This window comes from Clostridium sp. (assembly GCF_047718555.1).
In the GTDB taxonomy this organism is placed as follows: Bacteria; Bacillota; Clostridia; order Clostridiales; family Clostridiaceae; genus Clostridium_I.
Map to the genome: position 1 here is coordinate 114,391 of NZ_JBDNRK010000003.1, position 43,146 is coordinate 157,536.

45 protein-coding genes, 1 pseudogene and 2 riboswitches (1 of these 48 only partly in view) are annotated in these 43,146 nt (G+C 31.3%); of the genes and pseudogenes, 41 read left to right on the forward strand and 5 right to left on the reverse strand.

What is annotated here, in order from left to right:
* The 9 genes from ABF633_RS02205 to ABF633_RS02245 form a co-directional block, all read left to right on the forward strand.
* A protein-coding gene (locus ABF633_RS02205; RefSeq protein WP_415521576.1) for a serine/threonine protein kinase crosses the window boundary here: on the forward strand, positions 1 to 198 show its 3' end. It extends 522 nt beyond the left edge of the window; the window shows 198 of its 720 coding nt (coding positions 523–720); its start codon lies beyond the left edge, outside the window; it ends in the stop codon at positions 196 to 198.
* Positions 199 to 353: 155 nt separating this feature from the next.
* A complete protein-coding gene (locus tag ABF633_RS02210) occupies positions 354 to 1,526 on the forward strand; it encodes an AI-2E family transporter (RefSeq protein WP_415521577.1) in 1,173 nt (390 codons plus the stop codon).
* A 59-nt stretch (positions 1,527 to 1,585) separates the two neighbouring features.
* Positions 1,586 to 1,738, forward strand: coding sequence for a hypothetical protein (locus ABF633_RS02215; RefSeq protein ID WP_415521580.1), 153 nt, complete (start codon positions 1,586 to 1,588; stop codon positions 1,736 to 1,738).
* 97 nt (positions 1,739 to 1,835) lie between these two features.
* Positions 1,836 to 2,645: a 2-succinyl-6-hydroxy-2,4-cyclohexadiene-1-carboxylate synthase gene (gene menH / locus ABF633_RS02220; RefSeq protein WP_415521582.1), complete on the forward strand. Its 810-nt coding sequence runs from the start codon at positions 1,836 to 1,838 to the stop codon at positions 2,643 to 2,645.
* A gap of 200 nt (positions 2,646 to 2,845) precedes the next feature.
* Positions 2,846 to 3,688 carry a 1,4-dihydroxy-2-naphthoyl-CoA synthase gene (gene menB / locus ABF633_RS02225; protein ID WP_415521659.1) on the forward strand — a complete coding sequence of 281 codons (843 nt, stop codon included), beginning with the start codon at positions 2,846 to 2,848 and terminating at the stop codon, positions 3,686 to 3,688.
* Positions 3,689 to 3,839: 151 nt separating this feature from the next.
* Positions 3,840 to 5,174, forward strand: coding sequence for an o-succinylbenzoate--CoA ligase (gene menE, locus ABF633_RS02230; RefSeq protein ID WP_415521661.1), 1,335 nt, complete (start codon positions 3,840 to 3,842; stop codon positions 5,172 to 5,174).
* 244 nt (positions 5,175 to 5,418) lie between these two features.
* Positions 5,419 to 6,528 (forward strand): o-succinylbenzoate synthase, encoded by a 1,110-nt coding sequence (gene menC, locus ABF633_RS02235; protein ID WP_415521584.1) that lies wholly within the window; start codon positions 5,419 to 5,421, stop codon positions 6,526 to 6,528.
* A gap of 3 nt (positions 6,529 to 6,531) precedes the next feature.
* Positions 6,532 to 6,921, forward strand: coding sequence for a PaaI family thioesterase (locus ABF633_RS02240; protein ID WP_415521586.1), 390 nt, complete (start codon positions 6,532 to 6,534; stop codon positions 6,919 to 6,921).
* Between the two features lie 4 nt (positions 6,922 to 6,925).
* Positions 6,926 to 7,822 (forward strand): prenyltransferase, encoded by an 897-nt coding sequence (locus ABF633_RS02245; RefSeq protein ID WP_415521588.1) that lies wholly within the window; start codon positions 6,926 to 6,928, stop codon positions 7,820 to 7,822.
* Between the two features lie 210 nt (positions 7,823 to 8,032).
* Here the strand turns inward: ABF633_RS02245 and ABF633_RS02250 are convergent, their stop codons facing one another.
* Positions 8,033 to 8,857: a polyprenyl synthetase family protein gene (locus ABF633_RS02250; protein WP_415521590.1), complete on the reverse strand. Its 825-nt coding sequence runs from the start codon at positions 8,855 to 8,857 to the stop codon at positions 8,033 to 8,035.
* Between the two features lie 258 nt (positions 8,858 to 9,115).
* Between ABF633_RS02250 and ABF633_RS02255 the strand changes: the two genes are divergently transcribed.
* The 19 genes from ABF633_RS02255 (at position 9,116) to ABF633_RS02345 (ending at position 26,522) form a co-directional block, all read left to right on the forward strand.
* The gene (locus ABF633_RS02255; RefSeq protein ID WP_003447428.1) at positions 9,116 to 9,472 is read left to right on the forward strand and encodes an NADH-quinone oxidoreductase subunit A; all 357 of its coding nucleotides are present in this window, start codon (positions 9,116 to 9,118) and stop codon (positions 9,470 to 9,472) included.
* Positions 9,433 to 9,972, forward strand: a complete 540-nt coding sequence (locus tag ABF633_RS02260) for an NADH-quinone oxidoreductase subunit B (protein WP_415521592.1) — start codon at positions 9,433 to 9,435, stop codon at positions 9,970 to 9,972. Before ABF633_RS02255 ends, ABF633_RS02260 begins: the two co-directional genes overlap by 40 nt.
* Positions 9,965 to 10,402: an NADH-quinone oxidoreductase subunit C gene (locus tag ABF633_RS02265; RefSeq protein ID WP_415521594.1), complete on the forward strand. Its 438-nt coding sequence runs from the start codon at positions 9,965 to 9,967 to the stop codon at positions 10,400 to 10,402. Before ABF633_RS02260 ends, ABF633_RS02265 begins: the two co-directional genes overlap by 8 nt.
* A 15-nt stretch (positions 10,403 to 10,417) precedes the next feature.
* On the forward strand, positions 10,418 to 11,530 hold the full coding sequence (locus tag ABF633_RS02270) for an NADH-quinone oxidoreductase subunit D (RefSeq protein ID WP_415521596.1): 1,113 nt from the start codon (positions 10,418 to 10,420) through the stop codon (positions 11,528 to 11,530).
* Between the two features lie 12 nt (positions 11,531 to 11,542).
* The gene (gene nuoH / locus ABF633_RS02275; protein ID WP_415521598.1) at positions 11,543 to 12,580 is read left to right on the forward strand and encodes an NADH-quinone oxidoreductase subunit NuoH; all 1,038 of its coding nucleotides are present in this window, start codon (positions 11,543 to 11,545) and stop codon (positions 12,578 to 12,580) included.
* Positions 12,581 to 12,585: 5 nt separating this feature from the next.
* Entirely contained in the window at positions 12,586 to 12,975 is a 390-nt protein-coding gene (locus ABF633_RS02280; RefSeq protein ID WP_415521600.1) for a NuoI/complex I 23 kDa subunit family protein, read from the forward strand.
* On the forward strand, positions 12,975 to 13,466 hold the full coding sequence (locus ABF633_RS02285; RefSeq protein ID WP_415521602.1) for an NADH-quinone oxidoreductase subunit J: 492 nt from the start codon (positions 12,975 to 12,977) through the stop codon (positions 13,464 to 13,466). Before ABF633_RS02280 ends, ABF633_RS02285 begins: the two co-directional genes overlap by 1 nt.
* Positions 13,467 to 13,775 (forward strand): NADH-quinone oxidoreductase subunit NuoK, encoded by a 309-nt coding sequence (gene nuoK / locus ABF633_RS02290; RefSeq protein ID WP_415521604.1) that lies wholly within the window; start codon positions 13,467 to 13,469, stop codon positions 13,773 to 13,775.
* Complete coding sequence (nuoL, locus tag ABF633_RS02295; RefSeq protein WP_415521606.1) at positions 13,769 to 15,637, forward strand: NADH-quinone oxidoreductase subunit L; 1,869 nt, start codon at positions 13,769 to 13,771, stop codon at positions 15,635 to 15,637. Before nuoK ends, nuoL begins: the two co-directional genes overlap by 7 nt.
* Positions 15,638 to 17,161, forward strand: coding sequence for a complex I subunit 4 family protein (locus ABF633_RS02300; protein WP_415521608.1), 1,524 nt, complete (start codon positions 15,638 to 15,640; stop codon positions 17,159 to 17,161). It abuts the gene before it with no gap.
* The gene (locus tag ABF633_RS02305) at positions 17,161 to 18,567 is read left to right on the forward strand and encodes an NADH-quinone oxidoreductase subunit N (RefSeq protein WP_415521609.1); all 1,407 of its coding nucleotides are present in this window, start codon (positions 17,161 to 17,163) and stop codon (positions 18,565 to 18,567) included. Before ABF633_RS02300 ends, ABF633_RS02305 begins: the two co-directional genes overlap by 1 nt.
* A 354-nt stretch (positions 18,568 to 18,921) precedes the next feature.
* Complete coding sequence (locus tag ABF633_RS02310; RefSeq protein ID WP_415521611.1) at positions 18,922 to 20,175, forward strand: hypothetical protein; 1,254 nt, start codon at positions 18,922 to 18,924, stop codon at positions 20,173 to 20,175.
* A 164-nt stretch (positions 20,176 to 20,339) separates the two neighbouring features.
* Positions 20,340 to 21,518 carry an NlpC/P60 family protein gene (locus ABF633_RS02315; protein WP_415521613.1) on the forward strand — a complete coding sequence of 393 codons (1,179 nt, stop codon included), beginning with the start codon at positions 20,340 to 20,342 and terminating at the stop codon, positions 21,516 to 21,518.
* Positions 21,519 to 21,640: 122 nt separating this feature from the next.
* A complete protein-coding gene (locus ABF633_RS02320) occupies positions 21,641 to 21,934 on the forward strand; it encodes a hypothetical protein (RefSeq protein ID WP_415521615.1) in 294 nt (97 codons plus the stop codon).
* A 293-nt stretch (positions 21,935 to 22,227) separates the two neighbouring features.
* The gene (gene rsgA / locus ABF633_RS02325; protein WP_415521617.1) at positions 22,228 to 23,301 is read left to right on the forward strand and encodes a ribosome small subunit-dependent GTPase A; all 1,074 of its coding nucleotides are present in this window, start codon (positions 22,228 to 22,230) and stop codon (positions 23,299 to 23,301) included.
* A 132-nt stretch (positions 23,302 to 23,433) separates the two neighbouring features.
* A complete protein-coding gene (locus ABF633_RS02330; RefSeq protein ID WP_415521619.1) occupies positions 23,434 to 24,240 on the forward strand; it encodes a class I SAM-dependent methyltransferase in 807 nt (268 codons plus the stop codon).
* A 120-nt stretch (positions 24,241 to 24,360) separates the two neighbouring features.
* Positions 24,361 to 24,537, forward strand: a riboswitch (Lysine riboswitch).
* A gap of 109 nt (positions 24,538 to 24,646) precedes the next feature.
* Positions 24,647 to 25,513 carry a 4-hydroxy-tetrahydrodipicolinate synthase gene (dapA, locus tag ABF633_RS02335; protein WP_415521621.1) on the forward strand — a complete coding sequence of 289 codons (867 nt, stop codon included), beginning with the start codon at positions 24,647 to 24,649 and terminating at the stop codon, positions 25,511 to 25,513.
* 201 nt (positions 25,514 to 25,714) lie between these two features.
* Positions 25,715 to 25,939 carry a cytochrome b5 domain-containing protein gene (locus ABF633_RS02340; RefSeq protein ID WP_415521623.1) on the forward strand — a complete coding sequence of 75 codons (225 nt, stop codon included), beginning with the start codon at positions 25,715 to 25,717 and terminating at the stop codon, positions 25,937 to 25,939.
* 190 nt (positions 25,940 to 26,129) lie between these two features.
* Complete coding sequence (locus ABF633_RS02345) at positions 26,130 to 26,522, forward strand: secondary thiamine-phosphate synthase enzyme YjbQ (RefSeq protein WP_415521625.1); 393 nt, start codon at positions 26,130 to 26,132, stop codon at positions 26,520 to 26,522.
* A 361-nt stretch (positions 26,523 to 26,883) separates the two neighbouring features.
* Here the strand turns inward: ABF633_RS02345 and ABF633_RS02350 are convergent, their stop codons facing one another.
* Positions 26,884 to 27,483, reverse strand: a complete 600-nt coding sequence (locus ABF633_RS02350) for a TetR/AcrR family transcriptional regulator (protein WP_415521627.1) — start codon at positions 27,481 to 27,483, stop codon at positions 26,884 to 26,886.
* Positions 27,484 to 27,621: 138 nt separating this feature from the next.
* A complete protein-coding gene (locus ABF633_RS02355) occupies positions 27,622 to 28,326 on the reverse strand; it encodes an acetylglutamate kinase (protein WP_415521629.1) in 705 nt (234 codons plus the stop codon).
* Positions 28,327 to 28,919: 593 nt separating this feature from the next.
* Between ABF633_RS02355 and ABF633_RS02360 the strand changes: the two genes are divergently transcribed.
* The 9 genes from ABF633_RS02360 to ABF633_RS02400 all read left to right on the forward strand — a co-directional run bounded on the left by ABF633_RS02360 (position 28,920) and on the right by ABF633_RS02400 (position 35,285).
* A complete protein-coding gene (locus ABF633_RS02360) occupies positions 28,920 to 29,114 on the forward strand; it encodes a DUF1858 domain-containing protein (RefSeq protein WP_415521631.1) in 195 nt (64 codons plus the stop codon).
* Positions 29,115 to 29,117: 3 nt separating this feature from the next.
* Complete coding sequence (locus ABF633_RS02365; protein ID WP_415521633.1) at positions 29,118 to 29,321, forward strand: hypothetical protein; 204 nt, start codon at positions 29,118 to 29,120, stop codon at positions 29,319 to 29,321.
* A 706-nt stretch (positions 29,322 to 30,027) separates the two neighbouring features.
* On the forward strand, positions 30,028 to 30,417 hold the full coding sequence (locus tag ABF633_RS02370; RefSeq protein ID WP_415521635.1) for a tautomerase family protein: 390 nt from the start codon (positions 30,028 to 30,030) through the stop codon (positions 30,415 to 30,417).
* A gap of 18 nt (positions 30,418 to 30,435) precedes the next feature.
* Positions 30,436 to 31,125: a hypothetical protein gene (locus ABF633_RS02375; protein ID WP_415521636.1), complete on the forward strand. Its 690-nt coding sequence runs from the start codon at positions 30,436 to 30,438 to the stop codon at positions 31,123 to 31,125.
* 65 nt (positions 31,126 to 31,190) lie between these two features.
* The gene (locus ABF633_RS02380) at positions 31,191 to 31,637 is read left to right on the forward strand and encodes an aminoacyl-tRNA deacylase (RefSeq protein ID WP_415521638.1); all 447 of its coding nucleotides are present in this window, start codon (positions 31,191 to 31,193) and stop codon (positions 31,635 to 31,637) included.
* A 21-nt stretch (positions 31,638 to 31,658) separates the two neighbouring features.
* Positions 31,659 to 32,081 carry a GNAT family N-acetyltransferase gene (locus ABF633_RS02385; RefSeq protein WP_415521640.1) on the forward strand — a complete coding sequence of 141 codons (423 nt, stop codon included), beginning with the start codon at positions 31,659 to 31,661 and terminating at the stop codon, positions 32,079 to 32,081.
* Positions 32,082 to 32,209: 128 nt separating this feature from the next.
* Complete coding sequence (yfcE, locus tag ABF633_RS02390; protein WP_415521663.1) at positions 32,210 to 32,761, forward strand: phosphodiesterase; 552 nt, start codon at positions 32,210 to 32,212, stop codon at positions 32,759 to 32,761.
* Positions 32,762 to 33,114: 353 nt separating this feature from the next.
* Positions 33,115 to 34,806, forward strand: coding sequence for an NAD-dependent malic enzyme (locus tag ABF633_RS02395; RefSeq protein ID WP_415521642.1), 1,692 nt, complete (start codon positions 33,115 to 33,117; stop codon positions 34,804 to 34,806).
* Between the two features lie 98 nt (positions 34,807 to 34,904).
* Positions 34,905 to 35,285, forward strand: coding sequence for a class I SAM-dependent methyltransferase (locus ABF633_RS02400; RefSeq protein ID WP_415521665.1), 381 nt, complete (start codon positions 34,905 to 34,907; stop codon positions 35,283 to 35,285).
* Between the two features lie 86 nt (positions 35,286 to 35,371).
* Here ABF633_RS02400 and ABF633_RS02405 read toward each other — a convergent pair whose 3' ends face one another.
* Positions 35,372 to 36,013: a histidine phosphatase family protein gene (locus ABF633_RS02405; protein WP_415521644.1), complete on the reverse strand. Its 642-nt coding sequence runs from the start codon at positions 36,011 to 36,013 to the stop codon at positions 35,372 to 35,374.
* A 176-nt stretch (positions 36,014 to 36,189) separates the two neighbouring features.
* Positions 36,190 to 36,297, forward strand: a riboswitch (SAM riboswitch).
* A gap of 165 nt (positions 36,298 to 36,462) precedes the next feature.
* Here ABF633_RS02405 and metH point away from each other — a divergent pair.
* Positions 36,463 to 40,110 carry a methionine synthase gene (gene metH, locus ABF633_RS02410; RefSeq protein ID WP_415521646.1) on the forward strand — a complete coding sequence of 1,216 codons (3,648 nt, stop codon included), beginning with the start codon at positions 36,463 to 36,465 and terminating at the stop codon, positions 40,108 to 40,110.
* A gap of 88 nt (positions 40,111 to 40,198) precedes the next feature.
* Here metH and ABF633_RS02415 read toward each other — a convergent pair whose 3' ends face one another.
* Positions 40,199 to 40,528, reverse strand: a complete 330-nt coding sequence (locus tag ABF633_RS02415) for a hypothetical protein (protein ID WP_415521648.1) — start codon at positions 40,526 to 40,528, stop codon at positions 40,199 to 40,201.
* 169 nt (positions 40,529 to 40,697) lie between these two features.
* Between ABF633_RS02415 and ytaF the strand changes: the two genes are divergently transcribed.
* The 3 genes and pseudogenes from ytaF to ABF633_RS02430 all read left to right on the forward strand — a co-directional run.
* Positions 40,698 to 41,357 carry a sporulation membrane protein YtaF gene (ytaF, locus tag ABF633_RS02420; RefSeq protein WP_415521650.1) on the forward strand — a complete coding sequence of 220 codons (660 nt, stop codon included), beginning with the start codon at positions 40,698 to 40,700 and terminating at the stop codon, positions 41,355 to 41,357.
* Between the two features lie 230 nt (positions 41,358 to 41,587).
* The gene (locus ABF633_RS02425; RefSeq protein ID WP_415521653.1) at positions 41,588 to 42,280 is read left to right on the forward strand and encodes a response regulator transcription factor; all 693 of its coding nucleotides are present in this window, start codon (positions 41,588 to 41,590) and stop codon (positions 42,278 to 42,280) included.
* Positions 42,258 to 43,146, forward strand: a pseudogene (locus tag ABF633_RS02430) (hypothetical protein); the annotation flags it as partial. The gene ABF633_RS02425 and the pseudogene ABF633_RS02430, both read left to right, overlap by 23 nt.

Consider the following 43,146-nt stretch of genomic DNA (forward strand, 5'->3'; position numbering starts at 1 on the left):
ATATATTTTGGTCACTTACTTCTTCATTTATATTATTCTTCTTTTACAAAAACTAATAAGAAATCAAAACCATGGTATGAAGAACTAGAATTGTCATCAATTGAATTAAAATTTTTAAAAAAGTTATTAGGTTTGGATAGGGAATATAAAAGTATTTATGATATAGAAAAGGATTTTTTAGCATTAGGATTGATATAGTTACAAGGTTTTTGTATAATTGTTTTCAAAGATTAAAAGCAAGAAGAACAAAATTTATTTTGTATTTGTTCACTTTTACCTTATGGTGGTGTAGTATTAGAGCAGCTGCTCATCAGATAAATCTGCTGATCGGAAATGATTTTAAATGAAACGGAGTGAATATTGCCTTGGAATTTAATCGAAAAGATATACAAAAAATTCTTGAAATTGTAGTGATTGCTATTTTATTGTTTTGGGGACTACAAAATCTTTCGAAAATTTCCTTCTTTCTTGGTGGAATTTTCAAAATACTTTTTCCTTTCCTGATGGGATTTTGTATTGCATTCATTCTCAATGTACCAATGAAAGTAATTGAAAATAAGCTGTTTCCTTTTAATGCAAAGGATAAAAAAGGCATCAAGAAAAAGTTGAGACGTCCAGTGAGTCTAATTCTGACTGTACTAATTGTACTAACCATTATTATGATGGTTATGCTTATAGTCATTCCAGAGATAGTTCGAACTTTGGGCGTCCTCAGTACGAGTATTCCCGGTTTTACTCTTCGTGTACAGGAGTGGTACAATAATCTAGTAACAATGCTTCCTCAGTTTATCCCGGGAGCTGCAGTCACAAAGATTAATTGGGATAATATTAACAAAACAATGTTCGGATTTTTGCAAAATGGAACTACCAGTCTTTTAGGTTACACTGTAGGTATAGCAACATCTATATTCAGCGGTATTTTTAATTTTATTTTAGGTTCTATATTTGCGATTTATATCCTAGCACAAAAAGAAAGCCTGGCGCGACAGACAAAGAAAGTTCTGTACGCTTATATACCCGAGGGAAAAGCAGACCGGATTATTAATATCTCTACTCTAGCAAGCAAGATTTTTTCCAGCTTTTTAACTGGTCAATGTCTTGACGCAATGATTTTAGGAACAATGTTCTTTGTCACCATGAGTATATTTCGTTTTCCATATGCACTGATGGTTGGAGTACTCATCGCCTTTACCGCATTGATTCCGCTAATTGGAGTACTTATCGGTTTGTTTGTTGGCACATTCATGATTATGGTATCCAGTCCTGTGAAAGCCTTTTGGTTTATCATCCTCTTTTTCGTGCTGCAGCAGATTGAAGGTAACCTTATCTATCCCCGTGTGGTTGGCAGCTCAGTAGGGCTACCAGGCATATGGGTACTGGTTGCGGTAACTCTAGGCGGCAGTACTATGGGAATTGTTGGCATGCTGGTGAGTGTACCACTTTGCTCAGTGCTGTACGCACTTTTGAGGGAGTCTGTTGTAAGGAATCTAAAGATGAAAAAAATATCGACGGAAAAATTAAAATGAAAACCTAAAACTAAAAAATTAGTATTTAGCACTATTAAAATTACTGAAATCTAGTGATTTTGATAGTGCTTTTCTATTTGTATCTTCGCTTTAGCTCTAAAGGTAGAGAAGCTTTAACAGGTAATATCAAATTAATGAATAAAGAAAATATCGCTTACAAAAATATTGATGTGGCTGGCACCGTAGTTCATGTTGCTATTGATAGATTTTAAATATTAAATTTCTTCATAATATCTTTATAAGTATTTTGTACAATAAGTTTTAAGAAGATATAAGAATGATGAATATACAAGCTTGCAAGGTGATAGGATGATTATTGAAATCGAAAATATTAAATATCATGTTCAGATAAAAGGCAAAGGTAAACCAATTATTTGTTTGCATGGTTTTTCTGAAAATTTAAGTACATGGAGTTTACTTAAATTAGAGGGATATCAACTAATATTGATAGATTTTATTGGGCATGGAAAAAGTGATAAACCATACTCAAGTAAATATTATAGCTTGAAAATAATGATTAAACACTTAAATAAACTCATTTATAAATTGGGCTTAAAAAAATATTCAATGTTAGGTTATTCTATGGGTGGAAGAATTACTTTAGCCTATGCAATAGCTTATCCATATGAAATTGATAGACTGATTTTAGAAAGTGCGTCTTATGGTGAAGTGGGATTTATAAATCGCTTCAAACGCCGGAGAAAGGATTTGAATTTGGCAAAAAGTATACTAACAAATGGAATAGAATGGTTTAATGAATATTGGTCAAATTTGAGTATATTCCAATCACAAAGAAAATTGCCAAATACTATTATAGATGAAATAAGAAAAAGACGTTTATCAAACATAACTTATGCACTTTCAAATACATTGTTGTGCAGTGGGCAAGGGAAATTTCCATGTATGAAAGATCATATAGGTAAATTATCTATGCCTTTATTATATATAAGTGGAGAATATGACAAAAAATATAAGCAAATAGGTAAAGACTTTGAAAAATCAAATAGTTATACAAAGCATGAAACAATAAAAGGTGCTGGGCATAATACACATATTGAAAATCCTAATGCCTTTATTGAAGTCTTAAGTAAATTTTTATCCGATGACTATCCGCTCTAATACTCCAATCTCACTCTGTGAAAGTGAGAGTAAAGAGTGGCTACGTCCCTGGATAAGGATTTCTAAGTATCGTATGAGAAAATACTATATATAATCTAAGAACTCTGTTTATAAGGAATATTAGCAGTAAAAATCCTATGTTAAGAGTAATACAGCAATATGAATTAAGAGTTTATCAAAAATTAGAAAGAGGTCATAAGATGAACAAATTTCCTTGGAGAGAATTAAAACGTAATTATGAAGATGTTATTTATGAAGTATATGATGGAATTGCAAAGATTACAATCAATCGTCCTGAAGTGCGTAATGCATTTCGGCCTAAAACAATTATGGAATTAATTGATGCTTTTACTTTAGCTCGTGAAGATGAAAGAGTAGGTGTAGTTATTTTAACAGGCGCAAATCATGGACAAGGTCAGGATAAAGAGGCATTTTGTTCTGGTGGAGATCAGAAGGTACGTGGTCATGGTGGTTATGTTGGAGATGATAATATACCACGTTTAAATGTTTTAGATTTACAGCATTTGATTAGAATACTTCCGAAGCCTGTTATAGCAATGGTAAATGGCTATGCAATTGGTGGTGGACATGTACTGCATATAGTATGTGATTTAACAATTGCTTCTGAAAATGCTAAGTTTGGACAAACAGGACCAAAGGTAGGTTCTTTTGATGGTGGATATGGAGCTGGATATTTAGCACGCATTATCGGTCATAAAAAAGCACGTGAAATTTGGTATCTATGCCGTCAATATACTGCTAATAAAGCACTTGATATGGGATTGGTGAATGAAGTTGTAGCCTTTGATGAATTGGAAGAAGAAACAGTAAAATGGGCAAAAGAGATCTTACAGCATTCACCTACTGCACTACGTTTCTTAAAAGCATCCTTTAATGCAGATACAGATGGATTGGCTGGTTTACAGCAATTAGCTGGAGATGCTACATTATTATTTTATACTACAGAGGAAGCGAAAGAAGGACGGGATGCCTTTAAAGAAAAGCGAAATCCTGATTTTGAGCAATTTCCTAAATTTCCATAGAGTAGTATCAATTATGAAATATTTTCAATGAGGTAAAATAGAATTTATTTTGTATTTGTCTATTTTCATTTTAAAACAAGATTTTGTTACAGAAGTTGAATAAGTGATAAGAGTAAAAAATAGTAGAAATGAATTTGATAAAGGTGAAAAAATGAATTGGCTTAAAAAGTATAGTATTGAAAGACCTGATAAAAAATTTATTAATGATGTAACATTTAGAAAAGTATATGAGAGTGTAACAGACTTGGCTAAAAAACTATTTTCATATGTAAAAAATGAGAAAAGAGTTGCTCTTTATGCCAATAATTCAGTTGATATGGTACTTTTCTTTTTGGCACTTCAATTTTTAGAAAAAGAAGTGTTGATGCTGAATACGCGTTTAACTGATGAAGAAATAAAAAAACAATTAAAATTACTAAAGGTTCAAATTGTTTTTTCTTATGATAATAAATTTATATCCTTTAATAAAGTATATAAAAGTGAAAAACAAGATATAGAATTGGTAGAAGAGTTTGATGAAGAAAGTATTACAGTTATCATGAATACCAGCGCCACAACAGGAGAATTTAAATCAGTGCCAATACGTTGGAAACAGTTTTATTCCCATGTAGAAGCATCTCAAAAAAGTCTTGGAGTAACAGATGAGGATAATTGGCTTGTAGTGTTACCAATGTATCACATTAGTGGACTATCCATTTTAATACGAAGCTTATACAATGGAACTTCTGTTACCATATTAGAGAAATTTCACCAAGAACAAGTTGTAAAATTAATTGAGAACAATAGAATAAACATGTTATCTATTGTGCCAACAATGTTAAATAGAATTGTGGATAAAATTGAGAAACATAATTTACGTGTAGTGTTAGTAGGTGGTGAATTTATTCCTAAGCCTCTGGTTGAAAAAAGTATTGCAAAAAATATCCCCATTTACAAAACTTATGGAATGACTGAAACCACAAGTCAGGTTACAACCTTTTCTGTATTGGATTATCAAGAAAAAATTGATTCTGTAGGATTGCCACTGGAAAAAGTTGTTATTCAAATTGAAAATCCTGATAAAAAAGGCATTGGGGAAGTTGTGATTAAAAGTCCAATGCTAATGGAGGGATATATTGAAAAGAAAAAAGTTTTTAATTATTTTAATTCAGAAGATGTAGGCTATATAGATGAGGATGGATTTTTGTATATACTTGATCGCCGCAAAAATATAATTATTTCTGGTGGAGAGAATATCTATCCAAAAGAGATTGAAAATATTTTATATGCAAATCCCAAAATATATGAATGTGCAGTGGTGGGGGAGAAGGATGAAAAATGGGGACAAGTACCTGTATTATATGTAGTTTCTTCACTAACTGAAGCTGAAATATTAGATTATGTCTCAAATAAACTGGCAGAATATAAATTACCTAAAAAAATTATTTATCTAGAAGAGCTACCTAGAAATTCTTCAGGAAAAATATTAAAAAAGAATTTAACCTGACTAACTTGGCATAAGTCTCCCACGCACTCTGTGAAAGCGATTCACGCAAAATCAAAAAAAAGATTTTGGTTCTCTGCTTGCACGCTGTGAAAGTGATTCGCACCAAATTAAAATTTGGGCTCTCTACTTTTCTTCAAGTGGGAGTTCAACGCCAAGTAAGCCATGCATTTGCAGTTCTAAAATTCAGATGGGGTAAAAGAATCCCCACCTGAATTAAGAACTTGCTTCAAAAGGGGTAAATTAAATGCGGATTAATAGAATAGAACTTTTTCATATCAAAATCCCTCTGAATTTTATGTTCAAAACATCGAAAACTGCTATAGACCATCGTGAGACAATTATAATTAAAATTACTGATGAACTTCAAAATAAAGGTTATGGTGAAGTAGTTGCATTTAGTGAACCATCTTATACTGATGAAACATTAATAGATTCTAAGTATGTATTAATGTATAACTATATTCGAGATATAATACACAAAGATATTAAGCATCCCTTTGATATTCATAAATGGATGAAGCCATTTTATCCAATGGCGCTTGCAGCACTGGAAAATGCTTTGGTAGATTTATATGCTAAAAGGGAAAAACAATCCATTATGGATGTTGTATTTAGTGAAGAAACTAATGATGACATCCGTGCAGGAATTGTATTAGGAGACCAAGATGTTCAGACCCTAATTAAACAAATTGACTATTATCAAAGTGAAGGGTATGTTCGTTTTAAAATAAAGATTAAACCAGAAGATGGATTTTCAAAATTGAAGGTTATTAGAGAAAAATATGATAATATTCAATTATTAGCAGATGCTAACAAAAGTTATAAGTTTGAACAAATTAATGAATTAAAGAAATTGGATGAACTAAACTTACTTTGTATAGAGGAACCCCTAGATTCAGTGGATTTTTTGGAATATCAAAGGCTTCAAAAAGAGCTGAAGACCCCCATATGCTTGGATGAAAGTATTCAAACAATTAGTGACTTAAAAACAGCAATTGAGCTTAAAGCTTTTAAGGTATTAAACATAAAAGTAGGACGTGTAGGGGGACTATATTATGCAAAAAAAATGATTGAATTATGTAGGAAAAGCAATATTGAGTATTGGGTAGGAAGTATGGTGGAAAGTGGTATTTCTAAAACGTTGCATGTACATTTAGCCAGTTTAAAGGATACTTATATTCCTGGAGATTTGTCATCATCAAATCGATACTTTAAAAGGGATATAATTAAACCAGAAATAATAGTTAAAAATGGTATTATTAGAGTGCCAAAAGGCTATGGTTTAGGAGTGGATGTTGATGAAGCTTCATTAAAAAATTATACAATTGACTACAAGGAAATGGGTGGTGAATAATATATGAACTTAATAGAGGGTTTAAATATTGAATATGTTCATGTATATGAAAGTGAACTTGATGCCAAAATGAATTTGACGAAATTCCATGATCAAACCTTTGGATATTTGAATGGTGGTGCAACAATTGCCTTTGGAGAAACTATTGCTGGATACGCTTCAAATCAAAAAATAAATAAAGATGAAATGGCAGTAGGTCAAAATGTTACTGCAAATCATATGAAACCAAAGAAAATAGAAGGTTATATTATTGCAAAGGGGAAGCTTATGCATAAGGGAAAGACATCTCATGTCTGGAGCATAGAAATGTTTGATGAAAATAAGGTGTTAATTTCATATTTAACTATTACAAATTCTATTATTAAGAATAGACACTTCAGTGAGGAGAGATGAGAATATGAGTTTTAAGTCAATAATAAAACTTATGGATATAAAAACTCTTGTTGCAGGAACTATTCCTGTGATTTTAGGTTCAATTTATTCATTCTATGCTTTTAAAAAATTTAATATTTTGTATTTTATATTATTAATATTTGCTATGATACTGATTCAAAGTTCCACTAATATGATTAATGATTATTTTGATTTTAAACGAGGAGCAGATAATGGAAAGAGTAGCAATGAAAAAGCTTTAATAAGCGGTGAGATTACTCCTAAGCAGGTATTGTTTATTATATTTATATATGAATTCATTGCTTCTATAATTGGTATTCTTATAGCTAGCCAAACAAGCTATTATATTTTACTGGTTGCTGTTGTTGGAGGTATTGTTTCAATCTTATATGCTTTTGGACCTTTACCCATTTCATATACACCCGTAGGCGAAGCTGTGTCAGGAGTAACTATGGGTATTGGTATAACTACAACAGTGATTTATATTCATTCAGGTGTACTTACATTGAATACGGTGTTGGTAGCAGTGCCTACTGCACTATTTATTGGTACTATATTACTGTCTAATAACTTAAGCGATTTGGAAGAGGATAGACTGGTTGGAAGAAAAACTTTACCTATAATCATTGGCATCAAAAATGCCGAGAAGCTGTGGATATTTAATGTAATAGGGCTGCTTGTATTGACTGCTGCTTTAGTAGTATTACATATTTATCCTGTTGTCATACTGGCACCTGCTATTGTATTTTTTCCATATAAATCAATCTCTAATTTTTTATCCTATGATAAGAATGTTCATACAAAGGGAAAAACAATGGGTCTTATTGGACAAGTTGGGCTAAAATATCATTTGGCTGTGATTGCCGGTTTATTAATATCAATTTTAATTTCTTCATTTTAGATACATAATACATAATTTTATTTTATTCTATTTTACATGTAGATAATAAAATAAAAGTATATAGGCTCCAAATAGCAAAATACAATAAAACCACTCTTTAAATAACTAGGGTAATATTTCCTAGTTATTTTTGATATATAAATAACATGAATTAATTTATTTTTCATTTACTAATACTTATTTTATTAATGTTTTTACATTATAGTTATTTCAAGCATTTTCAGCTTTACTATGTGAAAATGTTAAAATATGATCAACCATGTTTATTAAGCTATCTTTATAGGTCGAAGCTTTAAAATTTCTTAGTGCATCTTTGGCTTTTTCACCAAAATAATTAGCATCTTCCAAAGTTACATTACTTGTAGCTTTTATATCACCATCCATATAGTCATCAATTATTTGGTATGTCATACCAAGATTTAAGCCGTATTCTTCTAAGCTTAATATATCTTCTTCACTTCCACCTATAATTTCACATCCTAAGCGGCAGCAAAGGCCCATAAATGATGCTGTTTTACCTTTTATAATATTAAAATACATTTCTCTATCAGGTAGAGTATTTTGAGCTTGATCTACTTCAGCAGCACACATATTTGCAGTTACTTGAATTAAGTTGTGTACTATTTTTTTAGGAAGGGATTTATTAATGATTAAAAAAGCATGAGCATAAAGTACATCACCAGTGAGTACGGCTATCTTTTTTCCGTAAGTGTTGTTCAAGGTTTTTTGACCTCTACGAAAAATATCGCCATCAATAACATCGTCATGAACTAAACTTGCACTATGTATGAGTTCTACTGCCACAGCTAGCTGCAGCAGGGAAGATTCAGAATGAGTTGGGAGCTTTGAATTTATAGTTCCTGCTGACAATAAGACTAAAGTAGGACGAAGATGTTTACCGGGAATTTTAAAAAAATATTCCATAATTTCCTGTAGTGAATTATAATAAAGCATACTTGAACTCAAATTTTTAAGTTCTTCTTCTACTTGATCAAGTTCATTTATTATTGGTTTATAAATTTCTTGAAATTTCATTTATTCTCAAAACCTTTCTTATATTATTCAGGATAATCAAAAAATTTCTCACTTAATTAATATTGTGGTTAATTATATAAAAAAGATGTAAAGATAATATGTAGATATTAAGGTGTCTTAAAAAGTATGTTTAGTTATTTTTTTAAATCTTCATAATATCTTTATATTATTTTGTAATTATTGTCTTTAGATAGATTTAACTAGTGGAGTAATGAATAAAAACATTTCTCTTTGAGAGTTAGATGGAGAGGAGATAAAATGTTACAAAATTTTCTGATGATAGGAATTTTTCTCGTAGCCTCATTTGTTTTTGGAATGGTTGTTTTGTTAACTGCTTACTTTGTAAGACCTAATAAGCCCAATAAAGAAAAGTTATCTACTTATGAGTGTGGTGTTGAGACTACTGGTTCAACTTGGATAAGATTCAAAGCCAGTTATTTTATGTATGCCTTGGTATTTTTATTTTTTGATGTTGAAACAGTTTTTCTTTTGCCATGGGCAGTAAAATTTAAGACACTTGGCTTATTCGCTTTTGCTGAGATGTTTATTTTTATTGGTATTCTAATCATTGGTTTATGGTATGCGTGGAAAGAGGGGGCATTAGAGTGGAAATAAAATCTGAACAGAATAAATTTATTCAAGAGGAGATAGAAAAAAATATTAAATTAACTAAATTAGATGATGCATTAAATTTTTGTCGTGCTCATTCTTTTTGGCCGCTGACATTTGGTTTAGCCTGCTGTGCTATTGAAATGATGGCAGCAGGAGGTGCTCGTTATGATATTGCACGCTTTGGCTATGAAGTTTTTCGTGCTTCACCAAGGCAGGCAGATTTGATGATCGTTGCTGGAACTGTTACTGAAAAAATGGCACCTGTAGTGAAAAAAATTTACGAACAAATGCCAGAACCAAAATGGGTAATTGCTATGGGAAGCTGCGCTACCAGTGGTGGTCCTTTTGTAGACTCCTATAGTGTTGTCCCTGGTGCAGATACATTTTTACCTGTAGATGTTTATATTCCAGGCTGTCCTCCCCGGCCTGAAGCATTACTTCATGGCCTTTTAACTTTAAAGGAAAAAATTATTCATCCGGAAGAGGTGAGTAAGGTTGAGTAAAATTCGTGAACAGATGATTTCGTCATTAAAAGAAGAGTATCAACAAAATGTTGAAATCATAGAAAATACGCAAATGGCTATTTGTATAGAAGTTAATACTTTTTTAGACATTGTAAAAAAGGTAAAAGAGTATGGTTTTAATTTTTTAGTGGATTTGACGGCAGTTGAAGAAGAAAGATTAAGCTGTATTTATCATTTTATGTCATTAAGGACCCATGAGCTAATTAGAATCAAGGTAAAACTTGATGAAAAACTTGAGATTCCTTCATTGACTAAGGATTGGGCGGCAGCAAATGTTCAGGAAAGAGAAGTATATGATCTATTTGGGATTAACTTTATTGGCCATCCTAATTTAAAGAGGATATTGTGTCCAGATAATTTTATTGGACATCCACTGCGAAAAGATTTTAAAATTATTCAGCGAAGATAGAGAGGAGGTTTGGTGATGATACAAGAGAAAATGTTTCATACTGAGGAAATGACTCTGAATTTTGGACCACAGCACCCTAGTACTCATGGAGTATATAGAGCAATTTTTACTTTGGATGGAGAGAGTATTGTTAATGTGGAAAATGTTATTGGCTACTTGCATAGAGGTATGGAAAAATTAGCTGAATCCAGAACATATACTCAATTTATACCTTATACCGATAGATTAGATTACCTATCTGGAATGTTAAATGAATTAGGCTATGTTCAAACGGTGGAGAAGCTTATGGAAATTGAGGTTCCGGAAAGAGCTGAATATATTCGCATCATTATGGCTGAACTACAGAGAATTGCCAGTCACCAAGTTTTTTTAGGGAGTATGGCAATTGATCTGAACGGAGCTACTCCTTGGATGTATTTTTTTAGAGATAGAGAAAAAATTCTGGATTTATTTGAAATGGTTTGTGGCTCCAGAATGACAACAAATTATATGCGTATTGGCGGAGTAAGTCAGGATCTGCCTGAGGAATTTATTCCAAAGTTAAGAAATTTCCTTACAGAGATGGACAAAAATTTTGTAGAATATGAACGCATCATTACAGGCAATGAAATTTTTCAGGCCAGAACTAAAGATGTTGGCATCATTAACGGGGAAAGAGCTTTGGCTTATGGATTAACAGGTCCAAATTTGAGGGCTTCCGGTATTGATTTGGATTTAAGGCGTGATGTACCCTATGGTATTTATGATCGTTTCAAATTCAAGGTGATTGTTGGGAAAAATGGTGACTGCTACGAAAGATGGATAATGCGTATTGGGGAAATGGAGGAAAGTATAAAAATTATTAAACAAGCATTACAGCAAATTCAACAGGGACCAATGTTGGCTAAAGTTCCTAGAATGATAAAACCACCAAAGAGGGATATTTATCACCAAATTGAGGGATCTAAAGGTGTTCTAGGTTATTATCTTGTAAGCGATGGGCTTAATAAACCCTATAGACTTCACATTCATGGACCATCTTTTGTTAATCTTGGTGCCTTCCCTGAAATGGCTAAAGAAGGTACAATTCAGGATGCAGTTGCTATTTTAGCCTCACTGGATCCCATATTGGGTGAAGTTGATCGATAATAGGAGGGAAAAATGGAAAATATCTTTATAAATATATCTAACTGGTCCGAAAAATTGATCTTGGCCTTAGGAATACCCCATATTTTGGTGAGTATCATTATGAGTATTATTTATTTTATAGCTATTGTAGTTTTTGTTTTGTTAAATGCAATGTATCTAATCTATTTAGAGAGAAAATTTTGCGGCTTTCTGCAGCAGCGTCTGGGACCAAATAGATTTGGGCCTGGGGGGATTCTTCAGAGCTTGGCCGATGTGGTTAAGCTTTTAGGTAAAGAAGATATTATTCCTGACAAAGCAGACCGATGGGTCTTTCGGTTAGCCTCTTTATTAGTTATGGTTCCTGCTCTATTAGTCTACGCGGTTTTGCCCTTTGGTAAAAATATGATTGCAGCTAATTTAAATTTGGGTGTAATTTATTTTGTAGCCATTTCTGGAACTGCTTCCGTACCCATTCTAATGGCAGGATGGGGATCTAATAATAAATATTCTCTCCTAGGGGGAATGAGAGTAGTTGCCCAAATGATAAGCTATGAAATACCTATGATTTTTTCTCTTCTTGGCATTGTCATGCTGAGTGGTTCTTTAAATCTAGGAGAAATCATTTCAGCACAACATAATGTCTGGTTCATTTTTTTACAGCCTATTGCCTTTGTTGTCTACTTCATTGCTGCAACAGCGGAGCTAAACAGGGGACCTTTTGACTTGCCTGAAGGAGAACAGGAGATAATAGCCGGACCATTTACAGAATATAGTGGAATGCGCTATGCACTTTTTTATCTTGCTGAATACACTAATATGTTTGCTATTTCGGCACTTATAGTTACTTTATTTTTAGGTGGAGCAAGTGGTCCAATATTACCTTCTTGGATTTGGTTTATCTTAAAAACTTATGTAATAATTTTATTATTCATGTTGGTTCGCTGGACTTTTCCTAGGTTTAGATTAGATCATATGATGTCTTTAAATTGGAAATATCTTATTCCTATTTCTTTGATGAATGTTTTGTTTACAGGAATAGGTGTCAAAATATTTCAGTTAATTAAGGGGTGAGTTAGATGTTCGGTAAAGGATTAATTAATGGTCTTAGAGTAACCTTAGGGCATTTATTTGAAAAGAATATTACACAGCAGTATCCAGAGCAGCATCCTAAGTTACCACCACGTTCACGTTGTTCTTTTAAGCTGGATTCAGAAAAATGTATTTCTTGTGGTATTTGTGCTTTAAGCTGTCCTAATAGAGTTATTACCATTGACAGTTATAAAGATGAAAATAATAAAAGACATTTAAATAAGTATGAAATGGAATTAATGTACTGTCTCTTTTGTGGCCTTTGCGTTGAAAGTTGTCCTATTAAAGCCTTACAGGTTACTTCTAATTTTGAATTAAGTACTTATAATAGAGCTGAAACCAAGTTGAAATTATTCAGCAGTAAGGGGGACTTATAATGATTTCATCTTTTATTTTTTGGCCTATAGCAATTCTAATTTTATCTTGTGCCATAGGGGTTATTCATTCAAAAAATATTGTACATAGTGCACTATTATTGATATTAACATTTATAGGTATCGCAGTAGTTTTCATTTTCCTTGAAGCCGATTTTCTGGGCCTGGTACAGATTTTAATTTATGCGGGTGCTATTTCTATTTTAATAGTATTTGCTATAATGCTTACACGAAGAAATGAAATGAAAAATAGTAACCCATTTAATAAATTAAGATGGATTAGTTTAATATTTTGTTTAGGGTTTTTTGTGCTGATTGCACGTTTGATTCTAGTTAGTAGTTTTACTTATAAAAATTTAGAAGTAAAAAGCACTATTGGTTCCATTGCGGAAGGGTTCTTTGGAAATTATATGATCCCATTTGAAATTTCTGCCATACTTTTGTTGATTGCTATGGTAGGAGCTATTATTTTAGCTAAAGGAGTGAAAAATTAAATGGTTGGTTTAGAGGGTTATCTTATATTAGCAGCAGCTTTATTTTGTGTTGGTCTTTATGGAGCTTTTGTAAAAAGAAATGTTATCAGTGTATTAATGTCGGTGGAAATTATGATGAATGCAGTTAATATAAATTTAGTAGCTTTTAATAGGTTCTTAGCACCTGCAAAAGTTACAGGACATCTTTTCGCTATTTTTGTAATTGTGGTTGCAGCAGCTGAAATTGCTGTAGGTTTAGCTATTATCCTAAATATTTACCGCAGCCGTAGTACAACCAATGTAGATGATTTCAATATTTTGAAATGGTAGGTGTTATGATGATGTTTATAGGCTTAGCTTGGCTAATTCCAATATTCCCAGCAATTACATTTTTACTTATATCTTTTATTACAAAAAGATTCAAAGGCATTAGCGCAGCAATTGCAATAACAGGAATGAGTCTTTCTCTTATATTTTCTTTGGGTGTTTTTTACGATGTCATCACATCGGGAGTTAATATTAATCATCCGGTTGAATATGCTGTTTCATGGCTTTCGGTTCCCGTTAATATTGCAGCCGGAGTACTAATTGATCCACTTACCGCAATTATGCTTCTGATTGTGACTTTTATTGGATTGCTGGTGAAAATATACTCCTTAGGATACATGCAAAATGATCCGGGGTTTTCTAGATTCTTTGCAAATTTATCTCTGTTTAGCAGCTCCATGTTAGGCTTAGTAATTGCCAATAACTATTTTCAGATGTTTTTTTTCTGGGAATTGGTAGGTTTATGTTCCTATCTTCTCATTGGTTTTTATTTTAATAAGCCTTCAGCTGCAAGAGCTAGTAAGAAAGCATTTATTGCCAATAGAGTAGGAGATTTTGGATTTTTATTAGGAATCCTTTGTCTTTTCATAGCTTTTGGAACTTTTAATTTTAGGGAGCTTGCTGCTGGTATTCCCACTTATCCTAACGTTATCTTTCTTACTATTGCAGCGTTATTAATTTTTGCAGGTCCAGTGGCAAAGTCAGCTCAATTTCCACTGCATGTATGGCTTCCGGATGCTATGGAAGGTCCAACACCGGTAAGTGCTTTAATTCACGCAGCTACAATGGTGGCAGCAGGTGTATATCTTTTGGCACGTGGTTATATCTTATTTTCTTCATTACATGAAGTGAGTTTAGTAATTGCTTATATTGGAGGAATAACTGCTTTTATGGCAGGTACTATTGCTTTGGTGCAAAGAGATTTAAAAAGGATATTGGCTTTTTCAACAATGAGCCAGCTGGGTTATATGATTATGGCAATGGGTGTAGGAGGATTTACCGCTGGCATATTTCATCTTACCAGTCACGCATTTTTTAAAGCTTTATTATTTTTGGGTGCAGGTAGTATTATTCATGCTGTTGATGTACAGGACATTTTTAAAATGGGCGGTTTAATTAAAAAAATGAAAATTACCAGCTGGACTTTCATTATTGGTTCTCTAGCCCTGGCAGGGATTCCACCCTTGTCTGGTTTTTTCAGCAAGGATGAAATTTTATCTGTAACTTACGAACATGGCTATAGGTTTTTATATTATTTAGGTTTGTTCACAGCATTTTTAACAGCTTTTTACATGTCACGTCTGGTTTTTAGCGTATTCTTTGGCCAGGAAAAGCAGAAGAATTTAGTACACAAAACTCCTTGGAATATGAAGTTACCTTTAATAATATTATCAGTTTTTGCAATATTCTATGGCTTTCTCAATAAGACTTTTGCTTCATACATATATTTTCAGGCAGTCCAAAGTACAGAGCCAAACCTAATCATAATGAGTGAATCAGTGGCAGCAGCCTTTGGTGGGATTATATTAAGCTGGCTTATATATGGCAAGCAAGTAGTGTCAAGTGAAGCTCTTAGTGTGAGATTTAAACCAATTCATCAACTTCTTTTTAATCAATACTATTTTAATGAGCTTTATAATTGGCTATATGAAAGAATAGTTTCAAATATATCCCGTTTCTTCCACTGGTGTGATCGAAAGATAGTAGATGGAATTTTTGATAATACTACTTCTTTAATAAGAAGAATGGGGATTAGATTTAGACTTGTTAACTCTGGCAGTGTGCAGAATTATGCCTTCATCTTTTTTATAGCAATCGCTTTTATAATTCTATGGCTAGCAGCACCGATTTTAGGAGGTATATAGATGCAATTTCCGATATTAACATTAATATTATTAGCACCGATTTTAGGTATCATAATAATACTTTTGTTTCCAGCCACTAAAGTTAAGGAGATAAAAGTAACTGCAGCAATTGTCACTTCAATTTCATTGTTGCTATCCATTTTGGCTTTTGTAACTTATAATAGGGAAATAAGTGGTCTTCAATTTATGGAGTCATATCCATGGATACCTGCCTTCGGGATTAATTATTCTGTGGGAGTAGATGGTTTGAGCTTGCCTTTGATACTGCTTACCTCTATTGTTATTTTTGCAGGTGTTTTTGCATCATGGAAAATGGAGAAGAGAATCAAGGAATTCTTCATATTTCTACTGTTATTGGTTGCAGGTGTTTTTGGGGTATTCATTTCCAGAGATCTATTTTTCTTTTTCCTATTCTTTGAAATAGCTGTTATTCCAATGTATATCTTGATTGGAGTTTGGGGAAGTACTCGGAAAGACTACGCAGCAATGAAGTTAACTCTGTATTTATTGGTAGGTAGTTCAATTGTTTTAGTTGGGATCATTGCAACCTTTGTCTATGCTAATAGTCTAGGGATAAGAAGCTTCGATATTCAAACTCTTAGCAGTATTAATTATAGTTTTGGCTTTCAGAAATTTGCTTTTTTCCTAATGTTAATAGGCTTTGGTGTTTTAGTTCCTATGTGGCCCTTTCATACATGGTCTCCAGATGGACATGTAGCTGCACCAACAGCTGTGAGCATGCTTCATGCTGGAGTTTTGATGAAATTAGGCGGTTATGGGATTATCAGAGCTGGAATATTTCTTTTCCCGGAAGGTGCAAAATACTGGGTTCCTTTAATTGCAGTACTATCCATTGCCAATGTAGTATATGGTGCTTTGGTTGCTATGGCTCAAAAAGATTTAAAATTTGTAATTGGTTATTCCAGCGTAAGTCATATGGGATATGTACTTTTGGGAATTGCATCCTTAAATTTTATAGGAATTGATGGGGCAGTAGCACAGATGTTTGCTCATGGCATTATGACAGCATTATTCTTTACTTTAATAGGTAATATTTATCATAAGGCTCATACCAGAGAAATTGCTCGATTTGGAGGGCTAATGCATCAGATGCCAAGAATAACTATTGGCTTTATAATTGCTGGCTTTGCATCACTGGGGTTGCCAGGGCTAAATAATTTTGTTGCTGAATTTCTCATATTTGTAGGTTCATTTAGCAAAACAACAAAACTATTTTCAGTTATACCTTTTAAAGCCATCTCAATTTTAGCTGTTCTAGGAATTGTTATTACTGCTGTTTATATATTGAAGGTGATTCAAGATACTTTCCTTGGTCCTAGAAAAAAAGAATGGGATCACTTAAAAGATGCCAAAGGTGTGGAAATGATTCCTATAGTTATCTTATCAGGTGTATTAATATTTTTTGGACTATTTCCAGCACCACTAATTAATCTTATTCATAGTGGGGCAATTCCATTGATTAAGAGAATATCAGAAGCAGGCCTTATAGGGAGGGGATTTTAATGGTTAGCTATATAGTTGAACTTTTAACTGCGGCTTTATGTATTATTCTTTTGGCAGTAAATTTATTACTTCCAAAGCATAAAGAGAAATTTGCCTTGCTCACAGGAATAGGTCTCCTTACGATTTTAGTAATTTCTTTATTCAATGGTAATCATCCACAAACTTTCTTCGATGGAGCCTACATTATTGATTCTTTCAGTACTTTTTTTAAACAGCTATTTTTAATTGCTGCCATCTTAACTGTTCTAGTTTCTAAGGATCATATAGTTTCTAAGCCAGGAGAGTTCTATACCTTAATTGTTTCAGCACTTTTGGGAATGATGATTATGGTATCCTCCGGAGAACTTATAACCCTGTATATGGGGCTGGAATTAATGGCCATTTCTTTTAGTATTTTAATAGCTTATCAAGGGGATGAAAAATCAAAAGAAGCAAGTTTAAAATACATTATTTTAAGTGCAATGTCTTCAGCAATTTTTCTGTATGGATTAAGTTTAATATATGGTGTGACACAAACGACCATTATTAAAGAAATTGCTGGTGCACTATCAGCAGGGCATCTTGTACCTTTAGAAATGCTGGGAATGATATTTTTAATGGCAGGCTTTGCTTTTAAAATTGCTATTGTTCCCTTTCATATGTGGGCACCAGATATTTATGAAGGAGCGCCTACTTCAATCACTGTATTTTTGGCAGTAGCCTCTAAAACTGCTGCCCTGGCAGTATTGCTAAGACTTTTTATGGGCGGCTTGTCATCTATTTCCGATTATTGGGTTGAATTAACCATCCTCTTAGCTGTTTTAACCGTAGTATTAGGTAATCTAGCTGCTATTCCTCAGACCAATATCAAGAGAATGTTAGCTTACTCAAGTATTGCACAGGCCGGTTATTTTTTATTGGGCGTTGTTGCTGATTCAAACCTTGGTGTGGCAGCCATTTTACTCTATAGTTTATTTTACCTTTTTGCCAATATGGGTGCTTTTGGGGTTGCAATTGCTGTTTCTAAAGCAACAGGCAGTAATGAAATTAAAGATTATGCTCATCTAGCACGAAGATCACCTTTTCTGGCGGCGGCTATGCTCATTTCTTTACTTTCTCTGGCAGGAATGCCTCCCTTGGCTGGATTTATAGGAAAATTTTATCTGTTTTTAGCTATAATAGAGAAGGGACAATTATGGCTGGCATTTATAAGTATAGGTATGAGCGTGGTGTCAGTATACTATTATCTTAGAGTGGTTAAGGTCATGTACTTTGGAGAAGGCCCTAAGAAATTTGAACCAATTCCTGTGTCAAAAAGTACTAAATTGGCACTGACTGTATCTATGATAGCCCTTGTGGTTCTTGGAATTTATCCAAACCAATTAGTCAATGTGGTTTTAGCGGTTTCTAAAGCATTTTTGCCGTAGCAAAAGAAGGAAAAGACTTTTATTTAAGTGTTAGATAACAGCCGAATGTCAAATGAAATTTATTTAAACTAAGGTGAAAAATAGACTTGGTAAAATTCATTGATAAAGAAAATCTAGTGAAGATTTGTTATATTATAGTAACATTTTCGCTAGATTTTTATATTTGTATATAGAATAATCTTATTTTCTTTGTTATAAGTTAGTTCTTTACTATTATTTTTCATTAGATTAAATTTGGAATAAGTATTATAATTAAATATAAATTTACATTATTTACGCAAATAAAATATTCTAAACTAAATTTTATGTTTAGTATGTTCTATAATGTTTCTAAGAATTAAAGGGGAGTTTAAATTGGCATTAAATTTAAAAGAACTAGTTGAACAGTACAAAGTAGATAATGAGTCTGTGTATAATACATGGTTTATATATAATGAAAAGAGGATGAAGGCATTTCGCGCTATAAGGCGCGGAGTAAAAGATATTGTAAAATCAATTAAGGAAGGTACTTTTGGCAATGATTTTAAGGGATCGCCATTAGAATTTGTATTAAACTGCATAACAGAACAAAAACAGGTATTTGTTGGGGCAGCTCATCCGTTTTATTGGAAACCAAAGCTGAGAATACCAGATATATATGAAAATGAAGAGAATAAAAGGATTTTTGGACAATTTTTAGAATCTTGCTTGTCTGCTAGTAATGAAGAAAAAATAATTAAAGAAATTATAAAATTGGACAGCTATAATATTAAAGGATTAGGACCAGCTGTTGCCAATATACTTTATTTTTTGCATCCTACTATAATTCCTCCATTTAACACTGCCATGGTTAATGGATTTAATGCAGTTTTTGCAGAAAATAAAAAATTAGGATCATGGAAGCATTACTTGGAAATGAGGGAGATAATTATAAAGACCAATGAAGAATTAAAGCCGGCACTATCAAAAGATTTAGGTGCTGTATCTGGATTATTATTTGATGTAGGAGTTGGTAAAATAATTCTTCATGAAAACTGGGAAACTGCTTTAAAGTTTGAGAAAGACAAATTGGAGAGGGTTTTAAAAAAACGTCATCTTGAAGTTGAAAACGAGATCAAAGAAGAAAATGAACATTTAAAAGTACAGTGCTTACTAACGGAAATTGGCAGTAAGCTCGGATATGATGTTTTTGTAGCTGTCAATGATCGTACAAAATCTATTGATGGGAAAAATTTAGAGTTTATGACTTTATCAGAGCTTCCAAAATTGGAGATTGCAGAAGAGGTAATAAAGACAATTTCTTTAATTGATGTAATATGGATAAACAAGGATAGTAAAGAAATAGAATGTGCCTTTGAAATTGAAAAAACTACATCCATATATTCAGGAATCTTAAGGCTTATAGACTTGGCTTCTTCATTGGGAGATAAAAAATATAACTGTTTTCTAGTTGCACCAGATTCACGAAAGAAAGAGATAATTGCACAATTGAAAAGACCTTCTTTTAAGGATATAGATTGTGTAGCTTTAAGATATATATTGTTTTCTGATTTATATAATCACTGTGAAGGTATTTGTAAATTTGGGGAAGATTACAAAATATTATTTAAGATTGCAAAAAATCAGTAATATATTGCAAAAGTATATAACTTTGTAAGGTTTTTGTGTTTATTAGACTAAATCTTCATATGTTCTACATATTTATTTGATAAAATAAATTAAAATTTACTATAGTGAGGTTATAAACAAAATTTTACTTAGTACTAAATATATGAAATTAGGGGGATAACAGTTTGAATAAGAGAATATTAGCTGCTGTTCTGTCTTTAGGTATAGTATTTACAATGAATGTTAGAACTTTAGCCGCACCATCCTTAGATGAACAATTAAATACATCACAAAATCAATACAATCAAAGTCAGAATACTCTAAATGAGGCACAAAAGAAAGTCAGCAATATAGAGGCAAGTATAGAAATGTTGGACAACCAAATTCAGCAGAGTATGATTAATATTGATAATGTTAAGGGTAAAATAAGTAAAACAGAGTCAGACATAAATAGTGCGCAGAAAAGTATTAATAGATCTGAACAGAATATGAAGGCTGAAAAAGAACTCTATAATAAGAGAATGAGAGCTATATATATCAATGGAAATAGTGGATATGTAAGTATGCTGTTAGATTCCAAGGGAATAAGTGATTTTATTTCAAAAGTAGAAACAATAAAGAGTGTAACGGAATTTAACGATAAGATAATATCAAATTTAAATGTAAGAAGACAAGCCATTCAGGAGAAAAAGGATAAACTTGCAAGTGATAAAGAAAATTTAATTTCTTTAAAAAATGATAATGAGAAAAAATTAAATGATTTAAATAATAAGAAAGCACAGCAGCAGCCGCTTATTGCAGAAGCTAAGGCACAGCAGAACTCAGCATCTGAGTCAAGTGCGTCTACAAAGGCTCAAATTGATTCAATAAAACAGAGGATTGCAGCTGCTAAAGCGGCTGAACAGGCAGCCCAACTGGCAAGTGCAAATGTAAGTCAAAATAACAATTCAAATAAAAGCGTAAGTGTAAATAGAGGTGGATCATTACCAACAAGTACTGGCGGCTCTATTTCAAATGATTCCATTATAGCATATGCAGCAAGCTTCATGGGTACACCATACGTATGGGGAGGTACATCTCCAAATCCTGGATTTGACTGCTCTGGATTTACTCAATATGTATATAAAAAGTTTGGCATATCACTTGGAAGGACTACATATGATCAAATAAAAGATGGAGTAGGAGTGTCAAGAGATCAGCTTCAACCAGGAGATTTAGTTTTCTTTGGAACCTATTCAGATCCACATCACATGGGGATGTATGTGGGAAATGGTATGTACATACATGCACCTCACACGGGAGATGTTGTTAAAATATCACCTCTAGGTAGAAGCGATTATTTAACAGCTAGAAGAGTAAAATAAAAATTAATGAAAAGCTATGATTTTGAATTCTTCATCTTATCTACATAACTTTTATATATAATATAAGCAGAGAATGAATTAGGGTTTATGTTTGTTTTTATTTAAAATTTAGGAGGGATTCTATGAATTGTCATGGAAGTAAAAATGATAATCAAAGTAATCAAGAAAAACCACACAGTGCTTTAAAGCATATGCTTCATATGATTCTTTGCTGTGCCATTCCAATTCTTTTAGTTGGGGCTCTGCCATTTTTGAAGCTAAATGGAACTTTAAATACGGCTATATTATCTATTTCACCGCTTATATGCCCTATAATGATGGGATTTATGATTTTTATGATGGTGAAAGGTTCAAAGAAGAAAAAGCTAGATAATGAGCATTTGAAGAACAACACGCAAATAGTGAAAAAGGATTAAAAATTATTGCTTAGTTAATATATAAATGGTAAAATGTAATCATGAATTTACTAAAGTGAAGTGTTGTAATGTAAATTTGTAAAATATAGAGATTTTGGAAGGAGTGATGTTTTATGATAAAAGTATTTTATGCAGATAGTGTTATAAGAATAATAAAACAGGCTACTCCTATTGGAACTATATAAGTAATTAATTAATAGGTTACTATTTTGGAAATTTGTACCCTTGGAGTAGTTTGTGAAAAATCAATTATTTCAAGGGTATTTTTATACCCAAAATTAGGAGGTAACTTATTGTTCAAATCAAATTATAATTTAATGGAATTAGGATGGAATGATTCTTTACAGGAAGAATTTAAAAACTTTAAAGATGAATATATGGTGGGAAGAATTGCTGTAGAATATAAAGGATCATATAAAATGTATACTAAAATTGGAGAAGTTTCTGGAAGTATCTCAGGAAAGATGAATTACAAAAGCAGTAAAAGAGAGGATTACCCAGCGGTAGGAGATTGGGTTTTAATAGACAAATTTAATAATCTGCATGAAACAGTTGTCATTCACAGAATATTAAACAGAAAAAGTAAAATATCAAGAAAAGTTGCTGGTAGTTCTTTTGATGAGCAGATAGTAGCAGTTAATATAGATATATTATTTATATGCATGTCTCTAAATGATAATTTTAATCTTAGGAGATTGGAGAGATATGTTACTACAGCCTGGAATAGTGGTGCTTTACCTGTAATAGTGTTAACTAAAACTGATCTATGTACTGATCTTCGTGAAAAAATAATAAAAACAGAATCTGTTGCTCCGGGAATAGATATAGTAAATACCAGTTGTTTTAATACTTTAGATATGGATAAATTAAGAAGATATTTAGGTACAGGAAAAACTGCTGCTTTTGTTGGATCTTCTGGTGTGGGGAAATCCACCATTATAAATAACCTTTTGGAGGAAGAAAAGCAGAAAACTAATATAGTCAGTAATATAGAGAGCAAAGGCAAGCATACTACAACTAATAGAGAACTTATAGTTTTAGAAAGTGGAGGCATTGTAATAGATACTCCAGGCATGCGAGAATTACATCTTTTTGATGCAGAGGATGGTTTTGATAATAGCTTTGAAGATATTAATGAATTGGCTAAGAATTGTAAATTTTCAGATTGTACACATACTTTTGAACCAAAATGTGCAGTTCAAAAGGCAATTGAAGATGGGGTGATGCCAAAGGAAAGATATAATAGTTATCTAAAATTGAAAAAGGAAGCCGAATTTATGAAGAGAAAACTTGATAAAAAAGCCCAAAGTGATCATAAAAACAAAATTAAAGCTATAAATAAAGAACTTAAGCGTAGATATCAATAATGATTTTCATAATATTTAACCATATAATGATTGAAAATATATATAATTTATGAAATTATTGTATTATAAGTTCATAAGGCAGCTTTGCATGGTATTTATTTTCAGTTGCCTAATTTTAGGAGATGGTATTTTATGAAAAAGAATGTACAACTGAATGTAGACAGATTCTTGGGTTTTGCTGATGTGTATAACAATGCAAGACCTACATGCCCGAAAAAGGTTAAAGAGATAGTAATGGGATATTTGGGTTACAAACCAAAACTTGTGGTAGATATAGGTTGTGGTACTGGACTATCTACAAGGATTTGGAGTGATACTAGTGATAAGGTTATAGGCATAGAACCGGGTAAGGATATGATGGAAGTTGCACAGGAAAAATCGGCCGAGTTAAATAATATAAGCTTTATTTCAAAATTTTCAGATAATACAGGATTAGAGGATAACTGTGCAGATGTTGTTACCTGCTCTCAGTCTTTCCACTGGATGAATCCTGATACAACTATACCGGAAGTTGCAAGAATACTTAAAAAAGGTGGAGTTTTTGCAGTATATGATTGTGATTGGCCGCCGGTATTTAACTGGGAGGCTGAACTAGAATATAAAAAGCTTTTTGAAAAAGTAAATTATATAGAGACCTCTAATGCTGAACTTAAGGATAGTTTCGTAAAATGGAATAAAGACAAGCATCTTTCTAATATAGAAAATAGTGAAAAGTTTAGATATGTAAGAGAAATATTATTTTCCAACAATGAAGATTGTGATGCAGACAGGTTTATTAATCTGGCGTTAAGTCAGGGCAGTCTTCAGGGGATAATAAAAGCTGGAATGGATGAAATTAATCCGTATTTAACAAATTTCAAGAATAGAATAATAGATATATTTGGTGATAGTAAATTTGAAATAGATTTCTGTTATCGTATGAGAATTGGAGTAAAATAGAAATAAGGCATGTGAAAATAAATTAGCATTCTGGCTGCTTATTTATTTGAAGATGGCTAAAATATAGTTTGAAATTTTATTACATGTATGATAAACTATTCATAATAAAATTGAATTCTTACCTAGGGTAGAGGTGCTGTAATTATAAGTAATTGTTCTTAGCTTGCAGGCGAAGAGGAATAAAGAAAGGAATTATGGCCGAAGGAGATATTTTGGCAAGGATATCTTCTGGTTTTGTATAAAATATGTGCAAAACTGTCACTATTGGTTTTGGTATAGTGGAGAGCTACAGGGTACACGTGCATTGTTAATATTAGATTTAATACTAACAGCAGGGGTGTTCCTTTGCTGTTAGTTTTTTTATTATGCTAACATTTTGCCCTGGTAAGAGGAAGGTAGGTATAATATGAAAATTAAAGGTGTTTTATTACCAATTGTTACTCCATTTACAGGGGGAAATGTAGATTTTGAGTCCTATGAGAATATGATAAAGTTTTATTCCAACAAGGGTATAGCAGGATTTGTGCCCCTTGGAACCAGTGGAGAAACTCCAACTCTATCAGATTATGAATATGAAAGTGTATTGGAAAAAACTATTGAATATAATGAAAAAAACTTGCCTATATATGTGGGATTTGGAGGGAATAATACAGATAAAATGGCCAAGAGTGTAAAGCTCTTTGAAAAATATAAAGTTCAGGGAATTCTATCAGTTTGTCCTTATTATAACAGGCCTGATCAAAGGGGCATATATGAGCATTTTAAAAGAATATCTGAAGCTACTCCTCTTGATATAATACTTTATAATATACCTTATCGAACTGGAAGAAATATTGAGAATGATACAGTGAGAAGGTTGGCCGAGCTAAAAAATATAGTGGGAATAAAGGATGCCTGTGGTGATTTTAATCAGAGCGCTGAACTTTTGCTAAATTCACCTAAGGACTTTTCAATATTGACAGGAGAGGATGCACTATTTTATAGTACTTTAATGCTTGGTGGAGACGGCGGCATTTTGGCATCTGCTCATATTTATACTGAAAAATTTGTTGAAATTTATAATAAAGTAAAAGAAAACAATCATTTTGAGGCTCTTAAAACATGGAAGGAAGTAGCAAATATTATTCCATTATTATTTGAAGAACCTAATCCGGCCCCTATTAAGTATTGTTTGTATAAAGCTGGATTAATAAAGTCTCAAGAGATAAGATTGCCATTGGTGGAAATATCACAAATTTTAGCGGAAAAAATTGATAAAGTTTATAAATCATAAATAAATTATTATTTTAAAAAATATGCTCTTGGATTAGCTAATGAAAATTTTACTATTTCAAGGGTATTTTTATGTTCAAAATTATAATTGCCTGTTTCGAAGATATATTTATAATTTTAAGATAAATTTTAATTAGGTGAAGGAAATAGAGATTTTATGTTGAATTAAAATCTAAATGAAATTAATAAGGAGTGGATCTATATGAGTAACAAGGTATTTACAAAAGAAGAATTAAGTAAATTTAATGGACAAGATGGTAATCCGGCTTATATAGCCATTAAAGGTATTGTTTATGATGTGAGTGGTATACTTGTGTGGAAAAATGGAATACATCATGATCAAATTGCGGGGCATGATTTTACTGATAAGTTTCCGCATAAAATGGAGTGGCTAGATAGGTTAAAAGTTGTAGGCAACCTAGAATAAAAATAAGTGTTGTTTAAGGTGTAGTAAGGCTTTAAACAACATTTATTTTTGTAAATGGAGTTTTAATTCTATAAAACCCTGTATCGGAATTGCAGTTAGATTAGAGTTTTAAGATTGATGTATAAGTAAATCAAAAAAATGGGATAGCAATAGAGTTTTATGGTAAAATAATAACTAAGAAGGTGAAATTATGAAATATGAAATAAAGACTGCAAAAAATCAGGAGTTTGTTGATATAACAAATATTGTTAGAGAAGCAGTGCGAAAAAATGATGTAAATGATGGTATTGTTACTGTATTTATTCCTCATACTACTGCTGGAGTGACTATAAATGAAAATGCTGATCCCGACGTGGTAACGGATATGTTGTCAGCGTTAAATAAAGCTTTTCCAGTAGAAAATGGCTATTTACATGCTGAAGGAAATTCTCATGCTCATATAAAAGCATCACTTATGGGTTCATCCTGTAATGTAATTGTAGAAAATGGAGAGCTGCTGCTTGGAACCTGGCAGGGAATCTATTTTTGCGAATTTGATGGACCAAGAAGTAGAAGGGTTTATATAGAAATATTGAGAGACTAATGTGCAGAAATTTTACTGAAATATTCAGTATTAAAAGTAATTTATGGAGTTTACATACAAAGTCCACTCAGTCATTTTGTATATTATGATGAAATTGCTCTAATTATGATATAATATGTGTAGAATATAAAATTATAGGGGTGGTTATTTTGAGAAAAGGAAAAGTTGTTATTTTTATTTTAAGTCTTGTCACAATTTTATCTTTAATTATTGCTATTTACAGATGCATAAGTGAAAAATCATCTTATATAACAATAAAAAATAATTAAGTTTTATATTTTTATGGATTAGATATTATGAAACATATAAATGCTATAGTTAAACTCTGCAAATATAGAAGTTTAACTATAGCATAAATTGTTTACTGTAATATTTTTTTTACAATTTCCTTGCATTCTTTAATTAAGGTATCTTTATGGAAGTTTGAATCTCTGTTATACATAATTTCATGACACATACCCTCAATTAAAGAATACACTAAAAATAGTTTTTCTTTTTTATTAGAAAAACTTAAAGTATATTCACTAAGCTTTTCTAGATATTTATCTATTTGAATTTTTTGTTGATGATGATGATATTCTCTGATATCATCGTCGGTGCAGGCAAGCATTGTAATTTCTTGATGAAATCTCGGAGAAAATTTATGATTTTCCAATACCGAATTCACCATAGTATCTACAAGTAAAGTTAAATCATTTTTATCTTTAATCTTATTTAAATTCTCTATGGTATTATTATAGACAGCGCTGCAATATAATTGTAAGACTTCTATAAATATATCTTTTTTGTTTTTAAAATAAGCATAAACACTTCCGGTAGCTAATCCAGCCTCTTTAGCTATTTCTGCTGTAGTAGTATCTAGATATCCTTTATTATTGAATATTTTACTAGCGGTATCAATTATTTTTTTCCTTTTTTCAATAGACCTTTTTTGTATAGGTATTCGTATTTCCCTGTTCATATTATCACCCAATTAGATTTTAGGATTAATTTGATGTTTTGTCAAGAATATGAAATGTAATTCATGTTTCATTGATATTATGTTGACAAAAATTTCATATAATATTTTGATAATACATAGGTGATTTTTGTATGGAAATTAACAGGGCATAAATTTATAATGGAATTGTTTGATTATACCTTCAGCCATAATATCAGCCATTTCTAAAGCTTGTTTTTCAATTTCATCATATAATCTTATGCTTTCTGAATAATTCTTAGTAAGTATAGCAACTGCTTCTGCTTTAGTAAGTTTTAAGTGATCATATAACATTAATTGCCAGTCTCTTTGTGACCAATATGGATTGATTCTGCTGAGGAAAATGGCTATTTCATCTGCATTGGCATACCAGTTTTTTTCAGCTTGTGAAGCAGCTGTAGTATCACCAGCTTTAGCAGCCTTTACAAGTTGTGCGGCTATAGTGAGATGGTCTGTAAATAATTTTCTAAATTCAGCAGCTATTTTATCACCATAAAAAGGTCTTAGCGTTCTTTCAAAATCTACAGGATTTTGAAGAAGGCGATTAGTAACAAGTTCTACATCTGGTGAATCTGTCAATATGCTTGTTATTGTCAATCGTGTCCAGACGATGTGTTGCTCCCAGAGCATATGAAGTTTATTTATTAAAGCTGTTTTGCAGATTTTCATAGAATAATTGTCATATCTTTCGTGATAATATCTGTCTATTGGACGTATATAATTATAATATATATCTGGATTATCTGTTCCAAATAAATTATAAGCTTTTGCTCTGTTATATGGATGAATATTATAGAAAGATGTTTTTGATGAATATGGGTACATAAATATCTCCTTCTTATAATTTTTCTAGGTTATAGTATGTGAATTTAAATGCAAAAGGTACACTATCAACTGATACATTTTAAATTTCTATCATAAACTATAAAAAACGTTGTATTGCTATATTTTTATCTACATTAAAATAATATTGATAAACAGATAAAAATACAATGAAAAAATTAGAATTTTATAAAATTTACTTGATTTTTATATAAATACGAAATATAATAATATCAAACAGTATAAAACATAACTAAATAGATAAAAATATTCCAAATAGTAATTTTATATACATAATGTAATTGATTTTGCTATGAAATAAAGTGGTTTAATATATAAAATATTTTTAAATGCAATATAACTTGATAAAACGTATTTATTCTATATTAAGTTATGTATCATAAATAATTATGAGTATTTTATCTTGGCTAGATGATCTTTTCCTGATTGAAAGGTTCAGATCTCCACCTCTAAGCGAAGCGAAGGTGGGACTTTCCAATCAGGTGGGGTAGACTCCCCACCTGATTTACCGATGTTTCAGCCTGCTGAAACGAGTTCACTACGATAGATAGGTTGAGTATTGAAAGGGTGATATTATGATTACAAAAGATATGACTATAGGAAAAATTATCAAACATTATCCTGAAAAAATTGAAGTATTAATGGAGTTTGGATTATATTGCAATGATTGTCTTTCAGCAAAATTTGAAACTGTTGAAAAGGCATCGCAAGTTCATGGATTCGATCTTGAAGAATTAATTTATCAATTAAATTTATCTGAGGAGAGATGAAAAATGTTTAAAAAATATGAGATTCTTTTAACTGTGGTATTTATGGGTATTTTTGCAGGTATATATTTATATGTGTATGGAGAAATTTCTAGAGAAGCAAGTATGGCTATTTTTTTCTTGGGAATGTTGAGTTTGTTTTCTTTTGCAACTAGTGATAATGATTTGGAAAAGTCCGTATATGATTTGCAAAATATTGAAATGCAATAAGGCATCTTCAAAAACAATCAGCTAGTATACTTAGTCCATTTTGTATCTTTTCATTTTATTTTTAGATGCTTAAAGGATTTTTAAAGATAAGATATAATATTGACATTTAACATAATTAGGTATATAATATAAAAAATGAAAGTTAAAGTCAATGAAGAGAAGTAGTAGGTATAGGAAATTAGTTAAAGCGAACTTGGAATGGTGGGAGCCAGGTACTGTAGTCTATATTGAATGGATCTTTGAGATGTGATGCGAAATAATAGTAGCAGTAAACGGTAGTCTACCGTTAAAAAGACAGGGTATCGAGTAAAATCTGTACCTGATAAAGATCGTTTTATATTAAGGTGGTATAGCGAAATAATCATTTTGTCCTTATTGGATGAAATGTTTTTTTGTTTCTATGGCTTTTATTTTAGTTTATTTAATGCTAGTTCCTGAAGCATTTAAGACATTAAATTAAAAAGTTAACTTTATGGATAATCATCTTATATAAAACAAAAATATGGGTGGCACCACGGTCACTTCGTCCCATTTTAGGATGAAGTGGCCTTTTTTGATTATATAGTTATTTAATAAAATTATTTGTTTAGAGGGGGATATTAATTCATGTTAAATGTATGGCTATAGATGAATAGTTTATAAGTTGAAAATATAATTGAAAAGAAATTATAAGTTTATAAAATAATAATTTCAGGAGGAAATAAAAGTGTCACAAATTAAAGTATATGGAATAAAACAAAATTTGAATATTATTAAACCAACGTTATCTGATATTATTCATTCTTGCGTTGTAGATGCATTCTGGTATCCGGTAGATAAGAGATTTCATAGATTTTTTCCTTTAGACAAAGAAAATTTTTATTTTCCAGAAGGAAGAACAGATAAATATACCATAATTGAAATCAGTATTTTTGAAGGTAGAAGTGTTGAATCAAAAAAGAAACTAATAAGGCTTTTATTTAATAATATTGAAAAAGAATTAAATATTTCACCTAATGATATTGAGATAACAATTTTTGAAACTCCTAAATATAATTGGGGAATAAGAGGCTTACCTGGAGATGAATTAAAATTAAATTATAAGGCTGAAATATAATTTTATGGAGGTAAAATAATGGATAAAAAATTAGAATTAAAGGATTTTGTTCTCATTGGAAGGACTTTTGAAGAGTATTATAAAATGTTTGATTTAAAAAGCCTGAGTAAAAATGAGAAAATATTAGATGCTGCATCAGGAGTAAGTTCGTTTTGTGCAGAAGCAAATGCAAATGGATATAATGTTACTGCTGCTGATAGAGTTTATGAATTTAACCATGAGGAAATAGAAGAAAAATGTTCTAAAGATTTGGAAGAAACTATGAAAAAAATACCGGCAATAAAGGAGTTATATAAATGGGATTTTTTCAAAGATATTGAACAATTAAAAAGTCATCGTAAAAGAGCATATAGAGGATTTATAAAAGACTTTAAATTGCATAAGGAAGATAGGTATATAAGTTCAGAATTTCCTAGTAATAATTTTAAAGAAGATCAATTTGATGTATCGCTTATATCACACTTTTTATTTTTATATGACGAACATATGAGTTATGAATTTCACAAACAAATTATTAATGAGATTATAAGAATAACAAAGAAAGAGATAAGAATATTTCCAATTGCCAATTTAAAAGCTCAAAGATCTCCTTTTATTGAGAAATTTATGAAAGATAAAGCTTTTAATAATTATGAAATTAATATAGTGAAAGTTAATTACGAATTTATAAAAGGTGGAAATGAAATGTTAGTAGTTAAGATTAATTAAATAAATGACATAATTATTATGATAAATAAAAAATTATTAATAGAATTTTTAGGAGGTTTTTGGATATGGATGATATAAAAGATATGTTAGAGAAAAATAAAATTGAATTTAAGTTTATTCATCATGCTAAACCAGTATACTCTGCAGAGGATGGTGCAAATTTGTTCAATATTAAAATTGAACAGACAGCACCAAATCTTATAATATATACTGATATTGGATTTTACTCACTTATTATTTCGGGTATTAGGGATAAAGTAGATTTTAAAATTATAAAGAAGCTTTTAAAATGTAATGATGTCAGGCTGGCAACAAAAGATGAAGTGAAGCAGGTAACAGGTTTTTCAGTTGGCAGTGTGGCTTTGTTTAGTAAATTAACTTGTATAGTTGATAAAAAACTTTTAGAAAATGATTTTATATATGGTGGAACTGGTAAAAAAAATTATACATTAAAAGTTCAGCCTGAAGCTTTATTTAAATTAAACCGAGTTGTTGAAGTTATAGAGTTGTAACATAGATTGGGGAGTTGATGTATGGATATAGATATAAGAGAAGCTGCTATTGAAGATAAAGAGTCAATTTTTAAGTTGGTTGAAAAATTTTCTACATCTTTTAAAACAGAACGTATTTTGTTTGATGAGTCTATAAAGAATATTATTGATGACAAATCTGCATCGCTGCTTGTGGCAGAAACAAATAAAAAAATTATAGGCTATTGTTTAGGATTCGTACATTATACTTTTTATGCAAATGGTCAAGTTTCATGGTTAGAAGAAATAATGATTGAGGAATTCTTTAGAAGAAAAGGTATAGGTAAAATGCTAGTAGAACAGTTTGAAAAATGGTCAAAATCAAGGGATTCAAAGCTTGTTGCCTTGGCAACGCGAAGAGCATCCAGTTTTTATTATGCAGTTGGTTATGAAAAATCAGCTGAATATTTTAGAAAAGTGTTGTAATATATAATAAGTACATATGAAATATCTAGTAATATGTAGCTGTTATATCAAATTTTCAATAAATGAATGTTACAGTGGCTATCAATGAGGTAGATGATATTAAAATGCATAAAGGATGTGATCTTTCAATGAGTAAATTATTTTTTATTTCAGATATACACGGTTCACTATATTATCTAAAAAAGGTTTTAGAAATATATGAAAGTGAAAAAGCTGACTATATAATTATTTTAGGTGATGAACTGTATCATGGAGCCAGAAATCCACTGCCAAAGGATTATAATCCTAAGGAAGTAGCGGAGCTTCTCAATACATACAAAGATAAAATTATAGCTGTACGTGGAAATTGTGACAGTGAAGTTGACCAAATGGTGCTGGAATATCCTATGATGGCTGAATATTCTATTGTTTTATATAATGGAAGAAGACTATTTTTAACTCATGGACATATATACGATAGGAATAATTTACCTAATCTAAGCAGCAGTGATGCCATAATATATGGTCACATTCATGTGCCTTTAGCAGAAAAACAAAATGATATTTTTGTGATTAATCCTGGGTCAATTACTTTTCCAAAAGAAGGAAATCCTAATTCTTATGGAATTTTAGAAAATAACATTTTTAAGATTAAGGATTTAGACGGTAATGTTATTAAAGAAATAAGCTTCAGTGAATGAGCGGTTAAATTCATCTGATGCCTAAACAACTAATAACTGCAAAACTCCACCTGATGCCAAGAATTCTGTTTATCCGATGACTATCCACTCTAATACTTCCATCGCACTCTGTGAAAGCTATTTACACAAAATTAAAAACTTTGACTCTCTACTTTTCTTCAAGTGGGAGTAAAGAGTGGCTATGTCCCTGGATAACGACTTCTAAGCATCAGATGGAATAAAAACCTCCACCTGATGCTAAGAATTCTGTTTATAGGAAAAATGCTAAAAATATTGTATTATAATAATAAACGCTAATTTTAAAGATAATAGATATAAAAAGTATCCATGTAAGAAAATAATGAGGTGAGCTAATGAGTAATATTTCAACAGACAAAAAAACAGTCTATACAAAGCTGAGAGGGAGAGAACTATTAAACAATCCTCTTCTAAATAAAGGTACTGCTTTTTCGAAAGAGGAGAGAGAAAAATTAGGTTTAACAGGCCTATTACCATCTCAAATTGAAGATATAGAAAACCAGGAAGACAGATGTTACAAACAGTTTTTATCTAAACCAGATAATTTTTCAAAACATCTATACTTAATGGGTTTATATGATTTGAATAGAACACTTTTTTACAAGGTGGTAACTTCACATATAAAGGAAATGCTTCCTATAATATATACTCCTACTATAGGAACTGGAGTAAAAAAATACAGTGAAGAATTTAAGAGCCCTTTAGATAGCCTTTATCTATCTATAGATGATAAAGAAAATATGGAAAAAGCTTTTGATAATCTTAATGTTAATGAAGATGATATTGAAGTAATGGTTATTACAGATTCCCAGGGGATACTAGGCATTGGTGACTGGGGTGTCAATGGAGTAGATATATCCATAGGAAAGCTTGCAGTTTATACGGCTGCGGCAGGAGTAGATCCATCTAAAGTATTGCCTGTAGTTTTAGATGTGGGAACTGACAATAAAGAACTTTTAGAAAGTGAATTGTATCTTGGAAATCGTCATGAAAGAGTGCAAGGCAAAGAATATTATGATTTTATAGATGAATTTGTAAAAGCTGCATTAAAAAAATTTCCTAAGGTTTTAATTCATTGGGAGGATTTCGGTAGAGAAAATGCTCATAAAGTGCTAGAAAAATATAAAGATAAAATTCTTACATTTAATGATGACATTCAAGGTACTGGAGCAATGATAGTTTCAGCAGTTATGTCTATGAGTAAAGCTTCAAATACTTTATTAAAAGATCAGAAAATAGTTATTTTTGGTGCTGGAACGGCAGGAATAGGAATAGCGAATCAAATTTCTTCTGCCATGGAAAGGGAAGGATTATCAAAAGAAGAGGCTAAAAATAGATTTTGGTGCATTGACAGATATGGACTTCTTATTGAAGGCATGGACACTTTAACAGATTTCCAAAAACCTTATGCAAGAAAACGAAGTGAATTTGCTGATTTTAAAGATGAAAATGTTGAATTACTTGATGTAGTTAAGATAGTAAAACCTACCATGCTTATAGGGTGTTCTGGAGTTACTGGAGCTTTTAAGGAAGAAGTGATAAGAGAAATGGCTAAGGGTGTAGAGAATCCTGCTATAATGCCAATATCAAATCCAACAAGTCTCGCAGAAGCAGTGCCAAAGGATTTAATAGAATGGACAGAGGGAAAGGGACTTATAGTTACAGGCAGCCCTTTTGAACCGGTAGAGTATAAGAAAACAACTTATAAAATAGGCCAGGCAAATAATGCTTTATTATTCCCTGGACTTGGCTTTGGAGCAATGATAGCAAAACCTCGTTATGTCAGCGAAAAAATGCTGGAAGCAGCATCAAAGGCTGTAGCAGAATTTGTAGACTTAAGTGAGGAGGGAGCACCTCTTTTACCAGAGGTGGAAAAGCTTCATCAGGTTTCACAAGCTGTAGCTGAAAAAGTTATAGAAGCTGCATTAGAAGAAGGAATTAATACTGTAGAAATTAAAGATGTAAAGAAAGTAGTATCAGATGAAACTTGGTATCCAGAGTATTATGATATAGCACCAGAAGATTAGAAAAGTAAAAAATAGTAAGCTTTAATGAATTCCTAAAACTAAAATAAATATATAATAACAGCAATATAATAAGATTTTTAGATTAGTCAATATTTGCAATAGATATATCACCTGAAATGCTAAAAGAAGTTCAAATGAAAATGGAGAAAAATAATATCATCAATATAGAAACTGTATTGACAGAAGAAAATGACTTGAAAATAGAAAATCACAAAGTAAGTATTGCCTATATAAGTTTTGTACTGCATGAAGCAGAGCATAAAGAAAAGTTTCTAAAGGAAGTAAAGAGAATAATTTCTTCAAAGGGCAGAATAGCTATTATTGAATGGAAAAAGAGTGATGGTGAATTTGGTCCTCCTTTAGACCATAGATTAGATGAAGTGGTTTCTGTTGGATTATTGAGTAATGCAGGATTTATAAATATATCAAGTATAAATATAAATGAAAATTTTTATGCTTTAATAGGAGAAATGAACTAAATAACTTAATTAATAAAGACATTAATTAAAAGTGGTTGTAAAGTTTTGTTTATATAACTTTACAACCACTTTAATTTTGACATTATTTAAACATGATGAGATTTAATGCTACTATCTTCAGGAAGATGGCTTGTATCATTTAATCCTAAAATTAATGGAAACATATTGTCATCAAAATATAATTTACTTATGGAAGTATTACCTAGGCGAATTCTGTGATACATGCTCATATTCCAGTTAAAAATTCCTATTAAAGCTGCTTTTATAATGCCACCATGAGCAACTACTGCAATATTTTTATCTTTATTTTCTGTAACAATTTTTAAAACGGCATCTGTAGCTCTGATACTGGCTTCCTTTAAACTATGGTCGCCTCCACAAAGAGGACCTGTGGTATCATCCATTAGCCACTTTTTAAATAGCTCTGGGTAATTATTTCTTATATCTTTAGTAGTTAAACCTTCCCATTCACCAAAGTCTATTTCTCGTAATTCGGGACAAATTATGGGATTAAGATCAGTATCTTCAGATATAATTTTTGCAGTTTTTAGCGCTCTTTTTAATGGACTAGAATATATGTAATCAAAATTTTTTTTAAGTCGTTTCTTTAAGAATTCTGCTTGCTTTATGCCTTCATTGGATAAATCTATATCTCTACTTCCTTGAAATTTCCCTAAGGCATTCCACTCAGTTTCTCCGTGTCTTATTAGCATTATTGAAGTGCTCATTGAAAAACCTCCATTATTAATTTGTTTTAATTGATTACCATAAGCATAAATCATATAATCAAATTGTCAAGTTTTAAAATTTAATATTGATAATAATTTTTTATGAAAGCTATTGACAGTGATAATAAAAATAGATATCATATAAAATAAAGAAAATTTAATAATTTTGATTCTTGATCTTATCAAGAGAGGTGGAGGGACTGGCCCTATGAAACCCGACAACCGGCATTTAATCGAAAATGTGGCGGTGTTAATTCCAGCAGAAGTTTTCTGAAAGATAAGAGAAGAAGTGAATAGGTGTTATTTACTGCTTTTCTTATGAAGGGCAGTTTTTTATTTTTAAAAGTTTTAATGACAATTAATTTTATACTTGCAAAATTTATATAATATGCTTAAGCTATTTATAATATAATTTTTACGTTATTTACACGTTAGGGGGCCTTATTTTTATGGAACGCAATATTATGGATTTATTTGGTAAAAAAATCCTGGTACTTGATGGTGCCATGGGTACTTGTATTCAGGGATTTAAATTAGAAGAAAAGGACTATAGGGGAAATCTTCAGTGTGATATAAATCAGAAGGGAAATAATGATATATTAAATCTTACAAAGCCTGAGATTGTTAAAGAAATACATAGGCAGTATTTTGAGGCTGGTGCGGATGTAGTTGAAACAAATACTTTTAGTGGAACCAGAATATCTCAAAGTGACTATGGCATGGAAGATAAGATATATGATATAAATTTTAATGGTGCAAGGCTGGCAAGAGAGGTAGCAGATGAATTTACTAATAATAATCCAGAAAAGCCTCGCTTTGTAGCGGGGTCTGTAGGTCCTACTAATAGAACGGCATCTTTATCACCAGATGTAGAAAATCCAGGTTTTAGAAATGTAACTTTTGATGATTTGGCAGCTGCTTATGGAGAGCAGATAAGTGGACTTATAGATGGTGGAGTAGATTTTATAATTATTGAAACTATATTTGATGCTTTAAATGCTAGAGCGGCTGTATTTGCAGCAAAAACGGTATTTGAAGAAAAAGGTATAAAATTGCCTATTATGATTTCTGGAACTGTTGCAGATAAAAGTGGAAGAATTTTGTCAGGTCAGACTCTTGAAGCATTTGCAGAGACAATGAAGGACGAAGATATACGTATTATAGGACTTAATTGTTCCTTTGGAGCAAAGGATCTTCTGCCTTTTATTAAATATCTTTCAAAGACTCAGGATAGGTACATAAGCTTTTATCCTAATGCAGGACTTCCTAATTCTATGGGAGAATATGATGAACACCCGGAAGAAACTGCGGGTTTTGTTAAGGAACTTGCTTTAGAAGGGCATCTTAACATTGTAGGAGGCTGCTGTGGTACTACTCCTGCTCATATTAAAGCCATAAGTGAAGCTATAGCGGACATAGCGCCAAGAAAAATTCCAAAGCTTGAAAGAGAAACTGTATTTTGCGGCTTAGAGGCTTTAAGAATAAATAAATCCAATAATTTTGTAAATGTAGGTGAGAGAACAAATGTAGCTGGTTCTGCTAAATTTGCAAGATTAATACGTGAGAAAAAGTATGAAGAGGCACTAACTGTAGCTAAAAATCAGGTAGAAAATGGGGCTCAGATTATAGATGTAAATTTTGATGATGCACTGTTGGATGCCAAGAAAGAAATGGATATATTTTTAAAGCTTCTTGCCAGTGAGCCAGAAATTTCAAAGGTTCCTATAATGATAGATTCTTCAAAATTTGAAGTGCTGGAAACAGGATTAAAGGCAATTCAAGGTAAGGCTGTAGTGAATTCCATTAGTCTTAAAGTTGGAGAAGAAGAGTTTATAAGACAGGCTACTTTAATAAAAAAATATGGTGCTGGTGCTGTAGTAATGGCTTTTGATGAGGCGGGTCAGGCAGATACCTATGAAAGAAGGATATCTATATGTAAACGGGCTTATGATATATTGGTAAATAGAGTGGGATTTTTGCCTTCAAATATTATTTTCGATCCTAATATATTAGCTATTGCCACGGGAATAGAGGAACATAATAATTATGCAGTGGATTATATAAATACTGCAAAATGGATAAAGGAAAATCTTCCTTATGCTAAAGTAAGCGGTGGAGTAAGTAATTTATCTTTCTCCTTTAGAGGTAATAATGTTATAAGGGAGGCTATGCATTCCGTATTCTTGTATCATGCTATTAAAGCAGGTATGGATATGGGAATTGTAAATCCTGGAATGATTCAGATATATGACGAAATTGATAAAGCTTTATTGGAAAAGGTAGAGGCTGTAGTATTAAATAAGACACCAGATGCGGCAGAGGAGCTTTTGGAATTTGCGGAGAATTATAAAGTTGCAGCGGGAAAGGAAGATGAAAATAAGCATTCTTGGAGAGATAAAGATTGTAAAGAAAGATTAACTCATGCTCTTATAAAGGGAATAGTTGAATATATTGAGCAGGATGTAGAGGAATGTAGAGTTCAATATGATAGAGCCTTAGAGGTAATTGAAGGACCGCTAATGGATGGCATGAAGACTGTTGGTAAATTATTTGGTGAGGGTAAAATGTTCCTTCCACAAGTAGTTAAAAGCGCTAGGGTTATGAAAAAGGCAGTAAGCTTTTTATTGCCATACATTGAAGAAGAGAAGAAAGAAGGAGACAGCACCAGTGCTGGAAAAGTAGTATTTGCTACAGTTAAAGGCGATGTACATGATATAGGAAAAAACATAGTATCAGTAGTTCTTTCCTGTAATAATTTTGAAGTGATTGATTTAGGTGTAATGGTACCTACAGAGGTTATTTTAGAAACTGCAAAGAAGGAAAAAGCAGATATAGTAGCACTAAGTGGTCTTATAACCCCTTCTCTGGAAGAAATGGCAAATGTAGCTGAGGAAATGGAGAGTCAGGGTTTTAAAATACCTCTGATGGTTGGGGGAGCAACTACATCAAAAACCCATACAGCATTAAAAATTGAAACACAATATTCTAATGGAGTAGTCCACACTACAGATGCTTCAAAGGCAGTGGAAGCTGCAAAAAAATTAGTTGATCCGGAGAAGCGAGAAGCATATATAAAGGAAGTACAACAGGAATATAAGAATATAAGAGAAAATTATTCCAAGATAGACAGAAAACTTGTAAGTTTAGAAGAAGCACGAGAAAAGTCATTAAAATTAGATTGGGATAAGGGTATTGTTGAAACTCCAAACTTTACTGGAATTAAAAAGTTCATGAACTTCCCCATAAAAGAACTTAGAAAATATATAGATTGGACATTTTTCTTTATTGCCTGGGATATGGGAATGATATATCCTAAAATCATGACAGATCCTAAATACGGCGAAGAGGCAAAAAGGCTTTATAAGGATGCCAATGATATTTTAGATGTTTTAGAAAGAGAAAATATACTTACTGCCAATGCTATTTTAGGTATCTTTCCCGCTAATTCAGCAGGAGATAACATTGAGGTATACAGTGGTGACAAAGCTGCAACCTTTAATATGTTAAGGCAGCAAGAGGTTTCAAGGAAAAATGTATACAGATGTCTTTCTGATTATGTAGCACCTAAGGAAAGCGGAATAAAGGATTATATTGGCGGCTTTATTGCAACAGCAGGTATAGGTGCAGCTGAATATGCAAATAAGTTAAAACAAAATGGCGATGAATACGGAGCAGCTATGGTAAAAATTCTTGCGGACAGATTGGCAGAGGCATTTTCTGAATACTTACACATGGAAATAAGAAAGAATTATTGGGGATATTCTCCTGAGGAAGCTATAGAAATTTCACAGGTATTAAAAGGCAATTACATGGGAATAAGACCAGCCTTTGGATATCCATCTCTAAGAGATCATGCAGAAAAGACAAAGCTCTTTGATATCCTAGATCCAGAAAGGGAACTTGGAATAAATTTAACTGACAGCTATATGATGAATCCTGTAGCCAGTACCTGCGGACTTTATTTTGGAAATAAAGAGGCAAAATATTTTGATATAAACAAAATAGGTAAAGATCAGGTAGATGATTATGTAAAGCGCAATAATAAAGATTATAAAGAAATAGAGAGAGTATTAAATACAATACTGATTTATAAGTAGAGATAAAAAAGGAGGGATTATTTCCCTCCTTACTATTTTACAGATTTTAGGTATGTAATATCTACACAGTTTAAACCTGTTACAATTTCTAATTTTTTAAGTTACTTTTTATTTCTGTTAAGTCTTGTTCAATTTCTAAATGACGGTTGGCATTTTTGGGCTCTAAGTCGGACACTATAGCCTTTAACTCTTTTATATCTGATTTAACTTCATTCATGTCAGTTTGAAATTTTTGTTGATTTTCTTCAAGTTTTTGTTGATTTATTTCAAGTCTTTGCTGACCTGATTTTAAGTCGGATATATCCTCTTTAATGCTGCTGATTTCAGTCTTAATGCCACCAATTTCATTTTTAATGCCACTGATTTCAGTAACTAATGTTTGTAATAACTGTTCATATTTATCCAATTTACGGATCACCTCCGATATTCTAATTATATATTATTAATAAGCAATTTTGAAGCATTATTTTTGATTTTACTTTGGAGAATTATAGAAGATATCATTGCTAAAAAGTAATACGTAACCAATAAATAATTACTATCATATACTAATTCATAGGTAGTAATATGAAGGGTGGAAGCTAGTTATGGGGTTATGGTTAATAGTAATATTACTTATAGCATTGGTTAGTAATACAGATAATTTTGGAGTTGGTATTTCTTATGGAACAAGGAAAATACTTATTCCCTTTGTATCTAATATACTTATAGCATTAATTACAGGTCTTGGTACACTATTTTCAATGTATGTGGGAAAAGGCATATCAAAGGTTTTAAATCCAAAAATTGCTGGCTATATAGGCTCAATAATAATTATAATTGTGGGTGTATGGATCTGTATAGGGGAAATGAGAAGGAAAAAAGACGAGGGCAATGAAAATAAAACTAATAACATATCATCATCTGAAAAGAATGTTAATATATATTCATTCATAGGAAGAATACCAAGGATACTTGAAAATCCATTCCTTGCAGATTGGGATTTTTCTGGATACATTAGCATTAAAGAAAGCTTATTATTGGGGTTTGCATTGGCAGTAAACAACATGGCAAATGGAATTGGAGCTGGTATGGCAGGAATTAATCCTATAATAACTTCAATCTTTGCATTCCTTGTTAGTCTCTTTGCAATATGGATAGGTATAAAGCTTGGGCATGAATATGTACACCGCTGGCTTGGAAGGCTGGCTACTCCTATAGCTGGGATTATACTTATAGTTATTGGGGTTTATGAGATATTTTTTTAGAGTGATTATACTTAAAATTATAAAGATAGATGTTAGGATTTCTCGTAAGGGGTGTCTTTAGATGCTCCTTTTTGGTGTACATAAAATTTAAATAAAATCCTTCCTTAAGAAATTTGTAAGAATTTTATTAAGTATATTGTAAATCTCATATTCTATAATTTACTTGTAGGCTCAAGAGGAGGAGATAGAGATGTTATGATATAATATATTTCTGGAAAGGATGAAGCTGCATGAAAAAATATAATGTTCTAATAGTTGATGATGATCAGGAAATAGTAGATGCCATAAAAATCTATTTAAAAAGTGAAGATATAAACATATATACTGCAAAGGATGGATTAGAAGCTTTAATGCTTTTAGAGGAAAAGGAGATTCATCTTATTATAATGGATATAATGATGCCGAAAATGGATGGAATAAAAGCTACTTTTAAAATTAGAGAAACTAAAAACATACCAATTATAATATTATCCGCAAAGTCTGAAGACACAGATAAAATATTAGGACTTAATATAGGCGCAGATGATTATATAACTAAGCCTTTTAATCCTATGGAATTAGTAGCTAGAGTACGTTCTCAGCTTAGAAGATATATCAACCTTGGTAATTACAAAAATAGTGAAGATCAGATAGCAGTAAGAGACTTGATACTAGACAAATCCTCAAAAGCTGTACAAGTTGAAGGAAAAGATGTGCGTGTTACACCTATTGAATACAAAATTTTAGAGCTACTCATGGAAAACAGTGGCAGGGTATTTTCCATTGAACAAATTTACGAAAGAGTTTGGCAGGAACCTTCTTATAATGCTGAAAATACAGTGGCAGTACATATAAGAAGAATTAGAGAAAAAATAGAAATTAATACTAAGGATCCAAAATATTTAAAGGTGGTGTGGGGTATTGGGTATAAAATTGAAAAATAACAAGTACGTTGTAGGTTGTATATTAATAATATTAGTTTATCTGTTATCATTTTCAGTTTTACTTGTATCAGATGTTTATAAAAACAGAAAGTTTTTGAATAGTCAACCTTATTTTAGCAGTGACAAGTTTAAAGCCGATATAGATATATTTTCTAGAAATCTTATGAATCTTTATGTTAATTATAAAGATTTTGATAAAAGGTCTGATAATGAAAAAGTTATAGACAGTGAAGTGAGTAATGAATTATCATTAAATGAACAATATATAACTAATAAGCAGAAAGAAAGTACAGATAAATATTATAATCTTATAAGAGATGCTCAAGCTAGAAATGATTTTGATAATGTAAAAAAGTTAAACGAAGAGCTCATTAAACAAATTTCAGATACTAGAAATAAAAATTCAAAAACTGCTGATGAAGTTAGAAATGAAATGATTAATTGGAAAACTAAAGATTATGAAAATATAAAAAACAGCCTTATGCAGAATGGTTATATAAAATATTATATAAAAAATAATAATACAAATGAAGTCTATACTAATATGGATAGTTCTTTTAGCATTAAAGATGTTAATAATTATATTAAAGAAAATGCTTTATATTCAATTCATTTTCCAGATGCTCTAAGTAAAAATAATTTTTATTCTTGGACAAATAATTTTTTCAACAATTCTTCTATAGATGGCTATATGATAATCCCAAAGGATATTAAAAATAGTTATATATATAAAGATTATGAATATTATAATTCAATAAGAACTAGAATTATAGAAGAGCTTGTTATATTGCTTTTAGTAATTTCAATAATTGTATTATTATGCATATATCTCATTTATAATAAAAGAATATTATATAATATAATTC

Coding starts and splice junctions, on each gene's coding strand:
- menH (WP_415521582.1), top strand. CDS start 1,836: ATGATTATTGAAATCGAAAATATTAAATATCATGTTCAGATAAAAGGC.
- menB (WP_415521659.1), top strand. CDS start 2,846: ATGAACAAATTTCCTTGGAGAGAATTAAAACGTAATTATGAAGATGTT.
- menE (WP_415521661.1), top strand. CDS start 3,840: ATGAATTGGCTTAAAAAGTATAGTATTGAAAGACCTGATAAAAAATTT.
- menC (WP_415521584.1), top strand. CDS start 5,419: ATGCGGATTAATAGAATAGAACTTTTTCATATCAAAATCCCTCTGAAT.
- ABF633_RS02240 (WP_415521586.1), top strand. CDS start 6,532: ATGAACTTAATAGAGGGTTTAAATATTGAATATGTTCATGTATATGAA.
- ABF633_RS02245 (WP_415521588.1), top strand. CDS start 6,926: ATGAGTTTTAAGTCAATAATAAAACTTATGGATATAAAAACTCTTGTT.
- ABF633_RS02250 (WP_415521590.1), bottom strand. CDS start 8,857: ATGAAATTTCAAGAAATTTATAAACCAATAATAAATGAACTTGATCAA.
- ABF633_RS02255 (WP_003447428.1), top strand. CDS start 9,116: ATGTTACAAAATTTTCTGATGATAGGAATTTTTCTCGTAGCCTCATTT.
- ABF633_RS02260 (WP_415521592.1), top strand. CDS start 9,433: ATGGTATGCGTGGAAAGAGGGGGCATTAGAGTGGAAATAAAATCTGAA.
- ABF633_RS02270 (WP_415521596.1), top strand. CDS start 10,418: ATGATACAAGAGAAAATGTTTCATACTGAGGAAATGACTCTGAATTTT.
- nuoH (WP_415521598.1), top strand. CDS start 11,543: ATGGAAAATATCTTTATAAATATATCTAACTGGTCCGAAAAATTGATC.
- ABF633_RS02280 (WP_415521600.1), top strand. CDS start 12,586: ATGTTCGGTAAAGGATTAATTAATGGTCTTAGAGTAACCTTAGGGCAT.
- ABF633_RS02285 (WP_415521602.1), top strand. CDS start 12,975: ATGATTTCATCTTTTATTTTTTGGCCTATAGCAATTCTAATTTTATCT.
- nuoK (WP_415521604.1), top strand. CDS start 13,467: ATGGTTGGTTTAGAGGGTTATCTTATATTAGCAGCAGCTTTATTTTGT.
- nuoL (WP_415521606.1), top strand. CDS start 13,769: ATGGTAGGTGTTATGATGATGTTTATAGGCTTAGCTTGGCTAATTCCA.
- ABF633_RS02300 (WP_415521608.1), top strand. CDS start 15,638: ATGCAATTTCCGATATTAACATTAATATTATTAGCACCGATTTTAGGT.
- ABF633_RS02305 (WP_415521609.1), top strand. CDS start 17,161: ATGGTTAGCTATATAGTTGAACTTTTAACTGCGGCTTTATGTATTATT.
- ABF633_RS02320 (WP_415521615.1), top strand. CDS start 21,641: ATGAATTGTCATGGAAGTAAAAATGATAATCAAAGTAATCAAGAAAAA.
- ABF633_RS02330 (WP_415521619.1), top strand. CDS start 23,434: ATGAAAAAGAATGTACAACTGAATGTAGACAGATTCTTGGGTTTTGCT.
- dapA (WP_415521621.1), top strand. CDS start 24,647: ATGAAAATTAAAGGTGTTTTATTACCAATTGTTACTCCATTTACAGGG.
- ABF633_RS02340 (WP_415521623.1), top strand. CDS start 25,715: ATGAGTAACAAGGTATTTACAAAAGAAGAATTAAGTAAATTTAATGGA.
- ABF633_RS02345 (WP_415521625.1), top strand. CDS start 26,130: ATGAAATATGAAATAAAGACTGCAAAAAATCAGGAGTTTGTTGATATA.
- ABF633_RS02350 (WP_415521627.1), bottom strand. CDS start 27,483: ATGAACAGGGAAATACGAATACCTATACAAAAAAGGTCTATTGAAAAA.
- ABF633_RS02355 (WP_415521629.1), bottom strand. CDS start 28,326: ATGTACCCATATTCATCAAAAACATCTTTCTATAATATTCATCCATAT.
- ABF633_RS02360 (WP_415521631.1), top strand. CDS start 28,920: ATGATTACAAAAGATATGACTATAGGAAAAATTATCAAACATTATCCT.
- ABF633_RS02365 (WP_415521633.1), top strand. CDS start 29,118: ATGTTTAAAAAATATGAGATTCTTTTAACTGTGGTATTTATGGGTATT.
- ABF633_RS02375 (WP_415521636.1), top strand. CDS start 30,436: ATGGATAAAAAATTAGAATTAAAGGATTTTGTTCTCATTGGAAGGACT.
- ABF633_RS02380 (WP_415521638.1), top strand. CDS start 31,191: ATGGATGATATAAAAGATATGTTAGAGAAAAATAAAATTGAATTTAAG.
- ABF633_RS02385 (WP_415521640.1), top strand. CDS start 31,659: ATGGATATAGATATAAGAGAAGCTGCTATTGAAGATAAAGAGTCAATT.
- yfcE (WP_415521663.1), top strand. CDS start 32,210: ATGAGTAAATTATTTTTTATTTCAGATATACACGGTTCACTATATTAT.
- ABF633_RS02395 (WP_415521642.1), top strand. CDS start 33,115: ATGAGTAATATTTCAACAGACAAAAAAACAGTCTATACAAAGCTGAGA.
- ABF633_RS02405 (WP_415521644.1), bottom strand. CDS start 36,013: ATGAGCACTTCAATAATGCTAATAAGACACGGAGAAACTGAGTGGAAT.
- metH (WP_415521646.1), top strand. CDS start 36,463: ATGGAACGCAATATTATGGATTTATTTGGTAAAAAAATCCTGGTACTT.
- ytaF (WP_415521650.1), top strand. CDS start 40,698: ATGGGGTTATGGTTAATAGTAATATTACTTATAGCATTGGTTAGTAAT.
- ABF633_RS02425 (WP_415521653.1), top strand. CDS start 41,588: ATGAAAAAATATAATGTTCTAATAGTTGATGATGATCAGGAAATAGTA.